Source organism: Kineococcus anabasis, assembly GCF_054590795.1.
This window is the reverse complement of the sequence record NZ_BAAIHU010000007.1, coordinates 469,272-511,586: the sequence shown is the minus strand read 5'-3', so window position 1 is coordinate 511,586 and position 42,315 is coordinate 469,272. Positions and strand designations below refer to the sequence as shown.

At 75.9% G+C, this 42,315-nt stretch carries 44 protein-coding genes (1 of these 44 cut by a window edge); 23 read left to right on the top strand and 21 right to left on the bottom strand.

Going from position 1 to position 42,315, the window contains the following annotated elements; all coding sequences use genetic code 11:
- Positions 1-29: 29 nt before the first annotated feature.
- The 7 genes from ACYQBY_RS13175 to ACYQBY_RS13145 all read right to left on the bottom strand — a co-directional run bounded on the left by ACYQBY_RS13175 (position 30) and on the right by ACYQBY_RS13145 (position 7,520).
- On the bottom strand, positions 30-1,085 hold the full coding sequence (locus ACYQBY_RS13175) for a substrate-binding domain-containing protein (protein WP_459644301.1): 1,056 nt from the start codon (positions 1,083-1,085) through the stop codon (positions 30-32).
- A gap of 50 nt (positions 1,086-1,135) precedes the next feature.
- Complete coding sequence (locus ACYQBY_RS13170) at positions 1,136-2,188, bottom strand: ABC transporter permease (protein WP_459644402.1); 1,053 nt, start codon at positions 2,186-2,188, stop codon at positions 1,136-1,138.
- Positions 2,185-3,726 (bottom strand): sugar ABC transporter ATP-binding protein, encoded by a 1,542-nt coding sequence (locus tag ACYQBY_RS13165; protein WP_459644300.1) that lies wholly within the window; start codon positions 3,724-3,726, stop codon positions 2,185-2,187. Before ACYQBY_RS13165 ends, ACYQBY_RS13170 begins: the two co-directional genes overlap by 4 nt.
- An 89-nt stretch (positions 3,727-3,815) precedes the next feature.
- Complete coding sequence (locus tag ACYQBY_RS13160) at positions 3,816-5,030, bottom strand: ABC transporter permease (protein ID WP_459644401.1); 1,215 nt, start codon at positions 5,028-5,030, stop codon at positions 3,816-3,818.
- Positions 5,031-5,047: 17 nt separating this feature from the next.
- Positions 5,048-5,761, bottom strand: a complete 714-nt coding sequence (locus ACYQBY_RS13155; RefSeq protein ID WP_459644400.1) for an ABC transporter ATP-binding protein — start codon at positions 5,759-5,761, stop codon at positions 5,048-5,050.
- Positions 5,762-5,805: 44 nt separating this feature from the next.
- Positions 5,806-6,924: a peptidoglycan-binding domain-containing protein gene (locus ACYQBY_RS13150; protein ID WP_459644299.1), complete on the bottom strand. Its 1,119-nt coding sequence runs from the start codon at positions 6,922-6,924 to the stop codon at positions 5,806-5,808.
- Positions 6,921-7,520, bottom strand: a complete 600-nt coding sequence (locus ACYQBY_RS13145) for a hypothetical protein (protein WP_459644298.1) — start codon at positions 7,518-7,520, stop codon at positions 6,921-6,923. The genes ACYQBY_RS13150 and ACYQBY_RS13145 overlap by 4 nt, the downstream gene beginning before the upstream one ends.
- 136 nt (positions 7,521-7,656) lie before the next feature.
- Here ACYQBY_RS13145 and ACYQBY_RS13140 point away from each other — a divergent pair, with 136 nt between their 5' ends.
- Both ACYQBY_RS13140 and ACYQBY_RS13135 read left to right on the top strand, forming a co-directional pair.
- Positions 7,657-8,307 (top strand): response regulator transcription factor, encoded by a 651-nt coding sequence (locus ACYQBY_RS13140; RefSeq protein WP_459644297.1) that lies wholly within the window; start codon positions 7,657-7,659, stop codon positions 8,305-8,307.
- Entirely contained in the window at positions 8,304-9,527 is a 1,224-nt protein-coding gene (locus ACYQBY_RS13135; protein WP_459644296.1) for a sensor histidine kinase, read from the top strand. The genes ACYQBY_RS13140 and ACYQBY_RS13135 overlap by 4 nt, the downstream gene beginning before the upstream one ends.
- Before the next feature lie 28 nt (positions 9,528-9,555).
- Here the strand turns inward: ACYQBY_RS13135 and ACYQBY_RS13130 are convergent, their stop codons facing one another.
- Together ACYQBY_RS13130 and ACYQBY_RS13125 are read right to left on the bottom strand one after the other, a co-directional pair.
- Entirely contained in the window at positions 9,556-10,689 is a 1,134-nt protein-coding gene (locus ACYQBY_RS13130; RefSeq protein WP_459644295.1) for a spore photoproduct lyase family protein, read from the bottom strand.
- Between the two features lie 9 nt (positions 10,690-10,698).
- Positions 10,699-13,329 carry a bifunctional diguanylate cyclase/phosphodiesterase gene (locus ACYQBY_RS13125; protein WP_459644294.1) on the bottom strand — a complete coding sequence of 877 codons (2,631 nt, stop codon included), beginning with the start codon at positions 13,327-13,329 and terminating at the stop codon, positions 10,699-10,701.
- 198 nt (positions 13,330-13,527) lie between these two features.
- On the opposite strand from ACYQBY_RS13125, the gene ACYQBY_RS13120 reads away from it, so the two are divergent.
- From ACYQBY_RS13120 to ACYQBY_RS13105, 4 genes are all read left to right on the top strand, one after another.
- Positions 13,528-14,529: a GGDEF domain-containing protein gene (locus ACYQBY_RS13120; RefSeq protein ID WP_459644293.1), complete on the top strand. Its 1,002-nt coding sequence runs from the start codon at positions 13,528-13,530 to the stop codon at positions 14,527-14,529.
- A 156-nt stretch (positions 14,530-14,685) separates the two neighbouring features.
- A complete protein-coding gene (locus tag ACYQBY_RS13115; protein WP_459644292.1) occupies positions 14,686-15,180 on the top strand; it encodes a hypothetical protein in 495 nt (164 codons plus the stop codon).
- 78 nt (positions 15,181-15,258) lie between these two features.
- Complete coding sequence (locus ACYQBY_RS13110; RefSeq protein WP_459644291.1) at positions 15,259-15,699, top strand: ATP-binding protein; 441 nt, start codon at positions 15,259-15,261, stop codon at positions 15,697-15,699.
- Between the two features lie 112 nt (positions 15,700-15,811).
- The gene (locus tag ACYQBY_RS13105; RefSeq protein ID WP_459644290.1) at positions 15,812-18,334 is read left to right on the top strand and encodes an ATP-binding SpoIIE family protein phosphatase; all 2,523 of its coding nucleotides are present in this window, start codon (positions 15,812-15,814) and stop codon (positions 18,332-18,334) included.
- A 41-nt stretch (positions 18,335-18,375) separates the two neighbouring features.
- On the opposite strand, the gene ACYQBY_RS13100 is transcribed toward ACYQBY_RS13105, so the two are convergent.
- A complete protein-coding gene (locus ACYQBY_RS13100) occupies positions 18,376-19,047 on the bottom strand; it encodes a TetR family transcriptional regulator (RefSeq protein WP_459644289.1) in 672 nt (223 codons plus the stop codon).
- Between the two features lie 101 nt (positions 19,048-19,148).
- On the opposite strand from ACYQBY_RS13100, the gene ACYQBY_RS13095 reads away from it, so the two are divergent.
- The 5 genes from ACYQBY_RS13095 (at position 19,149) to ACYQBY_RS13075 (ending at position 22,981) form a co-directional block, all read left to right on the top strand.
- Entirely contained in the window at positions 19,149-20,051 is a 903-nt protein-coding gene (locus ACYQBY_RS13095; protein ID WP_459644288.1) for an SDR family NAD(P)-dependent oxidoreductase, read from the top strand.
- A 77-nt stretch (positions 20,052-20,128) separates the two neighbouring features.
- The gene (locus ACYQBY_RS13090) at positions 20,129-20,704 is read left to right on the top strand and encodes a DapH/DapD/GlmU-related protein (RefSeq protein WP_459644287.1); all 576 of its coding nucleotides are present in this window, start codon (positions 20,129-20,131) and stop codon (positions 20,702-20,704) included.
- Between the two features lie 99 nt (positions 20,705-20,803).
- Positions 20,804-21,424, top strand: a complete 621-nt coding sequence (locus ACYQBY_RS13085) for an L-threonylcarbamoyladenylate synthase (RefSeq protein WP_459644286.1) — start codon at positions 20,804-20,806, stop codon at positions 21,422-21,424.
- 113 nt (positions 21,425-21,537) lie between these two features.
- Positions 21,538-22,824, top strand: coding sequence for a Na+/H+ antiporter NhaA (nhaA, locus tag ACYQBY_RS13080; protein ID WP_459644285.1), 1,287 nt, complete (start codon positions 21,538-21,540; stop codon positions 22,822-22,824).
- A gap of 22 nt (positions 22,825-22,846) precedes the next feature.
- On the top strand, positions 22,847-22,981 hold the full coding sequence (locus tag ACYQBY_RS13075; protein ID WP_459644284.1) for a hypothetical protein: 135 nt from the start codon (positions 22,847-22,849) through the stop codon (positions 22,979-22,981).
- Positions 22,982-22,993: 12 nt separating this feature from the next.
- Here ACYQBY_RS13075 and ACYQBY_RS13070 read toward each other — a convergent pair whose 3' ends face one another.
- Complete coding sequence (locus tag ACYQBY_RS13070; RefSeq protein ID WP_459644283.1) at positions 22,994-23,509, bottom strand: hypothetical protein; 516 nt, start codon at positions 23,507-23,509, stop codon at positions 22,994-22,996.
- Positions 23,510-23,588: 79 nt separating this feature from the next.
- Here ACYQBY_RS13070 and ACYQBY_RS13065 point away from each other — a divergent pair, with 79 nt between their 5' ends.
- The gene (locus ACYQBY_RS13065; RefSeq protein ID WP_459644282.1) at positions 23,589-24,368 is read left to right on the top strand and encodes a sulfite exporter TauE/SafE family protein; all 780 of its coding nucleotides are present in this window, start codon (positions 23,589-23,591) and stop codon (positions 24,366-24,368) included.
- Positions 24,369-24,407: 39 nt separating this feature from the next.
- Here the strand turns inward: ACYQBY_RS13065 and ACYQBY_RS13060 are convergent, their stop codons facing one another.
- Positions 24,408-25,295 carry a S41 family peptidase gene (locus tag ACYQBY_RS13060; protein ID WP_459644281.1) on the bottom strand — a complete coding sequence of 296 codons (888 nt, stop codon included), beginning with the start codon at positions 25,293-25,295 and terminating at the stop codon, positions 24,408-24,410.
- A 116-nt stretch (positions 25,296-25,411) separates the two neighbouring features.
- A complete protein-coding gene (locus ACYQBY_RS13055; RefSeq protein WP_459644280.1) occupies positions 25,412-25,705 on the bottom strand; it encodes a hypothetical protein in 294 nt (97 codons plus the stop codon).
- Positions 25,706-25,856: 151 nt separating this feature from the next.
- Here ACYQBY_RS13055 and ACYQBY_RS13050 point away from each other — a divergent pair, with 151 nt between their 5' ends.
- From ACYQBY_RS13050 to ACYQBY_RS13005, 10 genes are all read left to right on the top strand, one after another.
- Positions 25,857-28,424, top strand: coding sequence for a DEAD/DEAH box helicase (locus ACYQBY_RS13050; protein WP_459644279.1), 2,568 nt, complete (start codon positions 25,857-25,859; stop codon positions 28,422-28,424).
- Between the two features lie 43 nt (positions 28,425-28,467).
- Positions 28,468-29,094: an N-acetyltransferase family protein gene (locus ACYQBY_RS13045; protein ID WP_459644278.1), complete on the top strand. Its 627-nt coding sequence runs from the start codon at positions 28,468-28,470 to the stop codon at positions 29,092-29,094.
- A 46-nt stretch (positions 29,095-29,140) separates the two neighbouring features.
- Positions 29,141-29,581 carry a DUF1810 domain-containing protein gene (locus ACYQBY_RS13040; protein ID WP_459644277.1) on the top strand — a complete coding sequence of 147 codons (441 nt, stop codon included), beginning with the start codon at positions 29,141-29,143 and terminating at the stop codon, positions 29,579-29,581.
- Between the two features lie 170 nt (positions 29,582-29,751).
- On the top strand, positions 29,752-30,471 hold the full coding sequence (locus ACYQBY_RS13035; RefSeq protein ID WP_459644276.1) for a hypothetical protein: 720 nt from the start codon (positions 29,752-29,754) through the stop codon (positions 30,469-30,471).
- On the top strand, positions 30,456-32,456 hold the full coding sequence (locus tag ACYQBY_RS13030) for a sensor histidine kinase (protein ID WP_459644275.1): 2,001 nt from the start codon (positions 30,456-30,458) through the stop codon (positions 32,454-32,456). The genes ACYQBY_RS13035 and ACYQBY_RS13030 overlap by 16 nt, the downstream gene beginning before the upstream one ends.
- Positions 32,453-33,091, top strand: a complete 639-nt coding sequence (locus ACYQBY_RS13025; protein WP_459644274.1) for a response regulator transcription factor — start codon at positions 32,453-32,455, stop codon at positions 33,089-33,091. Before ACYQBY_RS13030 ends, ACYQBY_RS13025 begins: the two co-directional genes overlap by 4 nt.
- A gap of 92 nt (positions 33,092-33,183) precedes the next feature.
- Positions 33,184-33,360 carry a DUF4236 domain-containing protein gene (locus ACYQBY_RS13020; RefSeq protein ID WP_459644273.1) on the top strand — a complete coding sequence of 59 codons (177 nt, stop codon included), beginning with the start codon at positions 33,184-33,186 and terminating at the stop codon, positions 33,358-33,360.
- Positions 33,361-33,422: 62 nt separating this feature from the next.
- The gene (locus ACYQBY_RS13015; protein ID WP_459644272.1) at positions 33,423-34,052 is read left to right on the top strand and encodes a class I SAM-dependent methyltransferase; all 630 of its coding nucleotides are present in this window, start codon (positions 33,423-33,425) and stop codon (positions 34,050-34,052) included.
- The gene (locus ACYQBY_RS13010) at positions 34,049-34,552 is read left to right on the top strand and encodes a putative immunity protein (protein WP_459644271.1); all 504 of its coding nucleotides are present in this window, start codon (positions 34,049-34,051) and stop codon (positions 34,550-34,552) included. Before ACYQBY_RS13015 ends, ACYQBY_RS13010 begins: the two co-directional genes overlap by 4 nt.
- A gap of 142 nt (positions 34,553-34,694) precedes the next feature.
- Complete coding sequence (locus tag ACYQBY_RS13005) at positions 34,695-34,931, top strand: hypothetical protein (protein ID WP_459644270.1); 237 nt, start codon at positions 34,695-34,697, stop codon at positions 34,929-34,931.
- On the opposite strand, the gene ACYQBY_RS13000 is transcribed toward ACYQBY_RS13005, so the two are convergent.
- Entirely contained in the window at positions 34,928-35,206 is a 279-nt protein-coding gene (locus ACYQBY_RS13000; protein WP_459644269.1) for a hypothetical protein, read from the bottom strand. The two genes, ACYQBY_RS13005 and ACYQBY_RS13000, sit on opposite strands and share 4 nt — an antisense overlap.
- 84 nt (positions 35,207-35,290) lie before the next feature.
- On the opposite strand from ACYQBY_RS13000, the gene ACYQBY_RS12995 reads away from it, so the two are divergent.
- On the top strand, positions 35,291-35,959 hold the full coding sequence (locus ACYQBY_RS12995) for an HAD-IA family hydrolase (RefSeq protein WP_459644268.1): 669 nt from the start codon (positions 35,291-35,293) through the stop codon (positions 35,957-35,959).
- Between the two features lie 2 nt (positions 35,960-35,961).
- On the opposite strand, the gene ACYQBY_RS12990 is transcribed toward ACYQBY_RS12995, so the two are convergent.
- The 7 genes from ACYQBY_RS12990 to ACYQBY_RS12960 form a co-directional block, all read right to left on the bottom strand.
- Positions 35,962-36,699, bottom strand: a complete 738-nt coding sequence (locus tag ACYQBY_RS12990; RefSeq protein WP_459644267.1) for a metallophosphoesterase family protein — start codon at positions 36,697-36,699, stop codon at positions 35,962-35,964.
- Positions 36,700-36,788: 89 nt separating this feature from the next.
- Positions 36,789-37,769 (bottom strand): L-histidine N(alpha)-methyltransferase, encoded by a 981-nt coding sequence (egtD, locus tag ACYQBY_RS12985; RefSeq protein WP_459644266.1) that lies wholly within the window; start codon positions 37,767-37,769, stop codon positions 36,789-36,791.
- Positions 37,769-39,001, bottom strand: coding sequence for an ergothioneine biosynthesis protein EgtB (gene egtB / locus ACYQBY_RS12980; RefSeq protein WP_459644265.1), 1,233 nt, complete (start codon positions 38,999-39,001; stop codon positions 37,769-37,771). The genes egtD and egtB overlap by 1 nt, the downstream gene beginning before the upstream one ends.
- Positions 39,002-39,207: 206 nt before the next feature.
- Positions 39,208-40,398 (bottom strand): aminotransferase class V-fold PLP-dependent enzyme, encoded by a 1,191-nt coding sequence (locus ACYQBY_RS12975; protein ID WP_459644264.1) that lies wholly within the window; start codon positions 40,396-40,398, stop codon positions 39,208-39,210.
- 40 nt (positions 40,399-40,438) lie between these two features.
- Entirely contained in the window at positions 40,439-41,113 is a 675-nt protein-coding gene (locus tag ACYQBY_RS12970) for a metal-dependent transcriptional regulator (protein WP_459644263.1), read from the bottom strand.
- A complete protein-coding gene (locus ACYQBY_RS12965) occupies positions 41,106-41,939 on the bottom strand; it encodes a metal ABC transporter permease (RefSeq protein ID WP_459644399.1) in 834 nt (277 codons plus the stop codon). The genes ACYQBY_RS12970 and ACYQBY_RS12965 overlap by 8 nt, the downstream gene beginning before the upstream one ends.
- Before the next feature lie 62 nt (positions 41,940-42,001).
- On the bottom strand, positions 42,002-42,315 hold the 3' portion of the coding sequence (locus tag ACYQBY_RS12960) for a metal ABC transporter ATP-binding protein (RefSeq protein WP_459644262.1). It continues 433 nt past the right edge of the window; the window shows 314 of its 747 coding nt (coding positions 434-747); its start codon lies beyond the right edge, outside the window — the gene reads right to left on this strand; the stop codon is at positions 42,002-42,004.

Genomic DNA, 42,315 nt, shown 5'->3' with positions numbered 1-42,315 from the left:
CCCCCACCCCGGCCACCCGGGTCCCGCGCTCAGGACTCGAACGCCGTGGGCAGGTGCTCGCCCACGTTCTCCTTCGTGACGACGGGCGCGTAGAGCTGCACCTGCCGGGGCACCTCCACCTCCACGAGGTCCCCGAGGGCTTTGCCCTGCACCAGCAGCCGGGCCAGGCGCACCCCGTCCGCCGCCTGCGTGGAGGGGTAGATGACGGTGGCCTTCACGACCGAGTCGTCCGCCTCGATGGAGCGCATCACGTTCGCCGAGCCCGCGCCGCCGACCATGACGAACTCGTCGCGGCCCGCGTTCTTCACGGCCGCCAGCACGCCCACGCCCTGGTCGTCGTCGTGGTTCCAGATCGCGTCGATCCTCGGCGCGGCCTGGAGCAGGTTCGCCGCGGACCGCTCCCCGGACTCCACCGTGAACTCCGCCGCCACCCGGTTGTCCACGTCCAGACCGCACTCCTTCAGGGCGTCCGCGAAGCCGCGGCTGCGGTCCTGCGTCAGCGGCAGGCTGTCGATCCCCGCGATCTCGGCGACGACGGCGTCCTGCTTGCCCTCCAGCGCGGAGCAGATGTACGTGCCGGCGGACACCCCCATGCCGTAGTTGTCACCGAGCACCGTCACGCGGGAGGCGAAGGGGCTGGACAGCTCCCGGTCGACGTTGACCACCGGGATCCCGGCCTCCATCGCCTGCAGCGCCACCGGCGTCAGGGCGGCGCCGTCGAAGGGCAGCAGCACGATGGCGTCGACCTCGTCGTTGATGAACGTCTCCACCTGGCTGATCTGCTGGTTCACGTCGTTGGTGCCCTCGGCGACGACGAACTCCACGTCCTCGTAGCGCCCGGCCTCCTTCTTCGCCGCGTCCGTGATGGCGGCCATCCAGCCGTGGTCCGCGGCGGGAGCGGAGAAACCGATGGTGACCTTCTCGCCGGGCTCGTCGTTGCCGCCGGCCGCGGCGGCGCGGGGCTCCTCGCGCTGCGGCTGCTCCGGGGTGTTGCTCGTGCAGCCGGCCAGCAGCACCGCGGCGCCGAGCACCGGGGCGGCGGACGCCAGCAGCCGGCGGTGCGGCCGGGAGAGGCTCGGGGACATGGTTCCTCCAGGTTCTCGGTGCGGTGCCCGGACGCGGTGGCCCGGGGTCCTCAGGAGCGGGTGCGGGCCGCGACGCGCTGCTGGAGCAGCACCGCGACGACGATGATCAGGCCCTTCGCGAGCGACTGGGCGGAGATCGACAGGTTGTTCAGGACGAAGACGTTGCTCAGCGTCGTGAAGATGAGGACGCCGAGGACGGTGCCGGAGATGGTGCCCCGGCCACCGGAGAGCAGGGTCCCGCCGATGACCACGGCGGCGATCGCCTCCAGCTCGAGGAGGCCGCCGTGGGTGGCGCTGCCGGTGGTGGTGCGGGCCATGAGCATCAGCGCCGCCACGCCGCACGTCACCCCGAGCAGCACGTACAGCGCCACGGTGTGCCGCTGCACCCGGATGCCCGCCAGGCGTGCGGCCTCCGCGTTGCCGCCGACCGCGACGGTGCGCCGCCCGAACGTCGTGCGGTTCAGCAGGACCCAGCCACCCGCGGCGACCAGCGCGAACACCACGACCAGCCGGGGGATCCCGAGAACGTTGCCGGAGAGGGCGTCCGTGAACCCGTCCACGGTGACGATCTGCGTCTTGCGGTTGGAGATGATCTCCGCCAGGCCGCGGGCGGCGGCCAGCATCGCCAGCGTCGCGATGAACGCCACCACCCGGCCGTAGGCGATGAGCACCCCGTTGACCAGGCCGCAGACCCCGCCCACGAGCAGGGCGGTGAACACCATCACCGTCCAGTGCAGCTCCTGCGCCATCGCCTGCGTCGCCAGGGTCGAGGCCCACACCGACGACAGCGCCAGGATCGCCCCCACGGACAGGTCGATCCCGCCGCCGGTGATGACGAAGGTCATCCCGATGCTCACCACGCCGACGACCGACGCCGCGCGCAGCACCGTCAGGAGGTTGTCCACGCTCGCGAAGCGCTCCCCGGCGGTGGCGTAACCCGCCGCGCACAGCAGCACCAGCGCGATGAGCAGGCCGAGGTTGCGGCCGAGGGAGCCGCGCAGGCCTCCCGGTGCCCCGCCCCGGTGCCCGGCCGGTGCGCGGGCCGGGGCCGGTGGCAGCCCCGCCCCGCCCGTCGTCCCGCCACCGGCCGAGGCCGTCGTCATGTCGCCCACGCGGTGCTCCCCTCCATCACCAGGTTCAGCACCCGGTGCTCGTCCAGGTCCTGTGCGGGGCCGTCGTGGACGACCCGGCCGTCGGAGACCACCAGCACCCGGTCGGCCAGCCCGAGCACCTCCTCGATCTCGCTGGAGACCACGAGCACGGCCACGCCCGCGTCGGCCAGGGAGCGCACCAGCGCGTAGATCTCCGCGCGGGCGCCGACGTCCACCCCGCGCGTCGGCTCGTCCAGCAGCAGCACCCGGCAGCCGCGCAGCAGCCACCTGGCCAGCAGGACCTTCTGCTGGTTGCCGCCGGACAGCAGCCGCACCGCGCGGTCCACGTCGGCCGGGCGCACGTCCAGGGCCGCGACCTGCTCGCGTGCCGCGGCGCGCTCGGCGGCGCGGCGCAGGAAACCCCCGCGGGAGAACCTGCCGAGGCTGGCCAGGGAGACGTTGCGGTACACGGCCTCGTCCAGCACGAGGCCCTGGCTCTTGCGCTCCTCCGGCGACAGGCCGATCCCGGCGGCCACGGCGGCGGCGACGTCCCCCGGGCGCACGCGGCGCCCGCCGACGCTCACGCTGCCGGTGCTCGCCCGCCGGGCCCCGTACACGGTCTCCACGATCTCCGAGCGGCCCGAGCCCACCAGGCCGGCCAGTCCCACGACCTCCCCGGCGTGCACGTCCAGGTCCAGCGGCTCGAACTCCCGGGCGCGGGAGAGCCCCCGCACCTGCAGGACGGCGGGCTCCCCGCGCGGCGGCACCGCCTCCGGGCGCGGGGGGAAGACGTACTCGATGGACCGGCCCGTCATCAGCCGCACCACCTCCGAGGTGGGCGTGTCCGCCACCTGCAACCCGGTGGCCACGGTGCGCCCGTCCTTCAGGACGGTGACGCGGTTGCCGATGCGGCGGATCTCCTCCAGGCGGTGGCTGATGTAGACCACGGCGACGCCCGAGGCGGTCAGGTCGGCCAGGACGCCGAACAGCCGTTCCACCTCGTCCTGCCCCAGCACCGCGGACGGCTCGTCGAGGACGAGCAGCCGCGCGTCCTGCGAGAGCGCCCGCGCCATGCTGACGACCTGCTTGCCCGCCGCGGACAGCTCCCCCACCTCGGTGGTGGGGAAGATCTCCGGGTGCCCGAGCCGGTGCAGCAGTTCCGCCGCGAGCCGGTTCGTCGCCGAGCCGCGGGTGAGCCCCGCCCGGGAGCGTTCCCGGCCCAGGGTGATGTTCTCCGCGACGCTCAGCCCGTCCACCAGGTCCAGCTCCTGGTAGATGGTGGCGATCCCGAGCGCCAGCGCGGCCTGCGGGTCCGGCAGCGTGACCTGCCGCCCGTTCCAGAGGATCTCCCCGGCGTCCGGGCGGTGCGCCCCGGCGAGGACCCTGATGAGCGTCGACTTGCCCGCCCCGTTCTGCCCCAGCAGGCAGTGGACCTCCCCGGCGCGCACGTCGAGGTCCACGCCGTCCAGCGCCTTCACGCCGGGGAAGTGCTTGACGATCCCGCGCATCGCCAGGAGTGGGGAGTTCTCCCCGCGGTCTCCGTCGACCATGAGCGGACAGTAGGAACGGCGTGGGGGGAAGTCAACGAGCCGTCCCGCGCGGCCGGGGGCGGAAAAGTTTCGGGGACGGGGACGCCCGCTCAGGGGACCGACAGCGCCTCGGTGGGGCTCAGGCGCGCCGCCCGGGCCGCCGGGTAGAGGCCCGCAACGGCCCCGACGAGCAGGGTCGCCCCGAGCGCTCCCAGGACGGCCGCAGGGGGCAGGGTCACCGGCCAGCCCCGCGACGTGGCGTACCCCGCGGTCACCGCAGCACCCAGCAGCACTCCCGCCGCCCCGCCCAGCGCGGCCAGCAGCGAGGATTCCACCAGGAACTGCAGGCGCACCGCGCCGCGGGTCGCCCCCAGTGCGCGGCGCAGGCCGATCTCCCCGCGCCGCTCCAGGACCGAGACCACCATGGTGTTCGCGACGCCGACACCGCCCACGAGCAGCGCCACGGCGCCCAGGCCGAGCAGGAGACCGGTGAACGCGTCGTCGGCCGCGGCCCGCGCCTCCAGGGCGTCGGAGGGCCGGGAGATGTCGACCTCCTCCGGGGCCTGCGGGTTCACCGTGCGGGCCAGCACCTGCCGCACGTCCTCCACGGCGCCGTCGGCGGAGCGCTCGTAGAGGGTGGTGGGGTGCCCGTCGAACCCGAGCAGCTCCTCGGCCGCCTGCCAGCCGACCAGTGCGGAGCGCTCGATCTCCGGGGCCAGCTCCACCGGCCCGAGGACGCCGACCACGGCGAACCAGGTGCCCGAGATCCAGACCCGCTGCCCGACCTGCGCACCCAGCCGTTCGGCCGCCACGGGCCCCAGCACCACGGCGGGGTAGCGCGCGGTCGCCGCGTCCAGCCAGCGCCCGTGCGCCACGGCCGTGCGCAGCGTGGAGAGCAGTTCCGGGGTGACGGCCTGCACGCCGATGCCGCCGGTCTCGGCCTCGTCCACGTAGGGGCTGCGGCGCACGGTGGTCTCCGTCAGGCCGGTGGCCGAGACGTGCTCCACCGGGCCGATGCGGCGGACCATGCCGACCGACTCCCGCGGCAGCTCCGCGTCCTCCCCGAACAGGGTGCTGCCCGGGGTGACGGTGAGCAGGTCGGTGCCCAGGCGTTCCAGGCGCTGGTCCAGCTGCGCCCGGCTGGAGGCGGAGATGCCGACCACCCCGACCATCGCGGCGATCGCGACCGCCACCCCGAGGGCGGCCAGAACCACCCGCAGCGGGCGCCGCCGCGCTCCGGACAGCCCGACCCGCAGCAGGTCGCCGGCGCCCAGGCGCGGTGGTGGCGGGGGTCCGGCGTCCGGGCCGTCGCCGACCGGGCGCACCGGGGTCGGCCCGGCGCTCACGAGGGCCTCCCAGCGGTGAGCGCGGAGGCGCCGGTGGAGGCACGTGCGGTGGCGCCCGTGACGACGTCGGCGACGACCAGGCCGTCGCGGACCTCGATCCGACGTGGCAGCTCCGCGGCGACACCGGGGTCGTGGGTCACGACGACCACCGCCGTGCCGGCGGCGTTGAGCTCGCGCAGCAGGGTCAGCACCACCGCCCCGGCCGCGGAGTCCAGGTTTCCGGTGGGCTCGTCGGCCAGCAGGAGGGGCGGCTCGCCGACGACGGCCCGCGCGACCGCCACGCGCTGGCGCTCCCCGCCGGACAGCTCGTGCGGGCGGTGCCCGAGCCGGTGGCCCAGCCCCACCCGCTCCAGCGCCACCCTGGCACGTTCGCGCCGGCGGCGGACGGGGACGCCGGCGTAGAGCAGCCCGTCGGCGACCACCTCCAGCGCCGGGGCGCCGGTGGTGAGGTGGAAGGACTGGAAGACGAACCCGATCGAGCGGGCCCGCAGCCCCGACAGCCCGGCGTCGGGCAGGTCCGTCACGTCGTGACCGGCGACGACGACGCGACCGGAGCTGGGCCGGTCGAGGGTCCCCGCGAGGTTGAGCAGGGTGGACTTGCCCGATCCGGACGGGCCGACGACGGCGACCAGCTCGCCGGGACGGACGTGCAGGTCCACCCCGCGCAGGGCGTGCACGCCGCCGGGGTAGGCGCGCCGCACGTCCTGCATCCCGATGACGACGTCAGGCCGGTGGGCCCGCTGCAGCGGTGCGCTCACGACGACGGCACCTCCACCCGGGCGCCCTCGGTGACGTCCCGGCCGCTGACCTCGACGCGGCCGTCGGCGGAGGCACCCGGCTCCACGGCCACGACGCGGGTGCCGGCGCCCTCCACGACGCGCACCCCGAAGCCGCCCTCGGCGAGCGCGAGCAGCGCCCCGACGGGCACGGTGAGCACCCCCGCGTGCCGCTCGCTCTCCATGCTCACGGTCACGGGTGCGCCGTCGAGGCCTGCGGCGGCGTCGGCGGGGTCGAGCGCCACCTCCACCTCCACCTCCACGGTGGCCTCGCCCTCCTCGTCGGAGTCCTCCTCAGCCACGGTCCCCACGGACGTCACGCGCCCACCGGTGCGGGACCCGTCCGGCAGGACCACCTCGACGCGGGCGTCGCGGCGGGCCAGCGGCAGGTCCTCCACCTCCAGGCGGAGGCGGACGACCCGCGCCGTGCCCGTGGTGACCAGCGCGGCCTGCCCGGCCTGCGCGGCGTCGCCGACACCGACCTCCCACTGCGCCACCCGCACGTCGGTGGGGGTGAAGACGACGTCGCCGAGGTCGACGGTGCCGTCGCGCACGGCGCCCAGCTCCTCCTGCCACCTCCTGACGGCCCGGGCGGTCCGGGCGGTGTACTCCTCGTCCACCGTGAAGCCGGTGAACCCCAGCTCCCGCAGCGCCTGCTCGAACTGGCGCACGTCCTCCCCCCCGGTGCCCGGTGCCAGCCGCCGGTAGGCGGGCAGCTCGCCGCGCAGCAGCACGGTCGGGCGCTCGTCGATCCGCCACAGCACCCCGCCGGAGGTGAGGGTGCTGCCCTCCTCGGCCAGGGAGGTCCAGGTGCCGGCGGTCCCTGCCGACAGGGTCCGGCCCCCGGCGTAGCCGAGGGTTCCGGCGACGTCCTCGCGCTCGACGAGGTCGGTGCGGGTGACCTGCGCCGTTGCCCGCGGCGGGCCCTCGGCCGCCGCCTCCTGGCCGCCGTCGCCGCGGGTGGTCAGCGCGACGGCGCCCGCCGCGACGACGGTGCCGACGACGATCCCGCCCGCCAGCACCCGCCGCCCCGCTCCACGCCGGTTCCCCGGCCGGTTCCGCTCCCCGACACCGCCGGTGCCCACCTCGGTGCTCACCTGCTGGCTCCCACCGGTGCGGACGCGCCGCCGCCGAGTTCCAGCAGCGGCATGCAGGCCTCGTTCGCCGCCTCCTGCACGGCCTGCGGTACCCCGGCGGCCTCGGGGCCGATGACGACCGGCCCGCCGCCGGGCCCGGGATCCGGCACGTCCACGCCGTTCTCGCGCATGCACTTCGCGAAGTCGCGCATCCGGTCCTGCACCTCCGGGTCCACCGCGCCGGATCCCGTTCCGGCCGGCGCGAACTCCTCGCACGCCTCGTGCGCCTCCTGCACGGCCTCCGCGTCGACGCTGCCGTCCGCGGGGATGCCCATCCGGCCCCCGGTGCCGGGCTCCGGGTCCGGCACGTCCACGCCGTTCTCGCGCATGCACCGGGCGAACCGCAGCCCGGCCTCCTCGGGGCTGAGCGACCTCTCCGGTGCGGGGGCCGGGCTCCCGGCACCGCCCGCGGCACCGGCGACCGGTTCGCCCGCCCCACCGGCGCCCTGCCCGCAGGCACCGAGCAGCAGGGTGCCCACCAGCAGGACCGGCGTCAGCCGCCGCCTCGTCATGCGCCCCCGGGTGGTGCCGGTGGGAGTTCCCGTCGTGGTGCTCATGTCGCCTCCTCGTCCCGGCGGCGCCCTGCCGCCGGGACGCCCATGCCAGCGGAGCGGTCGTGTGACCGTGGTGAGTCCCGGAACTCACACCGGCCTCACACCCCGTGCGGCACAGTGGCGGCATGAGGAGCGCGCCGTGAGGGTCCTGGTGGTGGAGGACGAGACGGTCCTCGCCGACGCCATCGCCACCGGGCTGCGGCGGGCGGGCATGGCGGTCGACGTCGGCCACGACGGCGGGGCGGCCCTGGAGCGGGCGGCGGTCAACGACTACGACGTCGTCGTCCTCGACCGCGACCTGCCCGTGGTGCACGGCGACGAGGTGTGCCGACGGCTGGCCGGCGGCGAGGTCCGCATCCTCATGCTCACGGCCTCCGGTGCGCTGGCGGACCGCGTGGAGGGGCTGGACCTCGGGGCGGACGACTACCTGCCCAAACCGTTCGCCTTCGCCGAGCTCGTCGCCCGCTGCCGCGCGCTGGGACGGCGGAGCGCCCCGGCGGTGGCCCCCGTCCTGGAGCGCGCCGGGCTGCGGCTGGACCCCGCCCGGTTGGAGGCGTACCGCGACGGCCGCTGGCTCGGGCTGGGCCGCAAGGAGTTCGGGGTCCTGGAGGAACTGCTGCGGGCGAACGGCGCGGTCGTCAGCGCGGAACGGCTGCTGGAGAAGGTGTGGGACGAGAACGCCGACCCCTTCACCACCGTCGTCCGTGTCACGGTGATGACGCTGCGCCGGAAGCTGGGGGCGCCGGCCCTGGTGGAGACGCTGCCCGGCACCGGGTACCGCATCCCGTGACGGGCGACGCCGCGGCCTACGACGGCCCCCGGCCGCCCCTCGCCGGGCGGGTGCGCGGGCCGCTCCCGCTGCGCTGGCGGATGGCCCTGCTCCAGGGCGGGACGTTCCTCGTGGCCGGCACCGTGATCGTCACCATCCTCGCGCTGCTCGTGCGCGCGAGCCTGGAGCAGCGGTCCGCGATCGTCGTCGCCACCGTCGACGGCGAGGCGACGCCGGGCGTCGCCGCCAGGCCGGCCGTGCCCACCCCGTCCACCACCCGCGTCACGATCCCGCTGGCCGAGAGCGTGGCCCGGCTGCAGGAGGCGATCCTGCAGGACCTGGTGCGCTCCTCCGTGCTCGTGGTGCTGCTGGGGACCCTCACCGCCGTCGTCGTGGGCCGGGTCCTGGCGGGCCGGGCGCTGGCGCCGGTCTCGCGCATGACGGCGACCGCCCGCCGCGTCGCCCACAGCGGGGTCCTGTCGGAGCGCATCGCCCTGGAGGGCCCGCACGACGAGCTGAAGGAGCTCGCCGACACCTTCGACGCGATGCTGGAACGGCTGGACCGCTCCTTCGACGGGCAGCGGATGTTCGTCGCCAACGCCTCCCACGAGCTGCGCACCCCCCTGGCCACGACGCAGACCGTGCTGGAGGTCGCGATGGGCGACCCCGACGCCTCGGCCGACCTGCGCGCCGTCGGGCCCGTCCTGCTGCAGTCGGTGCGGCGCAGCGAGCAGCTCATCGACGGGCTCCTGCTGCTGGCCCGGGGGGAACGCGAACCCGCCCGGCGTGAGGCGACCGACGTCGCGGACCTGGCGCGCGCGGCCGTCGCACAGGTGGGCGGGGAGGCGCGCGCCCGCGACCTCACCGTCTCCGCCACCACCGCTCCGGCCGTCGTCCGCGGCGACCCGGTCCTGCTGGAGCGGCTCGTGCTCAACCTGCTGCACAACGCCGTGCGGCACAACCACGACGGCGGCGACGTGGAGGTCGAGGTGGGGGTGGTGGACGGCGCCGCCGCGCTCACCGTCGCCAACACCGGCCCGGTCGTGCCCGAGGACGACGTCGAGCGGTTGTTCGAGCCGTTCCGGCGCGGCGCGCAGCGCCTCGCCCACCCGGGCGACCGCGGCGCCGGGCTGGGGCTGTCGATCGTGCGCATGATCGCCTCCGCGCACGGCGGGACCGTCCGCGCGCACCCCCGCCCGGGCGGAGGCCTCCTCGTGCGGGTGTCCCTGCCACGGACGTGAGTGCCGTGCCGGCGGCAGGGGCCGCCGCTCAGAAGGCGTAGCGGATGCCCAGCCACGGCGCGTGCTGGGCCACCAGGTCGCGCACCGCCTGCACCGCGCGGGCCTTGTTCGCGCGGTCGTAGCGCACGTTCACGGCACCGTTCTGGGAGACCTTGCGCTCCTGCAGGTCCGGGCGCCACAGCACCTGCTCCGCGCGCGGGTGCCAGCCCAGGTTCACCTCGTGCAGCTCCTCGTTGTGCGTCAGGAGGATGACCTCGGCGGCGGCCTGCGCCTTGGCGGCCGGGGAGAGCACGTCGTCGAGGTGGCGCAGCAGCTCCGCCCAGTCGTGCAGCCACCCGCCGCGCAGCACGACGGGGGAGAGGTTCAGGTGGACCTCGTACCCCGCGGCCACGAAGTCGTCGACCGCGGCGATCCGCTCCGGCACGGGAGTGGTGCGCAGGTCGAGCTGCCGGGCGTCGGCGGGCGGCATGACGGAGAACCGGATGCGGGTGCGCCCGCGGGGGTCGAGGTCGAGCAGGCCGCGGTTGACGTGTTTCGTCGCGAACGACGCCTTCGCCGTCGGGGAGCCGCGGAAGAGGGCGATCAGGTCCGCGACGTTGTCGCTGACGAGGGCGTCGACCGAGCAGTCGCTGTTCTCCCCGAGGTCGTACACCCACGCCGCCGGGTCGCACTGGTTCGGCTCCGCCTTGGGGCCCTGCCGCCGGATGTGCCGCTCCAGGTAGGCGGTGATCTCCTCGATGTTGGTGAACACCGTGATGGGGTTGGCGTAGCCCTTGCGCCGGGGCACGTAGCAGTAGGCGCAGGCCATCGCGCAGCCGTTGGCGCTGGAGGGGGCGATGAAGTCCGCCGAGCGCCCGTTGGGCCGCGCCGCGAGGGACTTCTTCACGCCGAGGACGAGGTCCTCCGTCTTGACCCGGACCCAGCGCTCGACGTTGCCGGCGTTGCCGTGCAGCTCGGGGATGTTCCAGTGCGAGGCGACCTCCACGACCTCCGCGGCCGGGAAGCGCTCGCGCACCTGCCGGCCGCGCGGGCTGGCCAGTGCGGCGGGCTCGGCCCACAGGCGGCGGACGTCGAGCAGCGGCCGGGCCGGGCGGGGGGAGGGCTGTCCGGGGGAGGTCCGGGTGGGAACGGGCTGGGCGGGGGAGGGCTGTGCGGCGGGCACGACCCCTTGCTACCAGCCGCCCCCGACACCGGCATCCGGTCGCACCTCGGCGGGCGTGCGCAGGTCGATGACCTGCCGGGGCCGGCCCCACAGGTACCCCTGCGCCGCCCGGCACCCCGCGCGGCCGAGCTGCGCGGCGGTCTCCGGCGTCTCCACCCCCTCCGCGACGACGGCCAGCCCCATCTCCCGCGCCATCGCCAGCACCCCGTGCACGACGGCCCGGCTGCGCGGGTCGGTGCCCATGGCCGCCACGAACTGCCGGTCGATCTTCACCTCGTCGATCGGCAGGTCGGTCAGCTGCGTCAGCGAGGAGTACCCCGTGCCGAAGTCGTCGGCCGCCAGGCGCACACCCAGCGCGCGGACGCGCTGCAGGTCGGCCACCAGCGAGTCCTGCACCCTCAGCAGCTGCGTCTCGGTCAGCTCCAGGACCACGCGGTCCGCGGGGGTGCCGCTCTCGCCCAGCGCGGCGGCCACCCGCTCGGCGAGGCGGCCGTCGTGCAGCTGGGCGGCGCTGACGTTGACGTGGACGGAGAGGTGCTCGCCGTGCAGCGCGGCCAGCCCCGGCCACTGCCGCAGCGCGTCGCGCAGGATGACGGTGCCCAGGTCCGCCATCAGCCCGCAGTTCTCCGCCACGGCCAGCCACTCGCCCGGCGCCAGCAGCCCGCGCTGCGGGTGCTCCCAGCGCGCCAGGGCCTCCACGGCCTCCACCCGGCCCGTCGACAGGTCCACGATCGGCTGGTGGTGCAGCACGAACTGCCCGCCGGCCAGCGCCCGGCGCAGCTCGTCCTCCAGCTGCAGGTTGCGCCGGGCCCGGTCGTAGAGGGCCTCGCTGAAGAACTCCACCCGCCCCCGGCCCGTCGCCTTCGCCTCGTACATCGCGGTGTCCGACTCCCGCAGCAGGTCCGCCGCGGCCGCGCCGGGGCGCGCCAGCGTGATGCCCGCGCTGAGGCTCACCTGCACCCCGCGGCCCCCGACCTCCACCGGGCGGCACGCCGCGGCCAGCAGGCGGGTGGCGATCTCGGAGGCGTCGGCGGGGGTGCCGACGTCCGGGCAGCAGACGACGAACTCGTCGCCGCCGATCCGCGCGACCGTGTCGCCGGGGCGCACGGCTGCCGACAGCCGCGCGGCGACGGCGTGCAGGACCTCGTCGCCCGCGGCGTGCCCCAGGGAGTCGTTGATCTTCTTGAAGTGGTCGAGGTCGAAGAAGACCAGCGCGAGGGTGCGGCCGCTGCGCGACTGCGCCGCCAGCGCCTGCTCCACCCGCTCCCGCAGCAGGGCCCGGTTCGGCAGGCCCGTGAGCTGGTCGTGCAGGGCCTGGTGCACCAGGCGGGCCTCCAGGGCCTTGCGCTCGCTGATGTCCACCAGCTGCACGTTCGCGACCGGCTCCTCGCAGGCGCCGCCGTCGTCGGCGGGCAGCGCCAGGCGTGCCGCCGCCGCGTGGCAGAAGCGCTCGGAGCCGTCGAGGACGTGCAGGCGCAGCTCCCCGTCCCAGCTCGCGAGCCGCCCGTGGGCCAGGTCCTCCAGGACGCGGCGGAACCCGTCGCGCTCGGTCCTGCCGAGCAGGTCCAGCCACGGTGTGCCCTCCAGCGGCCGGTCCGTGCCCGAGCCCCACCACGCGCGCAGCGCGGGGTTGGCGTAGCGGACCAGGCCCCGGGTCGCGGGGGCGAGCGAGAGCAGCGCGTTGCCGACGACCGCCGTCTGCAGGGTCCGCTCCAGGGCGTCGGCGCGGCGCCGGGAGGCGAGCAGCGCGTCGTGGCGCTGGCCGACCTCCACGCTGAGGGCCAGCCCGACCAGGCCCACGACGGCGATGAAGGCCTGCACCGCGGCGGTGCGCAGGGGCACCGACCCGATCCCGGCGAACGGCCCGCGCCCGTCCAGGGTCGCGACCACCGCCACCGCGGCCGTCAGCACGCCGTGGGTGGCGGTCCAGGCGGGTCCGCACCGCCAGCCCACGAGCACGGTGACCGGCAGCGCCAGGAACACCATGCCGTGCTCGGAGCGGCCGCCGAACAGGGCCGCGTACACCGCGGCGGACAGCGCGACGAGCCCGGCGGCCTCCCACGGCCCGGGCCCCTCCGCCGGCGGGCGGCCGTGGCGCCGGTCGCCCCGCCGCACCCGCCAGGCCAGCACGAACGTCATGACCACCGCGCTGCTGGCCCCGTAGCGCACCACCCACGGCAGGGCCGTGGACACCGCCTCCCCCGCGCTGCCGGGGGGCGTGGCCAGGAGGCTGACCGGGGCGCTGGCCGCGGCGCCCGCGAGCGCGGCGACCCCGACGGCCACCAGCCCCCGGGTGTCCCGCAGCCGGAGCGCGTGGTGTGCGCCGAGCCGCCGCAGGACGGCGCAGCCGACGGCTGCGTGGAGGGCGTTGGCCGCCCCGAAGCCCAGGGCCATGGCGGCGCCGGAGCCGGTGGCGAGGTTCACGCCCCAGGCGGCCAGCGCCAGCACGGGCAGCTCGACCCGGTACCTGCGGGCGGTGGGGGACAGGACGAGCCAGAGGACGCCCACGCCCCCGGCCGGCCACACGAAGGCGAAGGGCGGCAGCTCCAGACGGGTGGCGCGCCCCACGAGCGCGGTGAGGACGAACGCCGTGGCCCAGGCCGCGGTGCGCAGCCATGCCCTCGCGGTGCTGCCTGCCACCACCTCTCCTCTCTGAGTAATCACATGACTACACAGAGAAACAACAGTAGGGCGGGAGGACGGCCGTGGCGACGCGGCCGTCCTCCGCGGGGCCCGGCGCTGCGGCCGACCGGGTGAAGCCCGGCCCGCCCGCTCCGGCCGGGCCCCGCGGGCGCCGATGGTCACCGGGTCCACGTCCACCCGGCCCCGGAGACCAGCGTGAGAGCACCCTTGCCCGTCGGCGAGGCGGAGCGCGTCGCCGCGCTGCACCGCCTCGGGGTGCTCGACCAGCCGCCCGCGCCGGACCTGGAGGCCCTCACCCGGCTCGCCGTGTACGTCACCGGCGCACCCGTCGGCGTCGTCAACCTCATCGACAGCCACCGGCAGTGGCAGGCCGCCGCCACGGGGATGACGCCCGGCGAGGCACCCCGCGAGGACTCCATGTGCGCCCACGTCGTCGCCGTGGACGACGTGATCCACGTCGCCGACGCCTCGCGCGACGTGCGCTTCGCCGACAACCCCTTCGTCACCGGGCGCCTGGCCTCCGCGCGCCTCTACGCCGGCGTCCCCCTGCACGACCACCGCGGCCACGCCGTCGGCTCCCTCTGCGTCGTCGACCCCCTCGTCCGCAGCCTGCACCCCGTCCAGCTCGCCGCCCTGCGGGACGTCGCCGGCCAGGTCGAGGCCCTGCTGGAGCTGCGCCGCAGGCACCTGGAGATGGCCGTCCTGCTCGTCGAGGTCGAGCACCACGCCACCCACGACGCCCTCACCGGGCTGGTGAACCGGCGCCTGCTCGTCGACCGCCTCACCCAGGCGCTCAACCGCGCCCAGCGCTCCGGCAGGCCGCCGACCGTCTTCTTCTGCGACCTCGACGGCTTCAAGGCCCTCAACGACGCGCACGGCCACGAGGCCGGCGACGCGGTGCTCGTGGCGGTCGCGCGCTGGCTGCGGACCGTCGTGCGTCCCACCGACACCGTCGCCCGCGTCGGCGGTGACGAGTTCGTCGTCGTGTGCGAGGACCTGCCCCCCGACATGGTGTTCACCGTCGCCGACCGGCTGCGCGCCGCCGGGCCCGCGGAGCTCGGCGCACCCGACGGCTGCTCCCTCGGCATCAGCACCGGCGCGGTCACCGCCGCGCTGCCCTCCACCGTCGACGAGCTGCTGCGGATCGCGGACCACCTCATGTACGCCGACAAGGCCGGGCGGCGCCGGCGGTCGTGAGGGCCGGGCGGCGCCGGCGGTCGTGAGGGCCGGGCGGCGCCGGCGGTCGTGAGGGCCGGGCGGCGCCGGCGGTCGTGAGGGCCGGGCGGCGCCGGCTCCTCCCCGTCCCGGGTGCTCGGTACCCGCTTCCCGGGCGGATCGTGGGATGCTGGCCGGGTGCCCGTGGACTCCCCGTCGCACTCGCCGTCCGACTCCGGCCTCGCCGAGGTCCGCCTGCTGGGTGTGCCCCTGCGCCTGCGCGAGCTGGCCAGCCAGCACGGCGAGGAGCTGATGCGCGAGCTGGCCCTCATCCAGATCGGCGTGCAGCACCACGTCGCGGACTCGGTCCCCAAACGGCTGCTGGACATCGCCGCCGAGGTGCGGGGCACCTACGGCGCGTTCAACTCCCAGCCGGACCAGGAGATGGACGACGCGCTGGACCGCGGTGAGCACAGCACGGATGTCGTCTACCGCGTCCCGCGGCACGTGGTGCCGTTCATCCACCGGCTGCGCACGGTCCTCGCCGAGGTCGACGAGTACTGCCGGCGCGGGGAGCACCTGCTCACCCTCGCGCCGCCGCAGGAGGTGGCGGAGTACCGGGAGTGGGTCTTCCAGGAGTTCGAGCGGCAGGTCGCCGGTGCGGCCCCCCGGCCCTGGCGGGCGGAGGCGTGAGGGCCGGGCGGCCCCGGGACGGGGTCGGCGCCGTCCCGGTGGGTGCCCGCGGCAGCGGGCACGTCGGTGGGTGAGCCCGTGGGCGAGCCGCTGTCCCTGGACCCCATGGCGCAGGCCGTCTCGGCCGCCCGGCGCTACGTGCGCAGGGCGCTGCGGAGCATCGGCGCGGACGAGCTGGAGGAGTCCGCCGAGCTGGGCATCTCCGAGCTCGTCACGAACGCCGTCCTCCACGGCCGCACCCCCATGACGATCACCGTGCGCCGCACGGACCTGGGCCGGGTGCGCGTGGAGGTCTCCGACATGTCCCCGGCCCCACCCCGCCGGCGGCGTTTCGACCTGTCCGCCACCACCGGCCGCGGCCTGCGCCTCGTCGACTCCCTGTCCTACGACTGGGGTGTGGACGAGCGGGGCGCCGGGTCCGGTGGCGGCAAGACGGTGTGGTTCGAGCCGCGCCCGTCGATGGGCGCCGACGGCTTCCCCGAGGCCGTCGACGCGTTCGACGTCGAGTCCCTGCTCTGAGCGTCCCCCCGGCCGGGTGGGGACCCGCCGGAGCGGTGGTGGCGGAGCGCAGGGCATCGGTTACCGTCGACCGCACGCCGTGCGCCGCGGCGGGGCCGAGGGAGGAGCGCTCGTGAGCGGGTCCGGCACCCCGAGCGTCTCTGCAGCCGCGCCGTCCCTCGGGCCGGTGCCCGGCGTCCTGCCCGCCCTGCTCGCCGCCGCCGGCGAGGGCTGGCTGCTCGCGCGCCCGGTGCACGGCGACGGCGGCGACCTCGTGGACCTCCTCGTGGACCACGTCAACCCCCGCGGTGTGCGGCTGCTGGGCGGGGCGCACCCCGCGCCGGGCTGCCGGCTGAGCGCCCTGCTGCCACCGGCCGCCGCCGGGCCGCTGCTCGAGCGGTGCGCCCGGGCCCTGCGCGACGGCACGGCGGGCGGCGCGTCGGACGGCGCGGTGGGTGCCGTGGCCGAGGAGGGGCTGGACGCGGGCGCGCTGGGCAGGTGGCAGGTGGCGGCCCTGGCCGTGGGCGCCGGGGTCGCCGTCCGGTTCACCCCGGCCGGCACCGGCCGCGACCAACCCGCGCAGCAGCGGCCCCACGCCGCGCCGGAGCGCCCCCGGCTGCGGGTGGAGGAGGCGATGGCCGCCGCGCTCGACGGCTTCAGCATCCTCACCGCGCTGCGCGGGCAGGACGGGCAGGTGGCCGACTTCCGCGTCGACTACGTCAACGAGGCCGGCACGCTGCCCGGCGTGGACACGGCCTCCGCGATCGGCCGGCCCCTGACGCACGCCCTGCACCACCTCGGCGGGGAGCGCGTCGTGCAGCACGCCCGCGAGGCGCTCGCCGCGCAGGAACCCCGCCGCACCACCCTGCACGTGGACGCCGCCACCGTCGGGCGCGTGGGGGAGCTGACCTTCGACGTGCAGTTCACGCCGTCGGACCGCGACACGCTGCACGTCTCCTACCGCGACACCTCCGCCGAGACCCGCCAGAAGCGCCTCCTGGAGCGCAGCACCCGCCAGGCGCAGGCCGCCGCCCGGCGCGCGGTCCTGCTGCTGGACACCGCCTCGGCGCTGTCGCAGGCCGTCACCCTGGACCAGGTGCAGCGCGTCATCATGCAGCGCACCCCGGCGGTGCTGGGCTGCGACGGCACCATGGTGTGCCTCTTCGCCGACCAGCGGCTCGTCGTCTCCCACGTCAGCGGCTACCCCGAGGAGTTCCTCGAGGCGGTGCGGGACCCGGAGCGCCTCGCCGCCTGCCCGGTGGCGGACGCCGCGGTGACGGGGCGGGTGCACTTCGTGGAGAGCCCGCAGCAGCTCCTGGAGCGCTTCCCGGCGGCCGGGTTCGTCCTCACCACCCAGGGCCGGCGCGCCTGGGCCTCCCTGCCGCTGGTGGTCTCCGGCCGGGTCATCGGCGGGTGGTCCGTGGCGTACTCCGCGGAGCGGGTGTTCGACGACGACGAGCGCCGCCTCCTGCGCACGCTGGCCAGCCACTACGCGCAGGCCCTGGAGAGGGCGCGCCTGCACGGGGTGACGCACAACACCGCCGTGCAGCTCCAGCGGGCGCTGCTGCCGGCGGAGGACCTCGGCGACCTGGGCCTGCCCGTGGCGACGCACTACGTGCCGGCGGCCCGCGGGCTGGAGGTGGGCGGGGACTTCTACAGCGTCGTGCGCCTGCCCAGCGGCAGCATCGCCGTGGTGATCGGCGACGTGTCCGGCCACAACCTGGCCGCGGCGGCCGTCATGGGGCAGGTGCGCAACGCGATGCACGCGTACGCGCTGGAGGGGCACTCCCCGGCGGGCGTGGTGGAGCGGGTGAACCGGCTGATGTGGACGCTGCAGATCCCGCAGTTCGCCACCTGCGCCTACCTGGAGCTGCAGCCGGGCACCGGTGCGGTGACGATCGTGCTGGCGGGGCACCCCGCGCCGGTGGTGCGTCCCCCCGGTGGCGAGGCGCACTCCCTGGACATCCCGCCGGACCCGCCCCTGGGGGTGGACCCGGACCTGCGCTGCGCGGAGCACACCCTGCTGCTGGCGCCGGGCTCGCTGCTGCTGCTGTTCACCGACGGCCTGGTGGAGTCCCGCGACAAGGACATCGGCGCCGGGCTGGAGCGGCTGCACCGGGTGCTGCAGCAGATCCCGCCGCTGCCGCAGCGCGTGGTGGACGAGGTGGTCCCGGCGATGCTGCCGCCGGACACGCAGGAGGACGACATCGCCGTCCTCGCGCTGCGGGTCCCCGCCCGGGAGGGCTCCGACACGCGGGTGTCCCGGCGCTTCCCGTCGGACCCGGCGAGCGTGAGCGCCGCCCGGCAGTTCGTGACGGACGTGCTGGAGGCGTGGGCCGTGGAGGACGTCTCGGACGAGGCGGAGATCCTCACCAGCGAGGTGGTCACCAACTCCGTGCTGCACACCACGGAGGGGGTGGAGCTGACGGTGGAGCGCCTCGCCGACGCGGTGCGCGTGGAGGTCGCGGACTTCTCGGTGCGGATGCCGCAGCTGCGGGAGGTCGGCGACGACGCGATGTCCGGCCGCGGCCTGCACATCGTCGACGTCCTGGCGCGCCGCTGGGGCGTGGTGCCCACCGACAACGGCAAGTTCGTGTTCTTCGAGCTCGCGGTGGGTGCCCTGGGCACGGCGTCCCGCGCCCCGGCGGGGGCGTAGGGCGCGACGGTCCTGGTGCCTGCCGGCGCCCACCGGCGCGCTCAGGGCCGGCCGCGCGGCACGGCCCCGAGGAGCATCGTCCGGATGGCCAGCTGGAGCGAGTCCCGCAGCTCCAGGTGCAGGACGGCCAGCGCCGGGTCGGCCTCGTAGGCCGCGAGCACGCCCGGCGGCGGCGAACTGTAGGGCGCCAGTGCACCCGCCAGGACCATCGCCTGGAAGCAGAACACCTCGGCCGCGGAGCCGAGCTCGGGCACGTACCTGCGCAGCAGGTCGGCCGTGGCGGTCAACCGGGCCAGCGCCGCGCGCTTGTGGCGCGTGACGACCTCGACGGTGACGTTGCGCTCCAGGACGCCGCCCTGTGCCCCCACCAGGTCGCACAGGACGCGGTGGCCCGCCAGGGACCGGGCGAGCACCGCGGCCAGCTGCTCGGCCCGCGGCACGAGCGGCAGGTCCGCGTCGACCCCGGCCGCGAGGTCGTCGGCCAGATCGGCGAGCCAGTCCCGCAGCACGGAGTCCATCAGCTCCAGGAGCACACCCTCGCGGGAGTCGAAGTAGCGCAGCACGTTCGACTTCGCCAGCCCGACGCGGCGGCTGAGCTCGTTGAGGGTGAGGTCCACGACCGGCATCTCGTCGAGCATGGCGGCCGCGGTGTCCAGGATGACCCGGCGCCGGATCTCGCGCTGCTCCTCGCTGCGGGCCCGCTGGAACGTCACAGCAGAACCCTAGCATTTCCAGACCGCCGGTCTCTTGACAGTAGACCGCCGGTCTCTTAGCGTCGGGCACAACAGACCGCCGGTCTCTCCTGGAGGACGACATGAGCACGACCTGGACAGCACGAGACGTTCCCGACCAGCACGGCCGGGTGGCGGTGGTGACCGGCGCCAACACCGGACTGGGGTTCGAGACCGCCAGGGTCCTCGCCGAACGCGGCGCCACCGTCGTGCTCGCCGTGCGGGACGTCGACAAGGGCGCGCGGGCGGCGGCCCGCGCGGGCGGGGACGTCCGCGTGCAGGAGCTCGACCTGACGTCGCTGGCGTCGATCCGCACCGCCGCGGCCGCGCTGCGCGAGGCGCACCCGCGGATCGACCTGCTCGTCAACAACGCCGGGGTGATGTACACCCCGAAGCGGACGACCCGGGACGGCTTCGAGCTGCAGTTCGGCACCAACCATCTCGGCCACTTCGCCCTCACCGGACTGCTGCTCGACCGGTTGCTGCCCGTGCCCGGCTCGCGCGTGGTGACGGTCAGCAGCAGCGGTCACCGCATCCGCGCGGGCATCCACTTCGAGGACCTGCAGTGGGAACGCTCGTACTCCCGCGCCGGCGCCTACGGGCAGTCCAAGCTCGCGAACCTGATGTTCACCTACGAGCTGCAGCGCCGCCTCGCCGCCCACGGCGGGAACACCGTCGCGGTGGCCGCGCACCCGGGGGTCTCGAACACCGAACTGGTGCGCAACTCCCCCGCTGCGGTCCGCGCGCTGATGGACCGCCTGGCACCCCTGGTCGCCCAGCCGGCCGCGACGGGCGCCCTGCCGACGCTGCGGGCAGCCACCGACCCGGCCGTCCTGGGCGGGCAGTACTACGGTCCCGGCGGCCGCGGCGAGGTCCGCGGGTACCCCCGGCTCGTCACCTCCAGCCCGCAGTCGTACGACCTCGCGGTCCAGCGGCGGCTGTGGTCCGTCTCCGAGGACCTCACGGGCGTGGCCTTCCCCCTCTGAGTCCGCGCCCACGAGCGCGGTGGGCTGCGACGACACCGCGCCCGCGGTGACGGGCCCGGGAGTGCCACGATCGCGGCATGGACCTACAGGAGTTCCTCGCCGAGGTCGGGCGCCGCACGGTCATCGAGGCGGGGTCGGAGCAGCACGCGTTCATGCACCACGCCGCCCAGGAGGCGCTGCGCACCGTCGCCGAGCTCAACACCGGTTACCGCACGCCCGAGGAGGTGCGCGCCCTGTTGTCACGGCTCACGGGCCGGGCGGTGGAGGGGTCGGTGACCCTCTTCCCGCCGTTCTACTGCGAGTTCGGGAAGAACCTGTCCCTGGGCAGGGACGTGTTCATCAACATGGGCTGCCGCTTCCAGGACACGGGCGGCATCTCCATCGGTGACGGGACGCTCGTCGGGCACGGCACCACGCTGACCACCCTGAACCACGGCGTCGACCCCGAGCGGCGGGGCGACATCGTGCCGGCTCCGGTCGTGATCGGCCGCAAGGTGTGGCTCAGCGCCTCGGTGACCGTCGTGCCGGGCGTGACGATCGGCGACGGCGCGATCGTCGGCGCGGGCGCCGTGGTCACCAGGGACGTGCCCGCGAACGCCGTCGTCGCCGGGGTGCCGGCGAGGCTCGTCCGCATGACGGGGTTCGAGGCCTGACCGGGCGACCACGGGGGAGTCCGGCACCCACCGGGTCCCGCGGGACGAGCCCGGTCGGCTGCCCGGGCGCGCGGCCGCGCCTCTGCCTAGGCTTCCGGGGTGGCCCGCTACTTCGACGTGCACCCCCGCGACCCGCAGCCGCGCGCCGTCGCGCAGGTCGTGGCGATGATCCGCGACGACGCGCTCGTGGCGTACCCGACGGACTCCGGCTACGCCCTCGGGTGCCGCGTGGGCAGCCCGGACGGTGCCGAGCGCATCCGCGCGATCCGGCACCTGGGGGAGAAGCACCACTTCACGCTGGTGTGCACGGACTTCGCGCAGCTGGGCGAGCTGGTGCACCTGGACAACGCGGCGTTCCGGTCGATCAGGTCGGCGACGCCGGGGCCGTACACGTTCATCCTGCCCGCCACGAAGGAGGTGCCGCGGCGGCTGGCGCACGCGAAGAAGAAGACGGTGGGGGTGCGCATCCCCGACTTCCCGCTGGTGCGGGCGCTGCTGTGGGAGCTGGGGGAGCCGCTGCTGTCGAGCACGTTGCTGCTGCCGGGGCAGGAGGAGCCGATGACGGACGGCTGGACGGTGAAGGAGGAGCTGGACCACGTCGTCGACGCGGTGGTCGACGCGGGGGAGTGCGGCTCGCGTCCCACGACGGTCGTGGACTGGTCCGAGGGGTACCCGGACGTCGTGCGGGAGGGCGCCGGCGACGCGGATCGGTTCCGCTGAACGGAACTCGCTTCCGTGGGGTGACATGAAGGTGGCCGGCCGGTAGCTTTCCGGGCGGGGCGTGCCGGGAAGTCTGGTCGGCGATCGCTTCGCCGACCCCTGGAGACGCCGACATGACCTCCCAGCCACCCATCGCCCCGCCCCCCGGCCCCCTGCGCCTGTTCGGCTCCGGCTCGCCGGGCGAGCGGCGCCGCATCGCGGACGTGCTGCGCAGCGAGACCGTCGGCGGCGGGTTGCTGCTGCTGGCCACGGTCCTCGCCCTGGTCTGGGCCAACTCCTCCCAGGGGGACTCCTACACCGCGCTGCGCGACGCCCGCGTCGGCCCGCACGCCCTGCACCTGGACCTGACGCTGGGGCAGTGGGCCGCGGACGGGCTCCTCGCGATCTTCTTCTTCGTCGCCGGGCTCGAGCTCAAGCGCGAGTTCGTCGCCGGGGACCTGCGCGACCCCCGGCGGGCGGCGCTGCCGGTCGCCGCCGCGGTCGGCGGCATGATCGTCCCCGCCCTGGTCTACGTCGCGCTCAACGCCGGCGGCGGCCCCGGCGTCCTGCGGGGCTGGGCCATCCCGACGGCCACGGACATCGCCTTCGCGCTCGCCGTGCTCGCCGTCATCAGCACCCACCTGCCCTCGGCGCTGCGCACGTTCCTGCTCACCCTCGCCGTGGTCGACGACCTCCTGGCCATCGTGGTGATCGCGTTCTTCTACACCCAGGACCTCGCCCCCGGGATGCTGCTGCTCGCCCTGCTGCCCCTGGGCCTGTTCACCCTGCTCGTGCAGAAGCGCGTCCGCAGCGCCTGGTTCCTGCTGCCGCTGGCCGTCGCCGCGTGGGCGCTCGTGCACGCCTCCGGGGTCCACGCCACCGTCGCCGGTGTCCTGCTCGGCTTCGCGGTGCCGGTGCTGCGCAGCGACTCCAGCCGCGAGCCGGACGGCGAGGGCGGCCTGGCCGAGCAGTTCGAGCACCGCTGGCGGCCGGTCTCGGCCGGGTTCGCCGTGCCCGTCTTCGCCTTCTTCGCCGCCGGTGTGGCCGTCGGCGGGTTCGGCGGGCTGAGCCGGTCCCTGGGCGAGCCCCTCGCCCTGGGCATCGTCGCCGCCCTCGTCGTCGGCAAGACCGCCGGCATCCTCGCCTCCACCTGGCTCGTGCAGCGCTTCACGCGCGCCGAGCTGGACCAGGACCTGTCCTGGTGGGACGTGCTGGGCCTGGCGATGCTGGGGGGCATCGGGTTCACCGTGTCGCTGCTGGTGGGGGAGCTGGCCTTCGGGCACGGCACCGCGAACAACGAGCTGGTCAAGGTGGGCGTCCTGGTCGGCTCGCTGACCGCGGCGGTGCTGGGGTCGGTGGTGCTGCGGATGCGCAACGGCGTGTACCGGCGCATCGCCAAGCGCGAGGCGTTCGCCGGGTGAGGCGGCACCGGGAGGAGCGGCCGTGAGCGACGCACGGGACCTGGCGGCGGCGGTGCGGCGCCGGGCCGCCGGGACCCCGTACACGGTGCAGGACACCGCGGGCGCCGCGGTCACCGCGGGGGTGGTGCTGACCACGGCGCTGACGGGGCGGTTCTGAGGCCGCCGGCCCTCACTCCACGGGGATGATCTCGGTGACCTTCCAGACCGGGCTGGCGGCGTCGGAGCGGGTGAGGCCCAGGCTGAAGCTCCCCGCGTCGGTGGGGACGTCGACCCGGACCGAGGTGGGGCCGTCGACGAGGACGACCTCCGAGTTGCCGGTGATCTGCCGCACGCCCAGGGTCGAGGGGTCGGTGCCGCGCAGGGACTCCGCCAGTTCCGGGGTCACGTAGCCGGAGATGCCGGCGTGCCAGGCGGCGGGGTCGGCGTCCGCGTCGGCGTAGGCGGCCATCGCGCCGGAGGCGGTCTTCACCGCCTCGAACTGCGCCTCCCCGTCGACGGCGCCCTGCCCGGCGCCCTCGGCGGGGGCGCTCGGGGTGGCCTGCGTGGTGGCCTCGGTCGCGGACGCGCTCGGGGTGGCCGCCGGGCTGCCGGCCTCCGCCCCGGTGCCGCCGGCCCCGGAGCAGGCCGACAGGGCGAGGACACCCGCCAGGAGGACGGTGTGCAGGACGGGGCGCGTGGTGCTCATGCTCCTCATGACGCCGCCGGCCCCGGATCTGTGCAGTCCCGCCGCGCGGGGCCCGCCGCCCCGCTGGTTAGCTCGCCCGGTGCACTGGGCGGAGGCTGCGGCGATCCTGGCGGCGGGCGTGTGGGCCGGCGCCATCAACACGGTGGTCGGCTCCGGCACGCTGGTGACGTTCCCCGTGCTGGTGGCCTTCGGCTACCCCCCGGTCGTCGCGACGATGAGCAACGCCCTGGGCCTGGTGCCGGGCGGGTTCAGCGGCACGTGGGGCTACCGCCGGGAGCTGCGGGGACAGGGGCGGCGCCTGCTGCGGCTCCTGCCGGCGTCCCTGCTGGGGGCCCTGGCCGGCTCCTGGTTGCTCCTGCACCTGCCCGAGCGGGCGTTCGAGGCCGTCGTGCCGGTGCTGCTCGTGCTGGCGCTCGTCCTCGTCGTCGCCCAGACCCGGCTGCAGCGGGCCGTCAACGCCCGCCGGGAGGCCGCCGGCCGCACCGGTGACCCCACCGGCGCCGGTGCGGTGGGGCTGTGGCTCGCCGTGTGCGCCACCGGCGTCTACGGCGGGTACTTCACCGCCGCGCAGGGCATCCTCCTCGTCGGCGTGATGGGGCCGCTGGTGGCGGACACCCTGCAGCGCATCAACGCGCTGAAGAACGTCCTGTCCCTCGGCGTGAACGTCGTCGCCGCCTGCGCGTACGTCCTCGTCGCCGCCGACCGCATCGCGTGGGAGGCCGTGGGGCTCATCGCCGCCGGCTCGGTCGTCGGTGCGCAGGTCGGTGCCCGGATCGGGCGCCGGCTCAACCCCACGGCGCTGCGGGGCGTCATCGTCGTCCTCGGCTGCGTCGCGCTGTGGCGCTTCCTCACCACCTGAGCCCTCACCCGGGCCGCCCGGGCCCTCGACCCACGGCCCTCAGCGCCCGTGCAGCAGCCCCGCCACGGCCGCCTCCAGCGCCTCCTCCGCCGGCACCGGCACGTCCGGCAGCACCCCCGTGCCCTCCCAGCTGCCCCCCCGCACCGCGTCGACGTACCAGGCCACCGGCACGTGGGCGCGCACCGAGGAGGTCAGCGAGACCGGGACGACGTGGTCCGCCGCGCCCCGCGTGCGCTCGCCGACGACCCGCACGCGGCCCGAGCTCCGCAGGAAGAACGCCAGCGCCTCCGCGGAGGAGAACGTGCCCGGCCCGGTGAGGACGGCGACGGGCGTGCCCGCGGGCAGCGAGCGCTCCGCGGGCCGCGCGGTGGTCCACCACTGCCGCACCCCGGCCGAGGAGACCACGTCGGCGTAGTGCCGCTGCCGCGGCCCGGCGAACCAGCTCATCACCAGCGCCACGGTCGCCGGTTCCCCGCCACCGTTGCCGCGCAGGTCCAGGACCACCGCCCGGGCCCGGTGCAGCAGCGCGAAGGCGGCGTCCAGGAACGGGGTGGCGAGGGCGGCGTCCTCCAGGGCGTCGAGGACGAGGACGCCCGTGCCGTCGTCGCGGCGCGTCACGGCGCCGACCCCCGCCCCGCGGCGCAGCACCCCGGCGGGGTCAACCGGTGGCCAACCCGCCGAGCCGTCGTCCGGGTCGAGGCCGCCGCCGGGCACGACCTCCAGCAGGACGTGGCGGCTCGTGCGGCGCGCGACGGCCTCCACCTCGGCGGCGCTCGCGGCGTCGACGGGCCGCGCGTCACCGGCGAAGGCGGTGTCCAGGTCCGCGCCCATGCGCGCCGCCCGGGCGGGGTCGGGCAGCAGGGACGCGGTCCGGGCGGCGAGGACGGCGGCCAGGCCGGCGACGGAACCGGGGTCGTGGTCGGTCATGGCCGGAGGCTAGGAACGGCGCCGGCCCGGGACCAGGGCCGTTCTCCACCGGCGTAGCACCCGCCGCAGCGGCCGGGGCGTCACCCGGGCCGCCGGGCCGTCACCCGGGGCCGGCCTCAGGCGGCGTCGGCCCCTCCGCGGCGGGGCTGACCGTCCCGGCGTTCCTGCGCCTCCATCCAGAGCACCCGGAGCCGGTCGAGGTACTCCTCGACGGGCATGGCGCGGCGCTCCGCGTCCTCCTTGACGCGCCCCGCGAGGTAGTTCACGGCGGCGACGAGGTCCCCGCGGGGGTCCGGGGTGCCCAGGGCGATCGCGAAGGCCTGCGAGAGCTCCTCGCGCGCGAGGTGCTCCGCCATGGTGAGGACCCGGTCGACCCGGGCGCCCCGAGCGGCGGTGTCGTCAACGGTCATCTGTCCACCCTGCAACACCGGCGCGGGAAACGCAGGGTGGAGCGCCGGTGTCGGGCCGGGGTCACCCGTTCGCCCCGGGGCGCAGGCGGGCGGGGCGTACCGGCCGGCGGGGGCGCCCGGGCACCGCGTCCGGTGCGACGATGGGCCCACCATGACTGCCGCCGCCGCATCCCTGTTCCTGCCCGACCTGCTCCCGCAGCCGGGCGGCGACCCGGACCCGGACGCGGTCTACGAGGCGTTCGAGACGTGGGCCACCGCCGGCGGGCTCTCGCTCTACCCGGCGCAGCAGGAGGCGCTGCTGGAGGTCGTGACCGGTTCCAACGTGGTCCTGTCCACCCCCACCGGCTCCGGGAAGTCCCTCGTCGCGGCCGGTGCGCACGCCGCGGCCCTCGCCCGCGGGGAGCGCACCTTCTACACGGCCCCCCTCAAGGCGCTGGTGTCGGAGAAGTTCTTCGCCCTCGTCGAGACGTTCGGCGCCGAGCGCGTCGGGATGATGACCGGCGACGCCTCCGTCAACGCCTCCGCGCCCATCGTCTGCTGCACCGCCGAGGTCCTCGCGAACATCGCCCTGCGCTCGGGGACGTTCGCGGACGTGGGCCAGGTCGTCATGGACGAGTTCCACTTCTACGCCGAGCCCGACCGGGGCTGGGCCTGGCAGGTCCCGCTGATCGAGCTGCCCCAGGCGCAGTTCCTGCTCATGTCCGCCACCCTGGGGGACGTCACCTGGCTGCAGGAGGACCTCACCCGGCGCACCGGCCGCGAGACCGCCGTCGTCAGCTCCGCCGAGCGCCCCGTGCCGCTGCACCACTACTACGCCACCACCCCGGTCCAGGAGACCATCGAGGACCTGCTGCGCACCGACCGCGCGCCCGTCTACGTCGTCCACCCCACCCAGGCCGCGGCGGTGGAGCAGGCCCAGTCCCTCACCAGCGCGAAGCTCGCCACGCGGGAGCAGCGGGACGCGATCGCCGCGGCGATCGGCGGTTTCCGCTTCGCGCCCGGTTTCGGCAAGGTGCTCTCGCGGCTGCTGCGGATGGGCGTCGGCGTCCACCACGCGGGGATGCTGCCGAAGTACCGCCGCCTGGTGGAGACCCTCGCGCAGGCCGGGCTGCTGAAGGTCATCTGCGGCACCGACACCCTCGGCGTCGGCATCAACGTCCCCATCCGCACGGTGCTGTTCGGGGGCCTGACGAAGTTCGACGGCCGCCGCGTCCGGCACTACAAGGCGCGGGAGTTCCACCAGATCGCCGGGCGCGCTGGGCGGGCGGGTTTCGACACCGCCGGGACCGTCGTCGTGCAGGCCCCCGAGCACGAGGTGGAGAACGCCCGGCGCATCGCCAAGGCCGGCGACGACCCCGCCAAGCTCAAGCGGGTGCAGCGGGTCAAGGCCGCCGAGGGCGTCGTCTCGTGGAGCCGCACCACCCACGACAAGCTGGTGGAGGCCCGCCCGGAGCAGCTCACCTCCCACTTCCGGGTCACCACGTCGATGATCCTCAACGTCCTGCAGCGGCCCGGGGACCCGGTGGAGGCGATGCGGCACCTGCTGCGGGAGAACCACGAGCCGCCCAAGCAGCAGGTCCGCCACGTCCGCCGCGCCGTCGCCCTGTTCCGCACCCTGCTCGCCGCGGGGATCGTGGAGCGGCTGCCCGAGCCGCTGCCCGACGGGCGGCAGGTGCGCCTCGTCGCCGACCTGCAGCTCGACTTCGCCCTGAACCAGCCGCTGTCGCCGTTCGCGCTGGCCGTGCTGGAGGTGCTGGACACCGAGTCCCCGACGTACGCCCTCGACGCCGTCTCCGTCATCGAGGCCACCCTCGACGACCCGCAGAAGGTCCTCTACGCGCAGCAGTCCAAGGCCAAGGGCGAGGCGGTGTCCCGGATGAAGTCCGAGGGCATCGAGTACGACGAGCGCATGGAGCTGCTGGAGGACGTCACCTGGCCCCGGCCCCTGGAGGAGCTGCTGGAGGGGGCGTTCGAGACGTTCCGGCAGACCCAGCCGTGGGTGGCGGACTACGAGGTGAGGCCGAAGTCCGTGGTCCGCGACATGTACGAGCGGGCCATGACGTTCACCGACTACGTCGCCTACTACCAGCTCGCCCGCTCCGAGGGCCTGGTGCTGCGCTACCTCGCCGACGCCTACAAGGCGCTGCGGCAGACCGTTCCCGAGGAGGCCCGCACCGAGGCCCTCACCGACCTGGTGGAGTGGCTCGGGGAGGTCGTGCGCCAGACCGACTCCAGCCTGCTGTCGGAGTGGGAGCGGCTGCGCGACCCCTCGCTGGACCCGGAGGCGGCCACCGCCCCGCAGGAGGACGAGGCCCCGCCGGTCACCGCGAACCAGCGGGCGTTCCGGGTGCTCGTGCGCAACGCGCTGTTCCGCCGCGTCGAGCTGGCCGCCCGCCACAAGACCGGGGAGCTGGCGGCGCTGGACGAGGACGTGCCCGGCGCGTGGGGGGTGCCGGAGTGGACGGCGGCCCTGGACGGGTACTTCGCCGAGCACGGCTCGATCGGCACCGGCCCGGAGGCACGCGGCCCGCACCTGCTGCAGATCGACTCCGGCACCGTCCAGGGCGGTTCGGGCTCGCCGCGGAACTGGCACGTGCGGCAGGTGCTGGACGACCCCGCCGGCGACCGCGACTGGGCGATCACCGCGGAGGTCGACCTCGACGCCTCCGACGAGGCCGGCACCGCCGTCGTGCGGGTCACGGGGCTGAGCAGGCTCTAGGACCTCTTGCGCCCGGGGCCCTCCCCGGGCGTAGCGTCCCGCCATGAGCGCGGCCGCCACCGGAACCACGACCGTCCGCCCCTACCGGCCGGGAGACCTGCCCGCCGTCTACGACATCTGCGTGCGCACCGCCGCCGCCGGCGGGGACGCCCGCGGCCGCTACAGCACCGACGACCTCATGCCGGACCTGTTCGCCGGGCCCTACGTCACCGCCGAGCCGGAACTGGCCTTCGTCCTCGACGTCGGCGGCCGCGCCGTCGGCTACGTGCTGGGCACCGCGGACACCGCCGGGTTCGTCCGCTGGTACCGCGACGTGTGGATCCCCCGGCTGGACGGGAAGTACCCGGTGCCGCCGTCGCCGCCGCGCACCCCGGAGGAGGAGATGGTGGCCCTGCACCACCGGCCCGAGCGGATGCTCGTGCCGGAGCTGGCCGCGTACCCGGCGCACCTGCACATCGACCTGCTGCCGGAGCACCAGGGCCGCGGGCACGGGCGGGTGCTCATCGGGACGTTCCTCGCCGCGCTGGCCCGCGCCGGGGTCGGTGCCGTGCACCTGGGCATGGTGAGCACGAACACGGGGGCCCGCGCCTTCTACGACCGGATGGGGTTCACCGAGATCCCCGTCCCGGACCCCGGGCCCGTCACCTACCTCGGGCGCCGCACCGGCTGACCGGCGCCCCCGTGCGGCGCCGGGCCGTCCGTGCGAACGTGCCGCCATGGCAGCGGACCCCTCCACCGACCCGCACGGCCTCGCCAGGTTCGTGACCGCCCAGGACTCCGGCGGCACGTACCGGCAGGCGCTCGCCGAGCTGCGGCGGGGCCGCAAGAGCGGCCACTGGATGTGGTTCGTGTTCCCGCAGGTCTCCGGTCTGGGCAGCAGCCCCGCCGCGCAGCGGTACGCGATCTCCGGGCTCGACGAGGCGCGCGCCTACCTCGCGCACCCCGTGCTCGGGCCGCGGCTGCTCGAGTGCGCCCGGGCGCTGCTGGCCCTGCCGTCCTCCGACGCCACCGGCGTGATGGGCCACCCCGACGACCTGAAACTGCGCTCGTCGATGACGCTGTTCGCGCGCGCCGACCCGGCAGGGCAGGCGTTCCGCGACGTCCTCGGGCAGTACTTCGGCGGGCAGGAGGACCCCCGCACCGTCGACCGGCTCTGAGACCCCCCGCACCGGCCACCGAGCGCAGGGCCTCCCGGGCCGGTGCCCGCCGTCCCACCCGGTGTCCCGGCACATCCGGGACCCTGCTCCCAGGCGGGCGGGACGCCGCCGCGGGGACGGTGGGTGCACCCGGTGGGAACCACCCGCCGCAGAGCCGAGAGGCGCCAGCCGTGACCACCACCGCCACCACCCCCGCTCCCACCAGCACCGGCACCGCCCCGGCCGCCCCCGCCCGGCCGGGCCGGATCATCCCGGTCGGGCGCAGGCTGGCCGTCGTCGGCCTCGTCGGCGGAGCTGTGCTCAACACCACCGAGGCGGTGCTGGGGCAGTTCCTGCCCGCCAGGCCCGAGACGGTGCTGGAATCGCTGCGCCTCGTCGGCGAGCACCCGGTCCTGTTCGGCACGCGCGCCGTCCTCGGCACGCTCGCCGTGCCGCTGATGGCCGTCGGGTTCCTCGCCGCCGCCCGGCTCCTCCTCACCCGGGCGCCGCGCACCGCGGTCGCCGCCGGTGCCCTCCTGCTCGCCGGCATGTGGGGTTTCCTCGGGATGCACGTCGTCATGCTGCTCGAGCTCCCGGCCTCCGCCTCGCGGGACCTGCCCGCCGCAGCCGCCGTCCTGGAGCAGGTGCAGAGCTCCCCCGTCCTCGGCGCCCTGTTCCTCGTGCCGTTCCTCGCCGGGTGCGTGCTGGGGATGCTGGTCCTCACCGCGGGCATGCTGCGCACCGGCGGGGTGCCGCGGTGGATCCCGGCGACCTGGCTGGTGTTCCTCGTGGTCGACTTCACCGTCGGCGCGGTCGGCCCCGTCGACCCGCACTGGCTCTTCCTCGCCGGCGCTCTCGGCCTGGCCCACCACGTGCTCCGCGCGGGCGACGCGGCGTGGCGGACCGCCTGACCGGCGTGGCGAACCGCCTGACGGTGGCGTGCCGCACCCCCTACTGTTCCGGCGGGATGGCGGACGACGAGCGCAGGGGCCGGGCCGCCGTGGTGGCGGCCCGGCTCCTCGCCGCGCTCACCACCGCGGCGGTCCTCGTGGCCGTGGCCCTGCCCCCGCTGACCGGCGGCGGCTGGCTGCCCGCCCTCTTCCGCACGCCCGAACCGGTCGTGGGGCCCTCCTTCGCCGTCGCCGGCGCCCTGCTGGTGGGGTTGCGCCCCGCCCGGCGGCTCGGCTGGCTGCTCCTCCTCGTCGGCGTGTCCGCCGGCGCGTACGTGCTGGCGACCTCGGTGGCGTACCGGGTCGGGGAGGCCGGCACCGCGGGGTGGTTCCGCGGCTGGCTGTGGGTCCCGGCCCTCTTCCTGGTCACCGCCGTCCTGCCGCAGGTCCTGCCGCACGGGCGCCCGCTGCCGGGGTGGTGGCGGTGGCCGGCCGCCGCGGGGATCGCCCTCACGGTCGTGGCGACCGCCCTGCCGGTGCTGCCGGCGGGAGCCCGCGACCCCCTCGCCGTGCCGTGGGTGGCGCTCGCCCTCGCGGCGCTGATCGCCTGCGGCGCCGCGTCCCTCGTGGTGCGCGTCCGCCGGGCCGACGGCGTCCGGCGCCGCCAGCTCGCCTGGCCCGGGTACGGCCTCGCCGTCCTCGTCGCGGCCACGTTCCTCGCGCCGCCGTGGGCGGTGGCGCTCGCGGTGCTCCTCGTCCCCGCGGGGCTGGCGGTGGCGGCGTTCCGCTACCGCCTCTACGACATCGACGCCGTCGTCGAGCGCACCCTCGTCGTCACCGTCCTGTTCGGGCTCAGCGCCCTCGTCTACGCCGCCGTCGTCGGGTGGTCCGGGGCGCTGCTGGGGGAGCGGCGCGGCGCGGCGCCGTTCCTGGCGGCGTTCGCGGCGGCGCTGGCGTTCTCCCCCGCGCAGGCTCGCGTGAAACGCGTCGTGTCCCGCCTCGTGCACGGGGAGGGGAGCGATCCCTACGCCTTCCTGACGAGGCTGGACGCGGCGCTGCGCGATGCCGCGTCACCGCGGGAGGCGCTGCGGGCCGGGGTCGCCGCCGTGGCCTCCGGCCTGCGGCTGCCCGCCGCGGCGGTCGAGGTGCCGGTGCCCGGGGCGTCCCCGGTGCGCGAGGAGGTCGGGGACGTCCCGGCGGACGCGGAGGCCATACCCCTCGTCCTGCACGGGGAGGAGGTGGGGACCCTGCGGGTGGTGCCCCGCGGCGGGGAGCGCGTGCTCCACCCGGCCGGGAGGCGGCTGCTGGCCGACGTCGGCAACCGGATCGCCGCCGCCGCCTACGCGGTGCGCCTCGCGCGCGACGTCGAGGCCTCCCGGGAGCGCCTGCTCACCGCCCGGGAGGAGGAGCGTCGGCGGTTGCGCCGGGACCTGCACGACGGGCTCGGGCCGCAGATGTCCGCGGTCGTCATGACGCTGGACACCGCCGGGTCCGCCCTGCGCCGGGGGGACCCCGGGCGGGCCGGCGCCCTGGTGGCCGCGGCCGGCGCGCAGGCCGCGGAGGCCGTGGTGGACGTCCGCCGCCTGGTGCACGGCCTGCGCCCTCCCGCCCTGGACGACCTGGGTCTCCTCGGGGCGCTGCGGGCGGGCGCCGCGGCCCTGGCGCAGGGCGGTCCCGTCGTGGACGTCGAGGGCACGGGCAGGACGGAGGACCTGCCCGCGGCGCTGGAGGTCGCCGTGCTGCGGATCGCGCAGGAGGCCGTGCTCAACGCCGTGCGGCACGCCGGTGCCGGCCGCGTCCTCGTGAGCGTGCGCGCCGGTGAGGACGTGGTGGAGCTGGAGGTGGCCGACGACGGCGCCGGCCTGCCCGGCGACCGCACCGCGGGCGTGGGCCTGGCGTCGATGCGGGAGCGGGCGGCCGAGCTGGGCGGCACGTGCCGCATCGAGCCCCGGGTCCCGCGCGGCACGCGCGTGCACGCCGTCCTGCCGAGGGAGGTGGGCGCGTGAGGGTGGTCATCGCGGACGACCACCCCGTCTTCCGCACGGGGTTGCGGGTCCTGCTCGAGGACCTCGGCGTGGAGGTCGCCGCGGAGGCCGCCGACGGCGAGCAGGCCGTGGCGGCGGCCCTGCGGGAGCGGCCCGACGTGGTCCTGATGGACCTGCAGATGCCCGGCACCTCCGGCATCGAGGCCACGCGCCGGCTGCTGGCGGACGACCCGGAGGCCAAGGTGCTCGTGCTCACCATGGTCGCCGACGACGAGGCGGTGTTCGCCGCCGTGCAGGCCGGTGCGCTGGGGTACGTGCTGAAGGGCGCGGGGCAGGAGGAGATCGGCAGGGCGCTGACGGCGGTCGCCGCGGGGGAGGCCGTCTACGGCGCGCAGGTGGCGCGGCGGCTGCGCGCCTTCTTCACCGCGGGCTCCGGGGTGGTGGCCAAGCCGTTCCCCGAGCTGTCCGACCGGGAGCGGGCGGTCCTGGACCTGGTGGCCGCCGGGCTGCCCAACGCGGCCGTCGCCCAGCGGCTGTTCCTGTCCGAGAAGACGGTGCGCAACTACGTCACGTCGATCTTCGCCAAGCTCGGCGTCGCGGACCGCGCCGGGGCCGTGGTCAGGGCCCGCGAGGCGGGGCTCGGCCGCGGCTCGTGAGGACACCGGCACGGCCGCTCCCGCCGGGCACGGCGGGTCCTGCGCCGGTAGCGTTCCGGCTCCCGCCGCACCGCCGAGAGCGAGGAGGGCGCATGCCCCTGTACTTCTCCCGCACGCTGCGCCTGGGCCCGGTGCGGCTGCACCTGTCCCGCTCCGGGGTCTCCTGGAGCCTCGGGGTCGGCCCGTGGTCGTGGAACAGCCGCACCCGCACCCAGCGCGTGGACCTGCCCGGCCCGTTCAGCTGGCGCTCGCGGCGCCGGCGGCGCTGAGCACCCGCTCCACGGCCCGCCCGGGGGGCGCAGGCCGCGGTGCCCGCGGGCAGGATGGCGGCGTGGAGCGCACGAGCCGCTGGCTGGCGGAGACCGGGGGGACGCGCGGGCCGGTGTACGCCGCGCGCATCGAGGCGCACGAGGCGGAGGGCGGCGGGCACGGGGAGGCGCGGTTCGTCTCCGCCCTGCTGGCGCCGGGTTCCCGCGTCGTGGACGCGGGCTGCGGGGAGGGCCGGGTGGCGCGGGCGCTGCGCCGCCTGGGCCACGACGTCGTGGGGGTCGACTCCGACGCCTCGATGCTGGCCGAGGCGCGGCGCCGGGAGCCGGGGGAGCGGTGGCTGCTCGCGGACCTCCTCGACGTGGCGGCGGAGGACCTCGCCGGTGCGCTGGGCGGGCCGGTGGACGCCGTGGTGGCCGCGGGGAACGTGCTGGTGTACCTGGCGCCGGGCACGGAGGCGGCGGCCGTCGCGCGGTTCGCGGGCTGGCTGCGCCCCGGTGGGCTGCTCGTCGCGGGTTTCGCCGCCGACCGGCACCTGGCGCCCGGGGAGTACGCGCGGCTGTGCGAGGCGGCGGGGCTGGAGCCGGTGTCGCAGGGCGGTGGCTGGGACGGCGAGCCCGCCGGGGAGGGCGCGGCGTACACCGTGCAGGTGCACCGCCGGCGACCGCTCGCCGGTGGCACGCTGCCCGCGTGATCCTCCCCGAGGTCCGCGACCCGCGCCTGGTCACGATCCGCCGCGGCGGAACCCTCACGGACGGGGACCACCGGCTCCTCGCGCTGTGGGCCGCGGAGTGCGCGGAGCACGTCCTGCACCTCTTCGAGGAGGAGCGACCGTCGGACACCCGTCCACGCGAGGCCGTCGAGGCGGCGCGCTCCTGGGCCGGCGGCGGCACGAGGATGATGGACGCCCGCGCCCGCGGCGGCCACGCGATGGGAGCGGCCCGCCCCCTGCGCGGGGCCGCGCGGTACGCCGCCTACGCCGCCGGTCAGGCCGCCTGCGTCCCCCACGTCCCGGAGCACGACCTCGGCGCCGCCGCCTACGCCATCAAGGCGGCGCGGGCAGCGGACGGCCTCGACGCCGGGCAGCGGGAACGCGACTGGCAGCGGGCCCGGCTCCCCGGCCGGGTCCGGGCGCTGGTCCTGGAGGACCAGGCCAGGCGCAGCGCGATCTGCTGGTCCGTCTTCGACGACTGACCCGGGTGCGCGCCCACCGCGGCCCGCCGGCGCGCGAGTCCGGCGACACGGGAGTGGGCGCCCGTGCGGTGCGACGCCCGGGCGTCCGTGACCACCGCGGCGGGTTCGCGCCGGGCAGCTCCTCAACGCCTGCTTCATCGCCGTGGTCCTGGGCCTCGGGGTCACCTACGCGCAGCAGCTCCACCCCGGGGGTGCCGGTTTCGCCGCCTCGGTGTTCTTCGCCGCGCAGAGCCTGTCCCTCATGACCGCCGGCCTGGTGGGCAGCGTCACGGCGGTGCGGCTCGGCCTGCCGGCCATGTTCGTCGTCCCCGCGCTGCTGTGTGCGGGGGCGGGCGTGCTCCTCCTCGCCGTCAGGGCGCCGAGGCCGGCTGGAACCTAGGCCGATCCGTGCGGCCACCGGACCCAGGCGCTGCCGTGACCGCCCGTGCGGGTGGCGCGCACCCCCGCCGGCAGGGCCGGTGCCTGCGCGGGAACCGGACCGCGCAGGCGCTGCCGGTCTGGTGGGTTGTCGTACCCGGGGTGCCGGGGCAGCCGGCCCGCGGAGTCGGTCCACACCACCTGCACGGCCTCGATGCGCCCGTCCAGCGCGTGCACGGCGATCATCGCCTGCAGTTCCTCCCGGGCGCCGTCGCCGTGCCCGTCCCCGTGTGTCACGGCGGAACCCTACGAGCACCACCCGCGCCCGTTCGCGTCGCTCGCGATCACGGCGGCCGGCGCCGACGCGGGTATCGTCCGGCTGTGGGCGACGAGGTGGCCGGCGGCAGCGGAGGCGGTCGCTACGACGCCGTCCTGTTCGACCTGCTCAGCGCACTCCTGGACTCGTGGACGCTGTGGGACGCCGTCGCCGGGGACGCGGCCACCGGTCGCCGCTGGCGCAACCGGTACCTGCAGCTGACCTACGCCACGGGCGACTACGCGCCGTACGAGGTGCTCGTCGCGCAGGCCGCGCGGGCCGAGGGCCTGGCCGGCTCCCCCGCGGCGGAGCTGCACCGGCGGTGGGGGGAACTCCGGTCGTGGCCCGAGGCCGTGGCCGTCCTGGAGCGGCTGCGCGGGCAGGTGCGCCTCGGGGTGGTCACCAACTGCTCGACCGACCTGGGGCACCGTGCCGCCGCGCTCGTGGGGGTTCCCCTGGACGTGGTCGTCACCGCGGAGGAGGCCGGCGCGTACAAGCCCCGGCCGGAGCCGTACCGGCAGGCCCTCGACCGTCTCGGCCTGCCACCGCACCGGGTGCTGTTCGTCGCCGGATCGCGGTTCGACCTGCCCGGTGCCGCGGGCGTCGGCATGCCGGTGTGGTGGCACAACCGGCTCGGCGCGGACCGCGGCGACCTGCCCGGCCCCCTCGCCGAACACGGCACCCTGGACCCCCTGCCGGGCCACGTGCTCCCGCCCGCGTCCGCGCGACCCTGATCTCAGGTGCGTCCGGTGCGCAGGGCGCGGGCGACATCGGGTCGGTCGTTCGCCTCGGCGGTGCGCGCCGCCTGCTCCCAGTCGTAGTCGACCGCGCGGAAGGTGACCTCCCAGCCGTCGGCGCTGTCTTGCAGCAGGGCGTAGCGGGCGTGCGGGGTGCCGGCTTCCATGACGTGCGGATGTGGCGCGTCGTCGTCGTAGGCGGGCCAGCCGACACTGCCCGGGTTGACGACCAGGGCTCCGGTGGGCAACACCACCGAGCGTTGCAGGTGCGTGTGGCCGCACAGCAGCAGCCGCCGCCCGGCGTGCGGTCCCAGCCGGTCCAGGACCTCCTGCACCGTCGCGGGACGTGCGCCTGCCGGCTCGACGGTCTCCAGCAGGTAGGTGAGGTCGTCGGTCGGTGAGCCGTGGAAGGCCAGGACGTCGCCGTCCAGCTCGAGCGTCAGGGGCAGTGCCTCCAGCCACGCCCGGTGCCCCGGCGACAGCGTCTCGTGTGCCAGCCGGTCGGATCGGCTCATGCGATCCACCGGGGTGTGCAGGAGCTGCCGCTCGTGGTTGCCGCGCACGGTGGGCAGGTCGAGCCCCACGAGGAGGTCGGCCGTCTCCCGCGGGTGGAGGCCACCGGAGAGCAGGTCACCGAGGTTGACCGTCTCGTCGACGGCCTGCGCCGCGATGTCGGCCAGCACGGCCTCCAAGGCGAGCAGGTTGCCGTGCACATCGGAGATCACCGCGAGACGCATCCGGCGAACCTACCCACCTGCGAGGCCCGGCCGGCGGCCTTCCGGTCTGCGTGCTCGTGCCGCCGGTGGAGCGCGACCCCGGCCGCTGGTCAGCCGCGCGCGGGGACGGCGAGGGTGAGCGCGTAGTCGCCGTCCGGGTCGGTCCACCACGCGGCCGGGGCGAGCCCGGCGGCGCCGAGTTCCGCCGTGACCTGCTCCCGCCGGAACTTGGCGCTGATCTCGGTCCGCAGGTCCTCCCCGGCGCGGAAGGGCACCTCCAGGTCCAGCACCCGCACGACGAGGTCGCGGCTGGCCCGCAACCGCATCTCGATCCAGGACTCCTCGGCGTTCCACGTCGCCACGTGCTCGAAGTCCGCCGGGTCCACCTCGGCGCCGAGCTCGCGGGCGAGCACGCGCAGCACGTTGCGGTTGAACTCCGCGGTGATCCCCGCGGCGTCGTCGTAGGCGCGCACCAGCCGGCCGGGGTCCTTCACCAGGTCCGTGCCGAGCAGCAGCGCGTCGCCGTCGCCCATGCCCTGCGCCAGGGTGCGCAGCAGCCCGGCCCGTTCCGCGGGCACCAGGTTGCCGATCGTGCCGCCGAGGAAGGCGATGAGCCGCCTGCCGCCGCGCGGCAGCAGGGGGAGGTGGTGCTCGAAGTCGCCGACGACGGCGTGTACCGCGACGCCCCGGAACTCCCCGGCGACGGCGAGGGCGGCCTCGGTGAGGACCGTCTCGTCGACGTCGAACGGGACGAACCGCTCCAGGTGCCCCGCCGAGCGCAGCGCGGACAGCAGCAGCCGCGTCTTCTCCGACGTCCCGCTGCCCAGCTCGATGAGCGTGTCGGCCCCGGTCGTCTCCGCGATCCCGGTGGCGTGCTGCTCCAGCAGCGACCACTCCCGGCGGGTCGGGTAGTACTCGGGCAGCCGGGTGATCTCGTCGAACAGCCGGGAGCCGCGGGCGTCGTAGAACCACTTGGGCGGCAGCGTCCGCGGCGTCGAGCCCAGCCCCGCCCGCACGTCGGCCTCCAGCGCGCGGCGACGGGAGTCGGGCGGCAGGTGCCGGTCCACGCGCACCAGGGGCGTGAGGGTCATCAGCGGGCCAGCCGCAGCCCGGAGAACGTCCACCGGGCGCCAGCGGGGTAGAAGTTCCGGTAGGTCAGCCGCTCGTGCCCCGCCGGGGTGGCGCACCCGGCGCCGCGCAGGACGTGCTGGTCGGACATGAACTTGCCGTTGTACTCCCCGATGGCCCCCTCCACGGGCCGGAAACCCGGGTAGGGCAGGTAGGCGCTGGACGTCCACTCCCACACGTCGCCCACCATGTGCCGCCCGGCCAGGCCGGGGTGCAGCCGGTCGGGGTCGAGGAGCTGGCCGCGCAGGCCGGCGACGGCGGCGGCGGCCACCTCCCACTCCGCCTCGGTGGGCAGCCGGGCACCGGCCCAGCGGGCGTAGGCGTCGGCCTCGTAGAAGGAGACGTGGCAGACCGCCTCGCCGCGGCGCAGCGGGCGCAGGCCGGCGGAGCCGAAGGCCACCCACCGCCCGTCCTGCTGCTGCCAGTAGCCGGGGGCCTGCCAGCCGTTGCCCTGGACCGCGGCCCAGCCGTCGGCCAGCCACAGCTCGGGCCGGCGGTAACCGCCGTCGGCGATGAACGCCAGCCAGTCCTCGTTCGTGACGGCCCGCTCGGCGACCTCGAACGGCTCCAGGTGCACGCGGTGCCGGGCGGACTCGTTGTCGTAGGCGAAACCGGCCCCGTCGTGGCCGATCTCGTACAGCCCGCCCTCCACCGCGCGCCACGTCAGCGGTACGGGGTCCGGGTCGTCCTCCTCGGGGCGCTGCACCATCGCCGGTGCGAACGGGTGCCCGGAGAGCAGGTGCAGGGCGTCCATCACGAGCAGCTCCTGGTGCTGCTGCTCGTGGTTGATCCCGAGCTCCACCACCGCGCGCTGGTCCTCGTCGACGCCGGCCTCCAGCAGGGCGCTCACCGCCGCGTCGACGTGCGCGCGGTACCTGCCGACCTCGGCCGCCGACGGGCGGGTGACCAGCCCGCGCTGGGGGCGGGGGTGCCGCGGGCCCACGGCCTCGTAGTAGGAGTTGAACAGGTAGCCGAACGTGGGGTCGAACGGCTCGTAGGTCCCGGTGGGGGCGAGCAGGAACTCCTCGAAGAACCACGAGGTGTGGGCCCGGTGCCACTTCGTCGGGCTGGCGTCCGGCATGGACTGCGCCGTCTGGTCCTCCGGGGACAGCGGCTGCGCCAGCCGCTCGGTGGTGGAGCGGACCGCCTGGAACTGCTGCAGCAGGGTGGACGTGCTCGCCGTCGTGAGCGTCATGGTGACTCCCGTTCCTCGTCGTACCGTTCCCGGTCTTCCGGCTCTCCGTCGTCCCTCCGTGCTGCGTCCGTGGTGGTGCGTCCGTGGTGGTGCGGGCGTGGTGGTGCGGGCGTGGTGGGAGGTCGTCCTCGCGGTCCGCCCGGCCCCGGGCCCGAAGTGTTCCACCTCCTCCCGACCTCGTCACCGCGTGCCCGGGCCGGCCGCGCTCACCGGCGCGGGGGTGGCAGCGCGTCGCACAGCCGCTGCAGGTCCTCCTCGTCGTTGTAGTAGTGCACCGAGGCGCGGACCACGTCGGGCAGGCCCCGCGCCGGCAGGTCCAGCGGCGCCGAGGCCGCGGGCGAGACGGAGGTGTTGACGCCCGCGGCCGCCAGCCGGTGCCGGACCTCCTGCGCGGGGACCCCCTCGACGGTGAAGGTGACGATGCCGCAGCGGTACGCCCCCCGGTCGTGCACCGTGGTGCCGGGCCGCTCGCCGAGCTGGGAGCGCAGCCGCGCCCCCAGCGCCACCACGCGTTCCTCGACGGCGTCGAGGCCCCACCCGAGCGCGTACCCCACCGCCACCCCGAGGCCGATCCTCGCCGCCACGTCGTGTTCCCAGGTCTCGAACCGGCGGGCGTCCGGCCGGACGACGTAGCCGTCCGGCCCCGTCGGCGTCGCGCCCCGCAGGTCCAGGAACGGTGGGCGGAGCCGCTCGCGGACCCGTGGGGAGACGTGGAGGAACCCGGTGCCGCGGGGCCCGCGCAGGAACTTCCGGCCCGTCGCCGACAGCAGGTCGCAGCCGATCTCGTCGACGTCCAGGGCCAGCTGGCCCGCCGACTGGCAGGCGTCCAGGAGGTACACCACCCCCGCCTCGCGGCAGGCGCGGCCCACCTCGGCCACCGGGTTCACCAGCCCGCCGCTGGTGGGGACGTGGGTGAGGGCCACGACGGCGACGTCGTCGTCCAGGCGGCGGCGCAGGTCCGCCACGTCGACCTGCCCGTGCTCGTCGTCGTCGACCAGCTCCACCCGCGCGCCGCCGCGCTCGGCCACCTGCAGGAAGGAGACGAGGTTGCCGGAGTACTCGGCGCGGCTGGTGAGGATGCGGTCACCGGCGCCCGGCGACAGCGCGTGGAACGCCGTGAGCCAGGCCCGGGAGGCGCTGTCGAACAGGGCGATCTCGTCGGCCCGGCAGTTCAGGAGCCGGGCGATCGCCGCGTAGGTGCCCTCGACGCGTTCCGCGGCGGCGGCCTCGGCCTCGTAGCCGCCGGTGCGCTGCTCCAGCCGCAGGTGCTCCACGACCGCGTCGGTCACCACGGCCGGCTGCAGCGCCGCGCCCGCGTTGTTCAGGTGCACCACGTGCGCGCAGCCGGGGGTCTCCCGGCGGGCGCGCGCCACGTCGAGGACCGCGCCGGGGCTCACGGCGCGCGGGTTCCGCGCTCGCTGCCGGGACCCCGCCGGGTCACCGGGCCTCCACCACCCAGATCGAGGCCGCCGCCGGCAGGCCCAGGTCGATGCGCCCGCCCGCGGTCTCGACCAGCACGGTGCCCGCGAACTCCTGCCGCGCGAGCAGGGTCAGCGCCGCGTCGGGCACGACCCCCACCCCGCCCAGGTAGCGCAGCAGGTCCGGCGCGCTGTCCGACACCCGCGCCACCCGCAGCTCCCGGCCCACCGGGGCGGAGTCCAGGCGCACGGCGGGCAGGTCGGGGAACGTGCCGTCGCGGCGGGGGATGGGGTCGCCGTGGGGGTCGCGGTCGGGGTTGCCGAGGCGGCCGTCGAGGCGGTCGATGAACGTGTCGCTCACGGCGTGCTCGAACACCTCCGCCTCCTCGTGGACCTCGTCCCACCCGTACCCGAGGTACTCCACGAGGAACGTCTCGATCAGCCGGTGGCGGCGCACCATCGCCACCGCCGCGGCCCGGCCGTCCGCCGTCAGCTCGATCGCGCCGTAGGGCTCGTGCGCGAGCAGGCCCTGGTCGGTGAGCTTGCGCACCGCCTCGGAGACCGTGGAGCGGGAGAAACCCAGCCGCTCCGCCAGCAGGGAGGTCGTGACCGGTTCGTCCGTCCACTCCCGCGCCGTCCAGACCACCTTGAGGTAGTCCTGCGCGGTGGGGGTCAGCTCCAGGGCCCTAGACACCCGCGGGCCTCCGCTCGCGCGGGCGCCGGGCCGGGCCGGACAGGCGCGCCAGCAGGCCGTGGCGGGGAGCGGCCAGGTACGCCACGGTGAACATCACCCCCTGCGTCAGGACCACCATGCCCCCGGAGGAGGCGTCCACGTGGTAGCTGGCGTAGATGCCGACGAGCGCGGACACCGCCCCGAGCGCGGGCGCGATGAGCAGCATCCGGGAGAACCGGTCCGTCAGCAGGTACGCCGTGGCGCCCGGGGTGATGAGCATCGCGACGACCAGGACGACGCCCACGGCCTGCAGCGCGACGACCGTCGTCAGCGCCAGCACGCCGAGCAGCAGGGCGCCCAGGCGCCGGGTGGACAGGCCGATCGCGTGCGCGTGGGTCCGGTCGAACGCGTACAGCAGCAGGTCGCGGCGCTTGAGCAGCAGCACGGCCAGGGCCAGCGTGCCGATGACCACGACCTGCGCCACGTCGGACCAGCTCACGCCGAGCACGTTGCCGAAGAGGATGTGGTTGAGGTCGGTCTGGCTGGGCGTGACGGAGATGAGCACCAGCCCCAGGGCGAACAGGGTCGTGAACACCACCCCGGTCGCGGCGTCCTCCTTCACCCGGCTGGTGTCGCGCACCGTGCCGATGAGGACGACGGCGAGCAGCCCGAACACCAGGGCGCCCACCGCGAAGGGCGCCCCCACGATGTAGGCGAGCACCACCCCGGGCAGCACCGCGTGGGAGACGGCGTCGCCGAGCAGCGACCAGCCGATCAGCACCAGCCAGCAGCTCAGCACGGCGCACACGACGGCCGCGGTGGTCGTCACGACCAGCGCCCGCACCATGAACGCGTACTCCAGGGGCGCGAGCAGGACCTCGTGCAGCAGGTCGGTCACGGGCGCTCCTCTCAGGTGGTGGCCCGGCCGCGGCCGAGCACGTCGAGGCCGAACGCCAGGGCCAGGTTGCGCGGGTCCAGGACCTCCTCGGGCGTGGAGTGCAGCAGGACCCGGCGCATGAGCAGCACCGCCTCCGTGCACAGCTCCGGCACGGCCTGCAGGTCGTGCGTGGAGACCAGGACGGTCCGGCCGTCGGCGGCGAGCTCGCGCAGCAGGACGGAGATCGTGGCCTCGGAGCGCTTGTCGACGCCCGCGAACGGCTCGTCGAGCAGCAGGACGCGCGCCTCCTGGGCGATGCCGCGCGCCACGAACGCCCGTTTGCGCT

Excerpts from the sequence above, each read along its gene's own strand:
- ACYQBY_RS13175 (WP_459644301.1), bottom strand. The coding sequence starts at position 1,085 with ATGTCCCCGAGCCTCTCCCGGCCGCACCGCCGGCTGCTGGCGTCCGCC.
- ACYQBY_RS13170 (WP_459644402.1), bottom strand. The coding sequence starts at position 2,188 with ATGACGACGGCCTCGGCCGGTGGCGGGACGACGGGCGGGGCGGGGCTG.
- ACYQBY_RS13165 (WP_459644300.1), bottom strand. The coding sequence starts at position 3,726 with ATGGTCGACGGAGACCGCGGGGAGAACTCCCCACTCCTGGCGATGCGC.
- ACYQBY_RS13155 (WP_459644400.1), bottom strand. The coding sequence starts at position 5,761 with ATGCAGGACGTGCGGCGCGCCTACCCCGGCGGCGTGCACGCCCTGCGC.
- ACYQBY_RS13145 (WP_459644298.1), bottom strand. The coding sequence starts at position 7,520 with ATGAGCACCACGACGGGAACTCCCACCGGCACCACCCGGGGGCGCATG.
- ACYQBY_RS13095 (WP_459644288.1), top strand. The coding sequence starts at position 19,149 with ATGAGCACGACCTGGACAGCACGAGACGTTCCCGACCAGCACGGCCGG.
- ACYQBY_RS13090 (WP_459644287.1), top strand. The coding sequence starts at position 20,129 with ATGGACCTACAGGAGTTCCTCGCCGAGGTCGGGCGCCGCACGGTCATC.
- nhaA (WP_459644285.1), top strand. The coding sequence starts at position 21,538 with ATGACCTCCCAGCCACCCATCGCCCCGCCCCCCGGCCCCCTGCGCCTG.
- ACYQBY_RS13070 (WP_459644283.1), bottom strand. The coding sequence starts at position 23,509 with ATGAGCACCACGCGCCCCGTCCTGCACACCGTCCTCCTGGCGGGTGTC.
- ACYQBY_RS13060 (WP_459644281.1), bottom strand. The coding sequence starts at position 25,295 with ATGACCGACCACGACCCCGGTTCCGTCGCCGGCCTGGCCGCCGTCCTC.
- ACYQBY_RS13055 (WP_459644280.1), bottom strand. The coding sequence starts at position 25,705 with ATGACCGTTGACGACACCGCCGCTCGGGGCGCCCGGGTCGACCGGGTC.
- ACYQBY_RS13050 (WP_459644279.1), top strand. The coding sequence starts at position 25,857 with ATGACTGCCGCCGCCGCATCCCTGTTCCTGCCCGACCTGCTCCCGCAG.
- ACYQBY_RS13045 (WP_459644278.1), top strand. The coding sequence starts at position 28,468 with ATGAGCGCGGCCGCCACCGGAACCACGACCGTCCGCCCCTACCGGCCG.
- ACYQBY_RS13040 (WP_459644277.1), top strand. The coding sequence starts at position 29,141 with ATGGCAGCGGACCCCTCCACCGACCCGCACGGCCTCGCCAGGTTCGTG.
- ACYQBY_RS13020 (WP_459644273.1), top strand. The coding sequence starts at position 33,184 with ATGCCCCTGTACTTCTCCCGCACGCTGCGCCTGGGCCCGGTGCGGCTG.
- ACYQBY_RS12990 (WP_459644267.1), bottom strand. The coding sequence starts at position 36,699 with ATGCGTCTCGCGGTGATCTCCGATGTGCACGGCAACCTGCTCGCCTTG.
- egtD (WP_459644266.1), bottom strand. The coding sequence starts at position 37,769 with ATGACCCTCACGCCCCTGGTGCGCGTGGACCGGCACCTGCCGCCCGAC.
- egtB (WP_459644265.1), bottom strand. The coding sequence starts at position 39,001 with ATGACGCTCACGACGGCGAGCACGTCCACCCTGCTGCAGCAGTTCCAG.
- ACYQBY_RS12965 (WP_459644399.1), bottom strand. The coding sequence starts at position 41,939 with ATGGTGCGGGCGCTGGTCGTGACGACCACCGCGGCCGTCGTGTGCGCC.